General features: G+C 60.9%; 45 protein-coding genes and 6 pseudogenes. 27 read left to right on the top strand and 24 right to left on the bottom strand.

Annotation, left to right across the window (positions count from 1 at the left end; translation table 11 throughout):
• From AC3WWH_RS30220 to AC3WWH_RS30210, 3 genes and pseudogenes are all read right to left on the bottom strand, one after another.
• Positions 1-245: helix-turn-helix domain-containing protein (locus AC3WWH_RS30220; RefSeq protein WP_492377422.1), on the bottom strand; the 245-nt coding region annotated here is incomplete at its 3' end.
• 249 nt (positions 246-494) lie between these two features.
• Positions 495-599: pseudogene (locus AC3WWH_RS30215) on the bottom strand (SOS response-associated peptidase); the annotation flags it as partial.
• 176 nt (positions 600-775) lie between these two features.
• Positions 776-1,279 carry a hypothetical protein gene (locus tag AC3WWH_RS30210; RefSeq protein ID WP_197417412.1) on the bottom strand — a complete coding sequence of 168 codons (504 nt, stop codon included), beginning with the start codon at positions 1,277-1,279 and terminating at the stop codon, positions 776-778.
• A gap of 317 nt (positions 1,280-1,596) precedes the next feature.
• Here AC3WWH_RS30210 and AC3WWH_RS30205 point away from each other — a divergent pair, with 317 nt between their 5' ends.
• The 3 genes from AC3WWH_RS30205 to AC3WWH_RS30195 all read left to right on the top strand — a co-directional run bounded on the left by AC3WWH_RS30205 (position 1,597) and on the right by AC3WWH_RS30195 (position 4,227).
• Positions 1,597-1,875, top strand: a complete 279-nt coding sequence (locus AC3WWH_RS30205; protein WP_492377421.1) for a hypothetical protein — start codon at positions 1,597-1,599, stop codon at positions 1,873-1,875.
• Between the two features lie 130 nt (positions 1,876-2,005).
• A complete protein-coding gene (gene ligD / locus AC3WWH_RS30200; protein WP_492377420.1) occupies positions 2,006-2,944 on the top strand; it encodes a non-homologous end-joining DNA ligase in 939 nt (312 codons plus the stop codon).
• A 1,007-nt stretch (positions 2,945-3,951) separates the two neighbouring features.
• On the top strand, positions 3,952-4,227 hold the full coding sequence (locus AC3WWH_RS30195) for a hypothetical protein (RefSeq protein WP_058323744.1): 276 nt from the start codon (positions 3,952-3,954) through the stop codon (positions 4,225-4,227).
• 183 nt (positions 4,228-4,410) lie between these two features.
• Here the strand turns inward: AC3WWH_RS30195 and AC3WWH_RS30190 are convergent, their stop codons facing one another.
• The 3 genes and pseudogenes from AC3WWH_RS30190 to AC3WWH_RS30180 form a co-directional block, all read right to left on the bottom strand.
• A complete protein-coding gene (locus AC3WWH_RS30190) occupies positions 4,411-5,757 on the bottom strand; it encodes an SLC13 family permease (RefSeq protein ID WP_058323743.1) in 1,347 nt (448 codons plus the stop codon).
• 105 nt (positions 5,758-5,862) lie between these two features.
• Positions 5,863-7,371: a malonate--CoA ligase gene (locus AC3WWH_RS30185; protein WP_058323742.1), complete on the bottom strand. Its 1,509-nt coding sequence runs from the start codon at positions 7,369-7,371 to the stop codon at positions 5,863-5,865.
• A pseudogene (locus AC3WWH_RS30180) lies at positions 7,325-8,781 on the bottom strand (malonyl-CoA decarboxylase). The gene AC3WWH_RS30185 and the pseudogene AC3WWH_RS30180 overlap by 47 nt, the downstream one beginning before the upstream one ends.
• Before the next feature lie 161 nt (positions 8,782-8,942).
• Here AC3WWH_RS30180 and AC3WWH_RS30175 point away from each other — a divergent pair.
• The 5 genes and pseudogenes from AC3WWH_RS30175 to AC3WWH_RS30155 all read left to right on the top strand — a co-directional run.
• The gene (locus AC3WWH_RS30175; protein WP_058323749.1) at positions 8,943-9,593 is read left to right on the top strand and encodes a GntR family transcriptional regulator; all 651 of its coding nucleotides are present in this window, start codon (positions 8,943-8,945) and stop codon (positions 9,591-9,593) included.
• Between the two features lie 123 nt (positions 9,594-9,716).
• Positions 9,717-9,884 (top strand): annotated as a pseudogene (locus AC3WWH_RS30170) (LysR family transcriptional regulator); the annotation flags it as partial.
• Between the two features lie 43 nt (positions 9,885-9,927).
• On the top strand, positions 9,928-10,215 hold the full coding sequence (locus AC3WWH_RS30165; protein WP_245299224.1) for a hypothetical protein: 288 nt from the start codon (positions 9,928-9,930) through the stop codon (positions 10,213-10,215).
• A gap of 159 nt (positions 10,216-10,374) precedes the next feature.
• The gene (gene ltrA / locus AC3WWH_RS30160; RefSeq protein WP_492377419.1) at positions 10,375-11,697 is read left to right on the top strand and encodes a group II intron reverse transcriptase/maturase; all 1,323 of its coding nucleotides are present in this window, start codon (positions 10,375-10,377) and stop codon (positions 11,695-11,697) included.
• 136 nt (positions 11,698-11,833) lie between these two features.
• A pseudogene (locus tag AC3WWH_RS30155) lies at positions 11,834-12,117 on the top strand (IS110 family transposase); the annotation flags it as partial.
• A 431-nt stretch (positions 12,118-12,548) separates the two neighbouring features.
• Here the strand turns inward: AC3WWH_RS30155 and AC3WWH_RS30150 are convergent.
• Positions 12,549-16,697 (bottom strand): PAS domain-containing protein, encoded by a 4,149-nt coding sequence (locus tag AC3WWH_RS30150; RefSeq protein ID WP_082641015.1) that lies wholly within the window; start codon positions 16,695-16,697, stop codon positions 12,549-12,551.
• A 606-nt stretch (positions 16,698-17,303) separates the two neighbouring features.
• Between AC3WWH_RS30150 and AC3WWH_RS30145 the strand changes: the two genes are divergently transcribed.
• From AC3WWH_RS30145 to AC3WWH_RS30130, 4 genes and pseudogenes are all read left to right on the top strand, one after another.
• Entirely contained in the window at positions 17,304-20,309 is a 3,006-nt protein-coding gene (locus AC3WWH_RS30145) for a PAS domain-containing protein (protein ID WP_082641018.1), read from the top strand.
• Positions 20,306-20,938: pseudogene (locus tag AC3WWH_RS30140) on the top strand (response regulator transcription factor); the annotation flags it as partial. The gene AC3WWH_RS30145 and the pseudogene AC3WWH_RS30140, both read left to right, overlap by 4 nt.
• A gap of 9 nt (positions 20,939-20,947) precedes the next feature.
• Positions 20,948-21,340, top strand: a complete 393-nt coding sequence (locus AC3WWH_RS30135; RefSeq protein ID WP_176707579.1) for a response regulator — start codon at positions 20,948-20,950, stop codon at positions 21,338-21,340.
• Between the two features lie 105 nt (positions 21,341-21,445).
• Positions 21,446-22,084: a response regulator transcription factor gene (locus AC3WWH_RS30130; protein ID WP_058323739.1), complete on the top strand. Its 639-nt coding sequence runs from the start codon at positions 21,446-21,448 to the stop codon at positions 22,082-22,084.
• A 340-nt stretch (positions 22,085-22,424) separates the two neighbouring features.
• On the opposite strand, the gene AC3WWH_RS30125 is transcribed toward AC3WWH_RS30130, so the two are convergent.
• From AC3WWH_RS30125 to AC3WWH_RS30100, 6 genes are all read right to left on the bottom strand, one after another.
• Positions 22,425-23,060: a response regulator transcription factor gene (locus AC3WWH_RS30125; RefSeq protein ID WP_058323738.1), complete on the bottom strand. Its 636-nt coding sequence runs from the start codon at positions 23,058-23,060 to the stop codon at positions 22,425-22,427.
• A 127-nt stretch (positions 23,061-23,187) separates the two neighbouring features.
• Positions 23,188-23,649, bottom strand: a complete 462-nt coding sequence (locus AC3WWH_RS30120) for a RidA family protein (protein WP_245299223.1) — start codon at positions 23,647-23,649, stop codon at positions 23,188-23,190.
• A 114-nt stretch (positions 23,650-23,763) separates the two neighbouring features.
• Positions 23,764-24,615: an alpha/beta fold hydrolase gene (locus AC3WWH_RS30115; protein WP_058323736.1), complete on the bottom strand. Its 852-nt coding sequence runs from the start codon at positions 24,613-24,615 to the stop codon at positions 23,764-23,766.
• A gap of 279 nt (positions 24,616-24,894) precedes the next feature.
• Positions 24,895-25,374 (bottom strand): adenylate/guanylate cyclase domain-containing protein, encoded by a 480-nt coding sequence (locus tag AC3WWH_RS30110; RefSeq protein ID WP_058323735.1) that lies wholly within the window; start codon positions 25,372-25,374, stop codon positions 24,895-24,897.
• Between the two features lie 221 nt (positions 25,375-25,595).
• The gene (locus AC3WWH_RS30105; protein ID WP_058323734.1) at positions 25,596-26,525 is read right to left on the bottom strand and encodes an MBL fold metallo-hydrolase; all 930 of its coding nucleotides are present in this window, start codon (positions 26,523-26,525) and stop codon (positions 25,596-25,598) included.
• A gap of 635 nt (positions 26,526-27,160) precedes the next feature.
• Positions 27,161-28,756 (bottom strand): winged helix-turn-helix domain-containing tetratricopeptide repeat protein, encoded by a 1,596-nt coding sequence (locus AC3WWH_RS30100; RefSeq protein ID WP_058323733.1) that lies wholly within the window; start codon positions 28,754-28,756, stop codon positions 27,161-27,163.
• Between the two features lie 229 nt (positions 28,757-28,985).
• On the opposite strand from AC3WWH_RS30100, the gene AC3WWH_RS30095 reads away from it, so the two are divergent.
• From AC3WWH_RS30095 to AC3WWH_RS30060, 8 genes are all read left to right on the top strand, one after another.
• Positions 28,986-29,738: an SDR family oxidoreductase gene (locus AC3WWH_RS30095; protein WP_058323732.1), complete on the top strand. Its 753-nt coding sequence runs from the start codon at positions 28,986-28,988 to the stop codon at positions 29,736-29,738.
• Between the two features lie 102 nt (positions 29,739-29,840).
• Positions 29,841-30,935 carry an HlyD family secretion protein gene (locus tag AC3WWH_RS30090; protein WP_057248356.1) on the top strand — a complete coding sequence of 365 codons (1,095 nt, stop codon included), beginning with the start codon at positions 29,841-29,843 and terminating at the stop codon, positions 30,933-30,935.
• Entirely contained in the window at positions 30,932-32,527 is a 1,596-nt protein-coding gene (locus tag AC3WWH_RS30085) for an MFS transporter (RefSeq protein WP_058323731.1), read from the top strand. Before AC3WWH_RS30090 ends, AC3WWH_RS30085 begins: the two co-directional genes overlap by 4 nt.
• Positions 32,528-32,641: 114 nt before the next feature.
• A complete protein-coding gene (locus AC3WWH_RS30080) occupies positions 32,642-33,589 on the top strand; it encodes an MBL fold metallo-hydrolase (protein WP_058323730.1) in 948 nt (315 codons plus the stop codon).
• A 146-nt stretch (positions 33,590-33,735) separates the two neighbouring features.
• Positions 33,736-35,223 (top strand): mechanosensitive ion channel family protein, encoded by a 1,488-nt coding sequence (locus tag AC3WWH_RS30075; protein ID WP_113398553.1) that lies wholly within the window; start codon positions 33,736-33,738, stop codon positions 35,221-35,223.
• 145 nt (positions 35,224-35,368) lie between these two features.
• Positions 35,369-35,779, top strand: coding sequence for a cupin domain-containing protein (locus tag AC3WWH_RS30070; protein ID WP_058323728.1), 411 nt, complete (start codon positions 35,369-35,371; stop codon positions 35,777-35,779).
• Between the two features lie 58 nt (positions 35,780-35,837).
• The gene (locus AC3WWH_RS30065; protein ID WP_058323727.1) at positions 35,838-36,596 is read left to right on the top strand and encodes an SDR family oxidoreductase; all 759 of its coding nucleotides are present in this window, start codon (positions 35,838-35,840) and stop codon (positions 36,594-36,596) included.
• Between the two features lie 301 nt (positions 36,597-36,897).
• Complete coding sequence (locus AC3WWH_RS30060; RefSeq protein WP_058323726.1) at positions 36,898-38,091, top strand: MFS transporter; 1,194 nt, start codon at positions 36,898-36,900, stop codon at positions 38,089-38,091.
• 9 nt (positions 38,092-38,100) lie between these two features.
• Here AC3WWH_RS30060 and AC3WWH_RS30055 read toward each other — a convergent pair whose 3' ends face one another.
• The gene (locus AC3WWH_RS30055) at positions 38,101-39,621 is read right to left on the bottom strand and encodes a PAS domain-containing sensor histidine kinase (RefSeq protein WP_058323725.1); all 1,521 of its coding nucleotides are present in this window, start codon (positions 39,619-39,621) and stop codon (positions 38,101-38,103) included.
• Positions 39,622-39,873: 252 nt separating this feature from the next.
• Here AC3WWH_RS30055 and AC3WWH_RS30050 point away from each other — a divergent pair, with 252 nt between their 5' ends.
• Positions 39,874-40,350, top strand: a complete 477-nt coding sequence (locus tag AC3WWH_RS30050; RefSeq protein ID WP_058323724.1) for a carboxymuconolactone decarboxylase family protein — start codon at positions 39,874-39,876, stop codon at positions 40,348-40,350.
• Positions 40,351-41,652: an alpha/beta hydrolase gene (locus AC3WWH_RS30045; protein WP_058323723.1), complete on the top strand. Its 1,302-nt coding sequence runs from the start codon at positions 40,351-40,353 to the stop codon at positions 41,650-41,652.
• A 203-nt stretch (positions 41,653-41,855) separates the two neighbouring features.
• Here the strand turns inward: AC3WWH_RS30045 and AC3WWH_RS30040 are convergent, their stop codons facing one another.
• The 3 genes from AC3WWH_RS30040 to AC3WWH_RS30030 are packed head-to-tail and all read right to left on the bottom strand — an operon-like array spanning position 41,856 to position 44,625.
• Entirely contained in the window at positions 41,856-43,106 is a 1,251-nt protein-coding gene (locus tag AC3WWH_RS30040; RefSeq protein WP_058323722.1) for a Zn-dependent hydrolase, read from the bottom strand.
• A gap of 26 nt (positions 43,107-43,132) precedes the next feature.
• On the bottom strand, positions 43,133-43,780 hold the full coding sequence (locus AC3WWH_RS30035; protein ID WP_058323721.1) for a TenA family protein: 648 nt from the start codon (positions 43,778-43,780) through the stop codon (positions 43,133-43,135).
• A 2-nt stretch (positions 43,781-43,782) separates the two neighbouring features.
• Positions 43,783-44,625, bottom strand: a complete 843-nt coding sequence (locus tag AC3WWH_RS30030) for a BtpA/SgcQ family protein (RefSeq protein WP_058323720.1) — start codon at positions 44,623-44,625, stop codon at positions 43,783-43,785.
• A gap of 25 nt (positions 44,626-44,650) precedes the next feature.
• Between AC3WWH_RS30030 and AC3WWH_RS30025 the strand changes: the two genes are divergently transcribed.
• Entirely contained in the window at positions 44,651-45,550 is a 900-nt protein-coding gene (locus AC3WWH_RS30025) for a ribokinase (RefSeq protein ID WP_058323747.1), read from the top strand.
• Between the two features lie 28 nt (positions 45,551-45,578).
• Here the strand turns inward: AC3WWH_RS30025 and AC3WWH_RS30020 are convergent, their stop codons facing one another.
• The 6 genes from AC3WWH_RS30020 to AC3WWH_RS29995 are packed head-to-tail and all read right to left on the bottom strand — an operon-like array spanning position 45,579 to position 51,274.
• Positions 45,579-46,346: a glutamine amidotransferase gene (locus AC3WWH_RS30020; RefSeq protein ID WP_058323719.1), complete on the bottom strand. Its 768-nt coding sequence runs from the start codon at positions 46,344-46,346 to the stop codon at positions 45,579-45,581.
• Positions 46,347-46,386: 40 nt separating this feature from the next.
• Positions 46,387-47,454 (bottom strand): phosphotriesterase family protein, encoded by a 1,068-nt coding sequence (locus AC3WWH_RS30015; protein ID WP_058323718.1) that lies wholly within the window; start codon positions 47,452-47,454, stop codon positions 46,387-46,389.
• Between the two features lie 5 nt (positions 47,455-47,459).
• Positions 47,460-48,461 (bottom strand): ABC transporter permease, encoded by a 1,002-nt coding sequence (locus AC3WWH_RS30010; protein WP_057248344.1) that lies wholly within the window; start codon positions 48,459-48,461, stop codon positions 47,460-47,462.
• Entirely contained in the window at positions 48,458-49,261 is an 804-nt protein-coding gene (locus tag AC3WWH_RS30005; protein ID WP_057248464.1) for an ATP-binding cassette domain-containing protein, read from the bottom strand. The genes AC3WWH_RS30010 and AC3WWH_RS30005 overlap by 4 nt, the downstream gene beginning before the upstream one ends.
• The gene (locus tag AC3WWH_RS30000) at positions 49,261-50,217 is read right to left on the bottom strand and encodes a substrate-binding domain-containing protein (protein ID WP_058323717.1); all 957 of its coding nucleotides are present in this window, start codon (positions 50,215-50,217) and stop codon (positions 49,261-49,263) included. Before AC3WWH_RS30000 ends, AC3WWH_RS30005 begins: the two co-directional genes overlap by 1 nt.
• 34 nt (positions 50,218-50,251) lie before the next feature.
• Positions 50,252-51,274, bottom strand: coding sequence for a LacI family DNA-binding transcriptional regulator (locus AC3WWH_RS29995; RefSeq protein WP_058323716.1), 1,023 nt, complete (start codon positions 51,272-51,274; stop codon positions 50,252-50,254).
• A gap of 309 nt (positions 51,275-51,583) precedes the next feature.
• Here AC3WWH_RS29995 and AC3WWH_RS29990 point away from each other — a divergent pair, with 309 nt between their 5' ends.
• Complete coding sequence (locus AC3WWH_RS29990; protein ID WP_306341305.1) at positions 51,584-52,261, top strand: dioxygenase family protein; 678 nt, start codon at positions 51,584-51,586, stop codon at positions 52,259-52,261.
• Between the two features lie 248 nt (positions 52,262-52,509).
• Here the strand turns inward: AC3WWH_RS29990 and AC3WWH_RS29985 are convergent, their stop codons facing one another.
• Positions 52,510-52,881, bottom strand: coding sequence for a nuclear transport factor 2 family protein (locus AC3WWH_RS29985; protein ID WP_063891518.1), 372 nt, complete (start codon positions 52,879-52,881; stop codon positions 52,510-52,512).
• A gap of 279 nt (positions 52,882-53,160) precedes the next feature.
• Here AC3WWH_RS29985 and AC3WWH_RS29980 point away from each other — a divergent pair, with 279 nt between their 5' ends.
• The 3 genes and pseudogenes from AC3WWH_RS29980 to AC3WWH_RS29970 form a co-directional block, all read left to right on the top strand.
• Positions 53,161-53,670, top strand: coding sequence for a PTS sugar transporter subunit IIA (locus AC3WWH_RS29980; protein WP_058323714.1), 510 nt, complete (start codon positions 53,161-53,163; stop codon positions 53,668-53,670).
• A 349-nt stretch (positions 53,671-54,019) separates the two neighbouring features.
• Complete coding sequence (locus AC3WWH_RS29975; protein WP_058323713.1) at positions 54,020-55,798, top strand: cation:proton antiporter domain-containing protein; 1,779 nt, start codon at positions 54,020-54,022, stop codon at positions 55,796-55,798.
• Positions 55,799-55,889: 91 nt separating this feature from the next.
• Positions 55,890-56,078 (top strand): annotated as a pseudogene (locus AC3WWH_RS29970) (LysR family transcriptional regulator); the annotation flags it as partial.
• Between the last annotated feature and the right edge of the window lie 69 nt (positions 56,079-56,147).

Genomic DNA, 56,147 nt, shown 5'->3' with positions numbered 1-56,147 from the left:
GTGCCGTCCCGGTGTTCCTCAAGCCACGACATGATCGCGTCGGCGTTGGCTTCGGTTTTGTACGAATGACGGTCTCCACCCAGCGGACCCGGTCGAACATGGCCCTGACGGACTTGCAGGTTTCGCCACCGGCTCACGCTGGCCGCACTGACGCCAAAGCGCTCGGCAGCCTCCCGGTGCGACGCTCCGGCTGAGACGGCGGCAAGAACACGTGCGCGAAGATCAACGGAAAGGGCTTTCGACATTATCTGCCCATCGGCAGAAAGTTTGAATCAGAACCCATCTGATTTGCAAAGCCCAAATGATTCAATCAGTCAGGGAAACGCTCTAATCAATACACATAGTAAAGCCGTATTCGACTTTGCCGTTGCTATGAGGTTGTTTTGTCAGCCAATTGAAAGCCGCGCGCGTGTCGGCCAGCCACTAGTCCCAGCTGGTCATACTCACGACCTCATGGGCAGGTCCCGGTTCAGCGGGCGTTCCCCCGTATCGCGACGCGAAGTCAGGCGCAAGAACGGCAAAGCCTTTGGGTGAATGGGCTTCACGACGCCGTTCGGCTCCGTTGTTAGGAAGGCAAACAGGTCGATTGTGATCATGCCCACGCGCGGCCGGGACTTTCCGCTCGCCATGCTGGCGTCGCGACTTCGCTGTCCTCGCTGCGGTTCGCGCCTTGTCTCGGTGGTCTTCATCCCGCCGACTGACGGAGATCTGAGGAGAGGTGCCGCTTGAAAATGACCCCGTCATTTTCGACGGCGCTTTAGCGCGCGTGCTAGCCCTATGCGTCCGGTCGATGATGAGTAGAATCGGAATTCCGCTCCAGCCACATGGCGCTATCAACAAGCGCATCCTCGTCGCTCAAACCCTTGCGATACTGATCGATAATGTGCCGGGCTAATCGATCGGCGCGTTTTCCATAGCGCGGGATACTGCACCAGGTGCACACTCGATCGAACGTCCGCTGAAGCATATCGACCTCGTCCGGGCTAATCTGGTCGGCCAGTCCTCCCGCGACCTCTTGCATCGAAACCTCGGGGTTGCCGTAATAAAGAACATCAGCATTCGCATCCGCCACGGACCTTCTGTCAAAGCCGATCTCGTATTTCAGGGCGCTGCTCTCGCGGATGCCTTTTTGATAACAAGCGATCAGTCGTCTCGCGATCACTTCTGCTGTCTCGCAATCGCGCGACAGGCCACGCTCGCGCAGGATATCTTGGAAGATCTGATCGATCTCGTTCATTTCGTGAGGGAGAAGCGCCATCGATCTGCGCAGGGAATGCATGCGCGACCTCCTTTCTCAGGGGGGGGCGGCGCGAGGTTCCCTCCGCCGGAGCCCCGTAGTTCGAAAATCGAGTGTGAAGAAAAAATAATATCGGCTCATCAATCCGACAAGATAGCCAGAATGGGTGATTGATGGCGCGGACGCTGAACCAGGGCTATTGCAATACGGCGCGTGAGGCCGCTGAGATGGTGGAGTAGATTGGTGCCTCGCGCGGATGAAGAATGGAATCTAACGAGATTCTATTTTAGGTATTCCTTTGACAATCTTTCGACTTTGACGTTCAATCCCTATGCAACCGCGATGGCATAGGGGGAGACATGCGCCATCAGCACCGCAGAGTTCCGCAACGTCGGCAAAGATCGCTGCTGAGCGAAGCGCCGGCCCTGATGGTCCTCATCGGGGTCACGGGCATCGCTGGGGTGACTTCGATCGAGGAGTGGGTCTCAGAACCCTCAAGGCTCCTCTCCGCTGTCGATCCAAGCTGCAACATCAAGGGGAACGTCAGCATCGAAACCGGGGAGCGGATCTGCCACATCGACGTATTACTCGGAGACAGTGATCAACTCGCGCTACGGCGAGCGCTGGTTCTGCAGTGAGGCAGAGGCGCGGGTCGCTGGGTGGCGACGGGCACGGCGATAGAGCAGACCTTTTCACGGCTTTGTGCGTTAATGCGGCATGGCTAAAACAGCGAAGAAAGCCCAACCTCCTGCGCCGCCGGCAGATCCAATGCCGCGTCGAGTCGAGCCGTGCGTCGCAACGCTCGTCGACAAGCCGCCGAAAGGACCGGAGTGGGCCTTTGAGGTGAAGTGGGACGGGTACCGACTGGCCGTCCATGTCGAGCCAGGCGAGGTGAGGGCAATCACGCGCGGCGGGTACGACTGGACGAAGAAGTTCGGGGGAATCGTCGGCGAGGCGCGCGAGCTCGGCCATGCCTCCATGATCATCGATGGGGAGGCGGTCGTTCTCGACGACCAAGGGCGTTCAGATTTCGGCCTGCTACAGCGCGCGGTCGGAAAGAAGCCAAGCCTGCATGAGCCGAGCGAGATCATTTTCTACGCCTTCGACCTTCTCTACCTCGACGGCTACGACTTGCGGTCATTGCCTCTGGCGGAGCGCCGACGCCGGCTAGAGCCGATCGTCGCTGGCAGGACTGGCGCGATTCGTTTCTCTGAGGAGGTGGACGCCGACGGCGCCAAGTTCTTCCGTGCCGCGTGCGAGCTAGGCCTAGAAGGCATCATCGCGAAGTGTCGAGACAAACCCTATCACGCCGGACGCCGGCCGGAATGGCTCAAAATCAAATGCGCCCGTCGCAACTGGTTCGTGATCGTTGGCTATGAGCCCTCGACCATTCCAGGCGCAATTGGCCGGCTGATCCTGGCCGCGAGGAAGGGTGATGATCTCGTCTACGTCGGAGGGTGCGGCACTGGGTGGAGCAATCAGGAATCCGTCGCGCTGCGCGAATTGCTCAACGCAATCCCGGCTGAGAGGCCGCCGGTAGGATTGAAGCGCAAGGGGGCGGTTTTCGCCCGTCCGCTCTTGATAGCCGAAGTCGAGTATCGCGCGTGGACGCAAGATGGAAAGCTTCGGCATCCTTCCTTCAAAGGCGTGCAAGAGATGGAGGGACCATCCGATGTGTACGAAATCAGCAACCACGAAAGAGATTAGCACTTTGTTGCGACTGTGCCCCAGGTCGTAGCGCAAGTTGAAACGCGTTTCGATTTTCAGCGCGTTCACGGTCAGGCGATCAATTGAGGAGGGCAGGGCATCCGACTGTATCGACAAATCGATAGCTGTTTCGCCGTCCGGCAGCTGGACGGACTGGATAATAGTGAAGCCGAGGTCGGCAGATTTTGCGGAAAGCTCGAGCACTCCTGACTTAGAACCAACGAACCGAAGGTCGACTGAGCGGACTGCAGAAGCGCAGTCCCCATTGTTGTGCAAGCTAGAGAGGACGTCAACGTCCGCTGCTCTCTCAGCCTGCAGCCGAGTTCCATCCACCCCCACGGGTTCGGGGATCGTTGCCGTAGCTACGCCGAGCAGAATACCTTGAACTATTGCTACCGATCTTAACCAATCCCGAAAAAGGCTAGGATTGCGACCACGATAACGACAAGGCCGACGAGATAGATAATCTGGTTCACGTCAACCTCCTTTCATCCAAACCAACCGTTGCCAAGCCGATAGGTTCCTCACGCAGTCAAGGTCGAGAGGTGTCTGCTAACCTGAGAGCGAGGACTCGTTCCAAGGCGGAAGCCAACTTAAGCGCCGGCCAGCAACGAAAACTGGCGCTTGGCGCGGCTGCAGGCTCAGAGCGCGATTCGCCTCATTCGCGACCGATTATCGCACACGAAGGTCACTTGCGGCGGAAAGCCCCAGGTATAGCCCGAGGCAGAATCCGAGAAGGCCGGCGGTACTCACGATTGCCGTTGCCGTGCCGGGATTGTTTCGCGCGGCCTCTATAGCGCCTTGTCCCTGTTCACGGACCGTTTGGACTGCATTCCTGGCACGTTCGGATGCGTCATCGGCCGCTGAACTGACCCGCGCACGGAAAGCTTCCCTCAATTCCTCGATCTGGGAACGCAATTCGGCGATTTGATCTTCTATCGATTGCTGAGTGGTAGTAGCCATCGTCCACCTATTGGTTGGGAACGCAAAACGGCTGGAGGGCAGGATTGTTCCTGCTGATCGGCGCCTGGATTACGACTCATGCCGGCTGGGAATGGAACTTCTTCATCAACCTGCCTATTGGCCTCCTCGGCGTCGTGCTGGTGGCCTCCTTCGTGCCGCATGCGGCAGATGAAGGCTTGCGGCCTTTCGATCTCGAGGGTTTTCTGCTGACCGGCAGTGCGCTCTCGCTGACGCTCGCAGGGCTTGGGGCATCGCGATACCCTCGCTGGTTTTGCCTGCGGCGGCAAGGGACTTGCATCGCATCCTGTGCGATTTCGTGAGGCACCACAAGGTTCCCTGGGAGCCAAATACCAGGGAAAGCCGCGTCGCGCGATCGTCCAGCGGCATCGCCGTCGGCCGCCATCTAGACCGCGACCTGAGTGACCAGTTCGCAGAGCGGTCTTAGACAGCCGGCTAATTTCACCCCCGGATGGCTTGTGCTTCCGGGGACGGCGGTCGTGCCCTCAGACGAGGCCCGGCACGACGAACACCGACCAGGCAACGATCGGCCCGATGATCGCGATCAGTGCACTGTAGACCAGCAGTTGCCGCAGCACGCGCTCGCGCTCATCGTCCGGCGCGTTGGCGACGACGAGCGCGCCATTGGTGGAGAACGGGCTGGTGTCGACGATCGTCGTCGATATGGCGATTGCCGCCACGACGCCGATGGCGCTGATATGCCCTTGCAACAGGAACGGAACGGCGAGCGGGATGATGGCGCCGAGCAGCGCCGTCGATGAGGCAAAGGCCGAAACGATGGCGCCGGTGAAGCAAAGCAGCAGCGCCACCAGCAGCGGCATGCCAAGGCTCGATATGCCGTTGGCCACATAATTGACCGTGCCGGCCTTCTCCATGACGCCGACATAGGTGATGATGCCGGCGATCAGAAGTACGGTCGACCAGCTGACCTTGTCGATCGCCGCTTTCTGCGTCTTCGGCGAGATGAGGGCGAGGGCGACGGCTACGGTGATCGCGACCAGACCGACATTGAACTTGAAGACGAGCGCGCCAATGCCGAGCGCCGTCAAACCGATCAAAGTGAAGACCTTTTCCGGGCTCAGGCGCAATGTCTGTAGAGTGTCCGCCGCCGTACCGTAGGCGTGCTCCCTGATCGGCTTGGCAGGCGTGCCGCCATGGCCCCGGATCGACGCCGATACACCCTCGGGATGCAATTCGGGCAGAGGACCGGAGACACCTTGTTTCTGCTTCATGACGCGCGCGCCGCCGAAGACGAAGAACACCAGCACGGCGATCGCCAGGTTGAAGAAGAAGCTGGAGAGGAACAGCGATGTCGGCGCGAAGGGAAGGCCGGCCTTGACGACAATCTGGTTGGTGATGCCGCCATAGACGCTGATCGGCGAGAAGCCGCCGGCCTGTGCGCCGTGGATGACCATCAGTCCCATCATCACCGGATGGATGCGGTATTGCACGGCAAAGCTGAGCGCCACAGGGGCGAGAATCGCCACGGCCGCCGGGCCGAGTGCGCCAAACCCGGTGATGATGGCGGCCACAACGAACATCACCCAGGGGATCCAGGCGACATGTCCGAGCACCAGCCGCACGGCGCATTCAACGAGCCAGTCGATGGTGCCGTTAATCTGCGCGATGGCGAAGAGGTAGGTGACGGCGACAAGCGTCAGGAACAGGTCGCTTGGGAAGCCGGCAAAAATGTCATTGGCCTTCATGCCGATGATCAGCGAGCCGAGCAGGAAGGTGCAGCCGAATGCCAGCGCACCCATGTTGATCGGTTGGACCGTCGCGATGACGAACATGGCGATAAGCAGCAGTATGGATAGGATTTCGATACCCATGATTCACCTCCCTCCGACGCTTCCAGCGCCGGCAGCTAGTGTTCTTCAAGATTTGGATTGTAACCTGCGCCTTCCTCCCAGAGGGCGCAGGGACGGGTCACGTCGTTATGTGTAAAGGTCGGCGTATTTCTGCCGCAGGACGTTCTTCTGGACCTTGCCCATGGCGTTGCGCGGCAGATCCTCGGTGAAGATGATGCGCTTGGGTTGCTTGTAGCGGGCGAGCCGGTCCTGGAGCGCGCCCAAGATCTCCTTTTCATCGAGCGTCGCGTCGGGCTTGCAAACAACGATGGCGGTGACGCCCTCGCCGAAATCGGGATGCGGAACGCCGATGACCGCGCTCTCGGCGACCCCCTCGAGCTGGTCAATCTCGCCTTCGACCTCCTTGGGATAGATGTTGTATCCGCCCGAAATCACCAGGTCCTTGCTGCGGCCGACAATGTGGACATAGCCTTGCCCGTCGATCTTACCGAGGTCGCCGCTGATGAAGAAACCGTCGGTGGTGAATTCCGCGGCCGTCTTCTCCGGCATGCGCCAATAGCCCTTGAAGACGTTCGGTCCCTTGATTTCGATCATGCCGGTTTCTCCCGGCGCAACCTCTCTGCCGGTCGCCGGATCGGTGACGCGCACCGTCACGCCGGGCAGCGGAAAGCCGACCGTTCCGGCAATCCGATCTCCATCATAGGGGTTCGACGTGTTCATGTTAGTTTCGGTCATGCCGTAGCGTTCCAGGATCGCAAGACCGGTGCGCTTCCTGAATTCCACATGCGTTTCGGCGAGCAGCGGCGCCGAACCGGAGATGAAAAGGCGCATGTTCGCGACGGCCTGCCGGTCGAGGCGCGGGCTCTGCAGCAGGCGCACGTAAAAGGTCGGGACGCCCATCAGAAGAGTCGCCTGCACCATCAACGACACGACCTCGTCCGGGTCAAATTTCGGTAGCAGGAACATCGAGGCGCCGGCAAGCAATGTGACGTTGGTGGCGACGAACAGGCCATGGGTGTGGAAGATCGGCAAGGCATGGATCAACCGATCGTCAGCCGTGACGCGCCAGTAGTCGCGCAAGGTCAGGGCGTTCGAGAGCAGGTTGCCGTGGGTGAGCATCGCCCCCTTGGAACGTCCGGTCGTTCCCGACGTATAGAGGATCGCTGCCAGATCGTCGGCCGTGCGCGAGGCATCGACGAAGTCGGCTTGTTCGTCTCTCGCGAGATCGAGAAGCGAGCCGGTACCATCGGCGTCAAGGGTTTCGACAATCGCACCGTGAGGCTCGGCGATCGTTGAGACGCCTTCTCGGGCACTCGAGGACACGACAACCAGCCGCGGTTCGGCGTCGCTGATGAAATAGTCGAGCTCGGCGAGCGTATAGGCGGTATTGAGCGGCAGATAAACCGCGCCTGAGCGAAGGCACGCGAGATAGAGGATCAAGGCCTCGGAACTCTTGTCGATCTGCACGGCAACCCGGTCGCCTGGGCGGATGCCGAGCGTATCCATCGCGCTTGCGATGCGGCCTGACAGATCGAGCGCATCCTTATACGTCCAGGTACGGCCGCCGTTCACCCGAATGAATGGCGCGTCACCCGATGCAGCGGCCCTTATGGCGTCGAAAAGATGGTTGCTCACGTTCGCCTCCTCCGATCCTTGAATTCACCATTTGCGCGAACGGCTGACAGCCTTGCTGGCGACAGTGCCGCGGCGGCCTTCGCCGTTCTGATTGAGCAAGCCCTTGACCGCCGGTGAGGCAACCACTTCGCCGCGCTGCGCCAGGGCCTCGTGGTTGGCGACGATGTCCTCGAGCTGATAGAGATAGTTGACCATAAGGCCATGCGCCTGCTGCATCGCCTTGGCCGAGCGGTCGCCGAGAAAGTTCAGCCTCTCCAGTCGGGCGCCGTTGCCGAGATGAAACCGCGCCACCGGGTCGATCGGGCGACCCTCCGGTGTCCGTTCCATAAGGAAATAGCGCGCCGCAAGCGGCAGCAGCACGCGCTCCACCTCGACCGCCATGTTCTCGTCATCAGTCCATTTCGGGTCATCGAGCAGCGTCAGAGCCCTGCAATCCGAAGCCGACAGCTCACTTGCGGCGTCGCGGGACTTGAGCCATCGGGCAAAGCCTGGAACGGGCGAGAGCGTGACGAAATTCTTCAGCGATGGCAGGTCCTTGCGCAGGTCTTCCACCACTTGCTTGATCAGGAAATTGCCGAAGGAAATCCCGCGCAAACCGTCCTGGCAATTGGAGATCGAATAGAAGACGGCGGTGGTCGCCTCGTCGGCGTTGATTTGCTCGCGGCCCTCGTCGAGAACGTCGCCAATAGCACTCGGCATCCATCGCGTGAGCGCCACTTCGACGAAGACAAGCGGTTCGTCCGTGAGCCTTGGATGGAAGAAGGCGAAGCAGCGGCGATCGGCGGGGGCCAACCGGCGGCGCAATTCTTCCCAGCCGGAAATCTCGTGCACGGCTTCGTATTTGATGATCTTTTCCAGGATGTGAGCCGGCGTCGACCAATCGATCGGCCGAAGCGTCAGGAAGCCGCGGTTGAACCAAGAGCCGAAGAGGTGGGCGAAATCGGCGTCCAGCGCCTGGAAGCCGGTGGCTTGCTCTTTGGAGGCAAGCAGCTGCTCACGCATCCGGACAAGCTTGGCCGTACCGCTCGGCGCGTGGTTCAACCGGCGCAGCAGTTCCTGCCGCCGCGGTTCGGCCGCCTGGTGGAGTGCAATAATCGCGGTTGAACTCTTGTCGGTGCGGTAATTTTCAATCGCCTGGTCGAGTTTTGCCGTGTCGGGTCCGAACTTGTCGGAAAGCATGTGAAAGAACCGCTGTACCCCGTCGGCGTCGAGTGCGTCCCAGCGGGCGAGTATTTCGGCGGCAAGAGCCATGCCGGAAGCTTCGCCCCGGCTCGATAGCAGCATCTCGCAGAGAGTTTCGAGATCGGCCTTTGCTGCGACCTCGGAGGCGCGTGATCCCGAAAACAGCAGCTTGCGTCCGCGATCGGTGATGCTCTGCAGCATGTCCGTGAAAAAAGAGGTCTCAGGCACGCCCATTCTCCCCTTCTTAAATCGCCGACTTGGTTGCGCCGCCAGTGCGGCTGCTTCCCATCGCGCGGTTTCGTCTGTAGTATGTAATCTGTCGCATTACGTACACGAAGTCAAGTATCGTGTATACAAGATCGATGTTCATGTATGAGGAAGCGGAACAGATGTCCGAAAATGTCGGCCGGTGGCTTCGGGACGAGATTGAAAACGCAATTCTTTCCAATGAGTTCTCCCCTGGCGAGCGCTTGGACGAAATGGTGCTTGCCAATCGGTTCGGAGTCTCGCGGACGCCGGTGCGCGAAGCGCTTATGCAGCTCGACGCCATCGGCCTGATCGAAATTCGACCTCGCAGAGGGGCCGTCGTCATCGATCCGGGGCCGCACCGCGTCTATGAGATGTTCGAGGTGATGGCGGAACTGGAGGGGCTCGCCGGATCGCTTGCCGCGCGTAGGCTAGACGATAAGACCCGCGAAGTGATCGCGGCAGCGCACAGGCGTTGCGAGCTTTCGGCCGAGGCCGGTGACAGCGATGCCTATTATTACGACAACGAGGCATTCCATAAGGCGATCTACGCCGCCAGCCGGAGCGACTTCCTCGAGGAGCAGTGCACGCAATTGCACCGCCGCCTGCGCCCCTATCGACGGCTTCAACTGCGGGTGCGCAATCGTCTGGCGACCTCCTTCACGGAACATTGTGCCATTGTCGACGCCATCTTTGCCGGGGACGGAGAGGAGGCGCGGCGCCTGCTTAGGGCGCATGTCGGGATACAGGGCGAGAGGTTCAGCGATCTGGTTGCAAGCATGGCGACCAGATGACCTCGAACCTCGGACAACGGCAGGGGCTGCTATCTTGACGCGGTTCTTCGGCACTCCTCCCCATTCAGCGGCTCGGGACGGGCGCTTCGCCGCGGTAGTCGTAAAAGGCCCTGCCGAACTTCCGCCTCGATCGCGCATTAGCGCTATCTGCTGGCGGTCGAAAAGACGAGCCCGCTGGCGCTCCGAAGCGAGATCGACATCGAGGATCTACGCCCCGAGAAGATCATCGCCTTTTCCCGCTATTTCTCGGAGATGTTCGAGACCCATGGTCTGACCGGCAACATCGCCTATAGATCCCATGAGGGTGCGCCGGGAGACCGGCAAGGAGTAGATGGTGAAAGTCCATTACGATGAAGGTGTAGCGAACCACGTCGGCCCCGAGCCGTGCGCAGGCATCCGCGAGGATGTCGGCGAAGCGTCGGTAGGGGAGCATGCAGGCCAGCCATTGAGCCGCGAAAAGGATCTTATCTCGGATGCCGACGCTGTCCTCATAGCGGAAGGCAATATGGGAGGTGCGCTATGCGAGTGCCTCACCAATCCGGCGCGGGAACCGGGAGATCTCCGGGTCGGCCATGGCCTCTTTGGAGGACATGGTCCGCAGCGGGAAGGCGAGGAGCCGTAGCCGCTGATGCACGACACGGAGAAGTCTGACTCTGGCATAGTAGCTGTGAAGCTGACGAACAAAGCCGGGCAACCGGTGGCGGAGTTGGTGGAGCCAAGGCCGGGGACCAAGGGGAACGCGGAACAACAACGCATGCACCGGACACAGGGCCGGGCTCGCATGACCCAGTCGCTGGATCGCGTACGGAAAGCCGCAAGGCTGAGGAAGAAGGATCGGTTCACCGCGCTCTTCCACCACCTCACTGTCGATGCACTTCGCACGGCGTTCTTCGCGCTCAGGCGCAAGGCCGCCCCCGGGGTGGATGGCATGATGTGGCAGGACTACGAGGCAGACCTCGAGCCTCGGCTCGTAGATTTGCACAAACGAGTTCATCGGGGAGCGTACCGCCCGCAACCGTCGCGCCGGACATACATACCGAAGGCGGACGGGAAGCGGCGGCCGCTAGCGATCGCGGCTCTGGAAGACAAGATTGTCCAAGGGGCGACCGTCATCGTGCTCAACGCCATCTACGAAGGTGACTTCTGCGGCTTCTCCTACGGGTTTCGGCCAGGGAGAGGCCCGCACGATGCGTTGGATGCGCTGTGTACAGCGATCGACAAGCGGCAGGTAAACTGGATCATCGACGCCGACATCCAAAACTTCTTTGGGGCTGTCAGCCAGACATGGCTGGTCCGCTTCCTGGAACATCGGATCGGCGACAAGCGCATCATCCGCCTCATCCAGAAGTGGTTGAAGGCGGGTATCCTCGAAGACGGGATCGTGACCGTTGATGACAGGGGAACGGGTCAAGGGTCGGTGATTTCGCCGCTCCTTGGCAATATCTACCTGCACTACGTTCTCGACCTGTGGGCCAAGCGCTGGCGACAGCGCGAGAACACCGGCGACATGATCATCGTGCGCTATGCGGACGATGTGGTGGTCGGCTTCGAGCGAGAGGAGGACGCCCGTCGTTTCCTCGATGCGATGCGTGCGAGGCTTGAGGAGTTCATGCTGACGCTCCATCCGGACAAGACCCGCCTGATTGAGTTTGGTCGCTTTGCGGCGGTCAATCGCAAGCGGCGCGGGCTCGGAAAACCGGAGACCTTTACCTTCCTGGGGTTCACACTCATCTGCGGACGATCCCGTCGCGGCCTCTTCCAGCTTCAACGGAAGACCCGCGGGGATCGGATGCGGGCGAAGCTCCAGGAGATCAAGGAGGAGCTACGACGTCGATGGCACCAGTCGATCCCTGAACAAGGGAGATGGCTGAGGCAGGTAGTGACCGGGCATTTTGCCTACTTTGCAGTCCCCACCAACAGTCGCGCAATCTCGGCATTCCACCACCATGTGGTGAACCTCTGGCGGCGGGCGCTCCAGCGCCGCAGCCAGAAAGACCGAACCACATGGACAAGGATCGCTCTGATCTCGGGCGACTGGCTTCCCAAACCGCGTACTCTTCATCCCTGGCCAAGCGTCCGCTTCGCCGTCACTCACCCGAGGTAGGAGCCGAGTGCGGGAATCCCGCTCGCTCGGATCTGTCCGGGGGGCGCTCGGCAACGGGCGTCCCTACCGGGAAAGTGAACAGCGGCCTGCACCGTGGCAGAGTGGGTTCGCTAGAAAATCTCTCTGGAGGCTCATCATGCTTACGACAGCCGATAAAGCCGAAGTACCTGCCGCTATCCGGGTCGATCTTGGCGCAATCTTCGTTTCATTGGTCTGAGCAAATCGACATGGCTGGTGACATCGCTTTCGCCGGGAAGCCCGAAGATGTCTCGTCACGCCGTCGCTGGCGGCGATCTTGGTGGCCTGTTCGCCTTGTTTTCCGAACTGCGTCAAAAAGCATTGTCACGCGCGCGAGCGGTTTATCCGTTGGTGGTGATCCAGGAGGTGGGCTTGGACGGGTTCTGGATCGGTCGGGCGCTGAACAAAGTCATTGAGAACCCGACTACTCGTCTTTGCTGGAAAGCAATTCGTCGAGCTGTTAACTCGCCTCGGGGGAACGTATGCTCTTGGGAAGTGACTCCACCAGCCTTTCCGGCCGGAGCGAAGGCCTGTCATCGGCGGGGGTCGAAAGGAGACGGACTGCCTTTGGAGTGCACGCGATGAAAGTTGACCTGCGTTCACACTAGAACAGATGGCCGGTAGTCTTGCGAACCACATCATTGGCAACGAGAGCGGGGGACGCTCCTCGCACGCAGCGCTGTCTCAGATCAGGACACGACGATCGCCTTGGCTGCTACCCGCCCTGTGTTGGACACTCCTTACCGCTGGCTGAACGGCATCCGACGCTAACGGCAGTCGGAGATGAAGACTAACAGCGTGATTTTTTTGCACGCAGCCCTGTGAGGCAATCGTCATGTCGTTGGGTTGGTTTCGATCGGCAATGTGAAAACAAACGTCGATCCATGGGGTTCGTTTTTTTCTGCCCACAGACGTCCGCCGTGAGACTCGACGATCGAACGGCAGATCGCCAACCCCATGCCCATGCCGTCGTTCTTCGTGGTGAAGAACGGTTCGAAAATCCTGTCGGGGTTTTGGACCCCAGCGCCCCAATCGCTGACAGCGATGCGGATCATGTCATCGATACGCGTCGCATGCAGGCTGACCATCCGCAGATCCGCAGTGGATGCCATCGCCTCTATGCCGTTTCGGATTAGGTTGACCAGTATCTGTTGAAGCTGGACGCGATCCATGGCGACCGGAGACAGGTCACCTTCGACATCGACCTGTATGCGGACGCGGCGCCGCATGGCTTCCTCGGCCATAAGGCTGCGCACTTCAGCAATGACTCTGTCCACCGTTGTGCTCATCCCAGGTTCAACCGACCTTGTGAACAATGCACGGATGCGGCTCACGACGTCTGCGGCGGCGTTTGCATCGCGAGTAATGCGTTCCACCGTCCTTTGCGCTCGCTCAAGGTTTGGCGGATCAGCAGATAGCCAGCGTTGGCACGCATGCGAATTTGTCACGATCGCTGCCAACGGCTGGTTCACCTCATGGGCGATCGAGGCGGAAAGTTCGGCAAGGCTAGCGGCTTGAGACGCACGCGCGAGACCGTCGCGCGCAGCCCGCAAATCTTCCTGGGCCCGAACTTCGCTGTCAATGTCGATGCAAATGACGTTCCACTGGACGATCAGCCCCTCTGCGTCCCTCATGGGCGCTGCTCGGGTTTCCACCCAGCGATACTCTCCGTCCGACCGACGAAGTCGATGCTTCTGCGCATAGGGCGTGCCGGTCGACAAGGCATGGCCGCAGCTCTCATGGACCTGAGGTATATCGTCGGGATGGACGGCAGCACCAAGCGCGCCCGACGGCCTTGCTTCTCCCGAGGCGTCCGGCGCTTCCAACTTGTACCCCAGATACTCGCGAAGCTGTTCGCTGCGGTAGACAGGATCACCGTTCGGGTCGGTGCATTCGACCATCGCAGGCAAGGTTTCAATGAGCTGTCGAAGCGAGCGCTCACGCTCGCGCAAGACCAGTTCTACACGGAGCTGATCGTCGATGTCGTGACAAATGCCGAACCATTGCAGGATCTGACCGGTGGCGTCCCGCAAGGGGGCGCCGCGGCCCGACATCCAGCGATAGACGCCATCGGCGCGGCGTAGCCGGTAGTTTAAGGAGAAGCTCTCGCCAGTGACGAAAGCCTCTCTAAGCGTGGCATCCATCTTCGCTGCGTCATCCGGGTGAAGCGCGGCCGTTATGGCAGCGGCGAGAACGCTGCCGGTCCCCTGATAGTCCTTCACGTCGTGGCCCAGGAATTCAATCAGGCTCTTGCTGAAGAAGACCGGTTCCCCATCCGTGTTTAACCGCCAGAGTGGGCTGGGCACCATATCGACCAGCTGCGAGAGTTCGCGTTCCCGATCGAATAGCCGTTGTTGGACGCGCACTTCGTCGTCGACATCGATGGCAACGGCATACCACTGCACGATCGTCCCGCTTTGATCGCGCAATGGCTCGCAGCGTCCATCCACCCAGCGGTATGCGCCGTCGGCGCGCAGCATGCGATATCTGTTGGAGAATGGTTCACCGGTGGAGAAGCCGTGCGTGGCGTTCTCACGCACGGAGGCAATATCGTCTGGATGGACGACAGAACGCATCATCGCGCCCGCGCGGGGCATGCCCGGCTTGTTCACGTCGATGGCATCGAATCCGAGGAAGTCCACCAACCGCTTGTTCAGAAAGCTCAGTTCACCGCTGGCGGTCTGGCGGGCGATGAAGGCCGGCACCATGTCGACGAGCAGGGACAGCTCGCGCTCGCGATCGTGCAATGCGTTTTGAGCCCGCATCTGATCGTCGATATCAAGCGAAACGCCATACCACTCCTCGATCTCTCCTTCCTGATTGCGACGAGGTTCGACCCGGCATTCCACCCAGCGATATCCGCTTTCAATTTCAAGCCAACGAAAGCGCAACGTCGCGCTACTGCCGGTCTCGAAACATCTTTGCAGCGTGTCCCCGACGGCCGAAGCGTCGTCCGGATGGATCAGCTTCTGAAGCAGACTTTCGATACTCTGCTCCCCGTGCGCTTCGAAGCTTGCGACAACCGAGCGGAAACGGTCTCGGAACTGTTTGTTGAAGTAGACTGAGCCGGTCGATGGCGTCGCGCTCCAGATGCGGACCGGCACTGCGTCGATCATCAGTTGAAGCTGCCTCTGACTACGGCGCAATGCGTCCTCGGCGTGGGTCAGATCATCGATGTCATGGCAAATGCCGTACCACTGAACGATCCGCCCTGATTGATCCCGCATTGGCTCTGCCCGGCTCGACATCCAGCGAAAGACGCCATCGGCCCGGCGCAGGCGATACCGCATAGCAAAGTCTTCACCGGTTTCGAGGCAATGTCGAAGCAGGTCGACGAATGCACCTGCCTCGGCGGGATGCACGGAGGCTTCGACCATGGCTGCCAGTCGGGTTTTTCCCGGTTTGTCCGTGTCACAAATGTCCAAGCCGAGAAAGTCCACCATGCGTTTGTTGAAGAAGGTCGGCTCGCCATCGGGGGTCAAGCGCCAAACGTGACTTGGCACCATGTTCACAAGGTGCAGCAGCTCCTGCTCCCGTTCGCGCAGTGCTGCCTGCGCGATTACTGCGTCTTCGATGTCGACGGAAACGCCATACCATTGCAAGATCGTTCCGGCCTCGTCACGCAAGGGCGCAGCCCGGCTCTCGACCCATCGATGGGGACCATTTGCGCGCCGCTGACGATATCTGCCCGCAAAGGTCGTGCCCGCCTCGAAGGCGCGTTTCAGCGCCTCATCGGTGGCAGTGCGGTCATCCGGGTGAATGTCCGTCAAGGATCGTCTTCCGTTGGCCGCAACCAGATCCGTCAGCGCCAGCCCGGTCGTGTCGGTGGCCCACTTGTTGAGGTAGCTCGGCGTTCCGTCAGGCGTGGCGCTCCAAATGAGAGCCGGAACGGCGTCGATCAAGCGTTGCAGCCGGAGTTCGCTTTGACGAGCGGTGGCGAGTGCCAGTTGGTGCTGCCTGGAAATGGCTGCGACGACAAGCGCCGAGAATGCGGAAATGACGAGGAAGAGCTGCAGCATGACCTGCTGTTGCCTTTGCGATCCGGCATCACCGATAAACTGGCTGTCTCCGGATATCGTGAGCGCCATCGTAATCAGCGTGAGGAGCGTCAAGGCGACAGCGGCACCTCGGAATTCGAAACGTGCGGAGGCCCAAAGCAGAAACGGCAAAATGATATATGGAGTGGGGAAGAAGCGAGCACTCAAGGAAAGGGCGGCAACGCCCAGGAAGATGAGGCAGAGAACGGCAGCCTCCGTCCAGCGTTCGACAGATAGATTTGACTCTCCGCGCCACGAGCGGACGAGGACCAGCACCAATGGTGCTACCAGCAAGATGCCTGTCGCATCTCCAATCCAGAACAGTGGCCACACGGACGCGAATGTCTGGGATTTCACGCCGAACCAGGCAAGGGTTGCGCTCCCGACGGTCGCGCTTGCGAGTGGTGCTACTCCCGCCCCCAATATGACGAAAGCCAGGACCTGCTGGAGGGTTTCCAGTCGGACGGGGCGACCTGTGGCGCTGCTTACGAGCATCGCACCCACGGAAGCGCAGAGCGCGTTGCCGACGAAGATCAAAAATCCTGCGGGAAGTGGGCTGTGAAACCAGACAAGCTGGGCAAACATCTCGGCAAGGCAACCGCTGACGATCCACCATGGCCAACTGTAGGGAGAGGTGAGGATGAGTGTCGCCATAAATACGCCGCCGGGAGGCCAGATCGAGACGGTGATGCCCGGGACGATAGCGAGCACATTCGCGAATCCGCAGCCCAGCACGTAGGCTGCGAAGAACGCGACCAGATGCAACAGCTGCGGGCGGCTTGATCGAAACTGCCGCCACTGTGAAGCAGGCCCGAGGGACGGTCGGTCGGTCGGTGCGCGCGGTAACGCGCTCGCCGCGGGCCCTGGCGACGTTCGCTCGCGCCCCTGAATAGGCTGGCTGACTGTCTCTGAATGGCTGTCGCCAACTCTAGAAGCTGATTCCATCGGCTGCTCCGATCGGACAGAGAAAGCCTGGGCGCAGTAGGCCCTACCAAGGCAGTATAAACGCATTCGGATGGGACGAACCATTCACCCGTTTCCCTTGATCCTATCGCAATCACAGCCATGCCGCAGCCTATGGAAGTCCATGATGCCTGCGGGGATTGTCAGCGCTCTGCCCTGCGGTTTCACGCAGAACCTCGACCGAGCGCTTCGAGACGTCGCGGCGATCGGCAGGTGCGCCGGGCGATCGTTCGGAACCATGCCTTGCGGGTGGTGACAAGGCTATCTTGACGAAGGCTGGCTCATCTGCCGGTCTCGCGACGAGACGATAGTCCCGTTTGTGCCGAAGCAACCATCCATCGGCCTGGCTGCAGTGCATTAGGGAACCGTCGTGCCGCCCAGGTCGCGCTGCCAGACGAGGCCGAGAGTTACTCTTCGCCTATGCGGAGGTACAGCTTAGAATACACTGCCAGTTGTCATAGATTTCCATAGGATGCAGGAGAGACGCGGCGAGAATAGGATGGGCGGCTAGTTCGCGCAGTCCGGATATCGAGAACGACTGCTATGCAGAGCGCCGATAGTGGCTTCCTCGTCCTGCAGGAGAAGGCAATGACGAAGGCGTTCGACACACCTGACGAAATCGGGCTGGAAGCAATGCAGGCGGTGCGGATCATCGAAAGTGTGGTCGGCAACGCTTGGGCTGCGAACCCGGCCGGTGAGATCGTTTGCGTCAGCCCTGCGGTGCTGTCGCGGCTGGCCCTGACGCTTGAGGAGTTCAGCTCACAGTCGGATGGTGGTCCTCTCGGCTGGAGGAGAATGATCCATCCGGACGATTACGGACGGTCAATGGCGCTCTGGCACTGGTGTCTTGAATCGGGCGAGCACTTCAATATCGAGCATCGAACTCTGCGCAAAAGCGGCGCTTACGGTTGGAGCCGCACGTCTGCCCAGCCCTTGCGCGATGGTGATGATCGTATCCTTGGCTGGTACGGCGCCATAATCGACATCGAAACGTCTGACGCGGCCGCTCGTTTTGCCGATACGGCGGAGGCGGCCGTACAGGAATTGCCAAGCTCATTGAGCGCAATTCACCCCGACGATCGAACTGCAGCGGCTCATGCGGCCGCGCGTGCGTTCTGGACGGGTGTTCCCCAGGTCACGAGGCACAGACAGCGACAGCCCGACGGCAAGTATAGGTGGACGGAAACCCGTGCCGAGCCCGGGTACAGCGTCAGCGTCGACATCGACGAGTTGGTGACGGATCGCGAGCCTCGTATGGTTACGGCATCCGATACCGCTGGTGAGCCAGAACCATTGCGGTCTGCGAGAGCTGTAGAGAGCATATTCGGCAACGGCTGGGCGTTCGATGCGCGCGGACGCTGGATTTACCTGCATCCATTTGCGCAGAACTCGCTCGGCGTCACTGCGGAACAACTGAACGTTTCCGTTGACGAAGGTCACACGGCCTGGAAGCAATTGCTGCATCCGGACGATTACGAGCGGACCGCAGCGGCATGGAATCGTTGCCTCGAAACGGGGGATGACTTCAACGTCGAGTTTCGATTCCGCCGCGTATCTGGAAGTTATGTCTGGGCCAGGACTGCCGCCCGGGCCGCCCGCGATGCCCGAGGCCGCATCGTGGGCTGGTTCGGCATCGCGCTCGACATCGATGTTTACAAGAAGACCGTTGAGGCGTTGCGTGGCCGAGAGCTCGAACTCTCGCAGCTTGTCGACATGGTCCCGGTTCACATCCGCCGACTGGGGCCCAACGGCGAACCGACCTTTTTCAACAAGCGCCTGCTTGATTTCTATGGGTGGAAAGATCTCGCACAGTTGGAAACACCGGCTGGCAGCCGGCTGGCGACGGCGATGGAAATGCTCGTGCATCCGGACGACTCCGCGCGCCTCCTGGAAGCGGTCCGCCATTCCGTTGCGACAGGCGGATCTTACGGAATGAAGTACCGCTTGCGCCGCTCGGACGGAGTCTACCGTTGGGTCGACGGGCGTGCGGCGCCGCTGATCGACCCGGAGGGGGGGATCGCAAATTGGTATGCGATCTCGATCGACATCGATGATGAGATGCGTGCACAGAACGCGTTGCGCGACCGCGAAAGAGAACTCCTACAGCTCGTCGATATCGTTCCCAGCCTGCTTTGGCGCCTGAACCGTCAGGGCGAGCCAACATTTTTCAATAAGCGGCTGATGTGCTTTCTGGGTCTGGATGCAGCGAGTTCCGATCAGCCGGACCCGCGCCGGCTGGCGGCCATCTTCAGAGGAGCCGTCCACCCGGACGATGCATCCGGTCTTGAGGACGCACTGAACCGATCTATCGCCACCGGCGAAAACTTCTCGAAAAGGTTTCGGCTGCGCCGCTCGGATGACGTCTATCGCTGGGTTGAAAGCAATGCAGAACCCCTGCGCGACGACATTGGACAGATCGTGCAATGGTACGGGCTGTCACATGATATCGACGATCAATTGCGCGTCGAGGAAGCGCTGCGCGAACGCGAGCGATCGCTTTGGCAACTGGTCGAGACATTGCCGGCGATGATCGACTGCGCCGCGCCAAACGGCGAGCCGGTCTATCGCAGCCAGCAGTTGCGGGAATTTCTCGGGTATAATCTTGAAGATCTGGACGGAACTGGGAAGTCTCGGCTGGACGCAACGCTTGATGCAGGGGTGCATCCCGACGATGTTGCAGGGGTCAAGGAGAAGTATGCGCATTCCCTGGCCACTGGTGAACCTTATGCGCGCAAACACCGTCTGCGGCGGTTTGACGGCGAGTATCGGTGGGTCGAGACCAGAGCGGCTGCCATGCGCAATCTGGAGGGCGCCATCATCCAGTGGAACGTGATTTGCCTTGATATCGATGGCGAGGTTCAGGCGCAGGACGAATTGCGTCTTGCGCAAGAGAGGCTTTCCAGAGCCAGCCAGTCGGCGAGCCTGGCTGAGCTTTCCGCATCAATCGCCCATGAGGTGAACCAACCATTGGCAGCGATCGTGGCCAACTCCAACGCCTGTCACCGTTGGCTGCTGGCCGAACCACCCAATCTCGATCGGGCAAAGATCACAGCCGAACGCATCATCCGTGACGCCAACTCTGCGGCGGAGGTCGTCAGCCGCATCCGCGCCCTGTTCAGACAGCGCGTCGAGCCGCAGAGCAATACCGATCTTGTGAACGTGATTGCCGAAGCAGTTCATCTCATCACAGAGGAGGCCATGCGCCGTCGCGTCCGGGTCGAGCTCGATATCGAGCGAGCCCTCCCGAATGTTGTCGTCGACCAGGTGCAGATCCAGCAGGTTCTGGTGAACCTCATTCGTAACGGTATGGACGCGATGGACGCCGCTGTTCGCGACCGCGTTGTTAGCGTCAGGGTCCATCGCGTTGGTGATTTTGTTGCGACCGAGGTCAGTGACCGTGGCACGGGTGTCGCGTTTCCTGAACGAATTTTCGAAGCCTTCTTTACGACGAAAGTGAATGGAATGGGGATGGGCCTGGCAATTTGTCGTTCGATCATTGAGTCGCACGGGGGGCGACTGTGGGTGCAAAACAATGAACCGAGTGGCGCAATCTTCACGTTTACGTTGCCGATTGAAGTGGAAGCGGCGGCATGACGAACGACGAATACACAGTTTTCATCGTCGATGACGACAATCGGATCCGCGAGGCTCTGTGCGAGCTTTTGGCCTCACACGGTATCCAGTCGATCGCCTTCGGTTCGGCCGGAGACTATGTCAATTCAGAGAAACCAGACACGCCAGCCTGCCTGCTGTTGGATATCGAGTTGCCGGACATCAACGGTCTGGATCTTCAAAGTGAAATAGCGACAGGGGAACATCCACCGATCGTATTCATAACCGGTCACGGAGATATCCGTTCGTCGGTGCGCGCCATAAAGGATGGCGCGGTGGACTTTTTGACCAAACCGTTTACCGACGCGGACTTGATGGCCGCCATTCACACGGCCATTGCCCAAGACGAGAAAAGACGAGCCGAGCGCGCAGAGTTCGCAAAGCTGAGGCGGCGCTATCTCGACCTGACACCGCGCGAACGCGAGGTGCTGCCGCTGGTCATAAGCGGGCTACTCAACAAGCAGGCGGCCGCGGAACTCGGCATCAGCGAGGTGACCCTGCAGATCCACCGGCGAAATGTGATGCAGAAGATGAAGGCGGGTTCTTTTGCCGACTTGGTCCGGATCGCGGAACGTTTGAAGATCCCCATCACGCATGCCCGAAAGACCGGCGTGAAATCGATGGCTTTGCCGCATCGGCAGGTCGTCGCGATTGTTGACGACGATCCGAGATTGCTGGAGTCGCTGGAGGACCTCTTGGAGTCGGCCGGCTACTCGGCTCGCAGCTTTTCGTCGGGCCGATCGCTTCTTTCCGCTGGGCTACCGGGTTTGGATGCGCTCATCACGGATATCGGCATGCCGGGAATGGACGGGTTCGAACTTAGAGACTTGGTAAAGAGGAAAGAGCCGAGTCTGCCTGTTTTCCTGATGACTGGACGGCACGAGATCGCCGATCAGCTGAGTGTGCACGACCGGACTTGCTGCTTCAGAAAACCCTTCGATGCGCAGGTTCTGCTTGCCACGCTTGCCGCTGCATTGTCCGACCGAGACATGGAGGGGAGCGATGAAGCCTGAACTACTGCTCAAACCGACGGTCGTTTCGCACGCGCACCGTCAAAGCGAACGCCCGCTCGTCGTGATCGTCGATGATGCGCGCGGGATGAAACAGAGGCCAATCTGATGCAACACGTTCAAACCAAGGCGGAAAAGCTTGCGGAACCTATCGTCTACGTCGTTGACGACGACGAGGCGATGCGGGAAGCGTTGCTCGATTTGTTCACGGTGACCCAAAAGCGGGCGACTGCCTTCTCGAACGGTCCAGAGTTCTTGGAGACTGCCGACATTCAGGCGCCCGGTTGCCTTGTCCTGGATCTGCGTATGCCGGGCGGCACCGGCCTGGACCTACAGGAACATCTCCTGCTTGCCGGGAGCCGGCTGCCTGTCATCTTTCTGACGGGTCACGCAGACATTCCAACAAGCGTAAAGGCGATGAAGGCTGGCGCCATGGATTTCCTCACAAAGCCTTTCTCCGACCAGGATCTCCTCGAGGCCGTAGATCGTGCCATAAAGCTCGACGCCGAGCGCCGCAAAGTCGAGGCGGAACGCGACCGGATCCAGGCGCTGGTCGATACCCTTTCTCCTCGCGAGCAGGAAGTGATGTTTGCGGTGGTGAGTGGCCTTATGAACAAGCAGGTGGCCTACCAACTCGGAATTAGCGAAATGACCGTAAAGCTCCATCGGATGAGCCTTATGCGCAAGATGCAGAGCCGTTCGCTGGCAGATCTCGTTCGGAAAACCGAACAGCTACGACGCAATTGAGCGACGCGCGGACCCGCAGGATTCGACCCTAGTCAAGAAAAGGAGGCCGCCTGACCTTGGTCAAACGGCCCCTAGGTGTGCCGGCCTTGGGCGGCCGTGCCGCGGGGAGGGGACTGCGGCACTCAGATAATCACCTCCTGACGAAGGTGCCGGCCAAGGATGGTGCTGGAAGCCTACCGTCTTTCACGCACCTGCATCACTATACGTTCGTTTAGCGAAGCCGATCGCGACGCGAAGCCGGTTGTTTGTTGGACACATCACGCTGCGGACCGCAATGGGGCCAGGACGGCCGGAAAAGAGGCGCGACCGACTCTTGCGGTCGCAAGCTCAGGCAGCGACCTCACTGAAGCAGTTCCGACTTCCTTACGAGGTCGCTGAATGTACGGGCCTGCATCTTCTTCATCGCGCTTGCGCGATGAAGCTTGACCATGATTTCGCTGATCCCCAGTTCGAATGCGGCCTGCTTGTTCATGAGACCTTGGGTCACAAGCTTCATTACCTGCCGTTCGCGGGGGGTGAGGCTGGCCGCGCACTGGCGGGCATGTTTTCTCCTTGCAGCCACTTCCCGCTGCTTTTTTCCTTCCTCCATAGCTGCGGCCACCGCACAAAGCAGGTCATCCACCTCGAAGGGTTTCAACAGGAAATCGACGGCTCCCGCCTTCATGGCAGTGACGCTCGTCGGGACGTCTCCATCGCCGGTCATGAAAACGATCGGAAGGTCGAAGCCCGCATCCGACAGTTTCCTTTGATACTCGATACCGCTCATGCCGGGCAGTTTCACATCGAGCAACAGGCACCCTGCGGCCTCCGGGTCGCCCCTTTCGTCGAAATCCGTGGTGTCGACGAAGGCTTCGGCCTGTATTCCTGAAGAACAGAAGAGTTCCAGCAGCGCCGAGCGAATCCTTTCATCGTCGTCGATGATGTGGACTATGTTCACGTCGGTGGCTGCTTCGATGGGGTTTGAACGTTCGGGCATTGTTTAGCTCCCTTGATCGTCAGGTACCAACATCCACCCATTTTATCCGACGTGGTTCTGCTGGCTATAAAACGAAGGTTTGCTCTACCTCGACTGTCCGCCCGGTTGACCAGCCGCTGGCTTGCTGTCAGGCGCCGCAAAGCGAAACGCACGGTGCGATCGCCCGAAAGGTGACCTCGATCAGTTGTTCGGGAAATGCCAGGCGGGAAACCCCAATGAGGTTGCTCGCACATTCAGGCACCTCGGCTCCATACATCTCCTTGCGGACCTTGCCAGCAGCCGCAAATGCGGCATCGACATCGAGCACATAGAGTGTCTCTTCGACCACATCGTCGAGTGAAGCGCCGAATTCGGCAAGCACGGCGACGGCATTGGCGTAGGTCTGCCGCATCTGCTCTTCCATGGTTGAAAAATCGACCGGTCTTCCGGATGGATCCAGTTTTGCCGGTGCGACGAGGTTGCCGGCCCAGTCGTGGCTTAGCTGGCCGGAGACATAGATGATGCCTTTAACCTGCACGGCCTGAGAATAGCCGTAGGCTTTTTCCCACGGCACACCGAAGTTTGCGGTCCGTTTTTTCGGGGAACACATGAAATCCTCCATTCCTTCCGGGTAGGCGGCGGCCGCAATTCGCAACCGCTCGAAGCTCAGTTCGGTTTCAGGTCGCGTGTGGCGACGAAGGGCGCCGAGGCGCCCTTCCACTCTCTACTTGGTGATAAAGCTGAGAATGTCCTGGTTGATGACGACCGCGTGCGTGGTCGCCATGCCGTGAGGGAAGCCCTCGTAGATCTTGAGGGTGGAGTTCTTCAGAAGTTGAGCTGAACGGGGGGCGGAAATTGCCAGCGGAACGACCTGGTCGTCATCGCCATGCAGTACCAGGGTCGGCACGTCGATCATCTTGAGGTCTTCGGTAAAGTCGGTTTCCGAGAAGGCCTTGACGCCAAGATAGTGGGCATTGGCGGCTCCCATCATCCCCTGTCGCCACCAATTGTGGCTTACGGCTGCAGATGGTGTGGCGCCAGGACGGTTGAAGCCGTAGAAGGGTCCGTTTGCGATGTCGTGATAGAGCTGCGCCCTGTTGGTTGCGAGCGCCTCGCGGTAGCCGTCAAGCGCTTCGATCGGGAGCCCCTCGGGGTTGGTCGGCGTCCTGAGCATAAGCGGTGGTACCGCGCCGATCAGGACGAGCTTGGCCACGCGGCCCTCGCCGTGACGGGCGACGTACCGGGTCGCTTCGCCACCACCCGTCGAATGCCCGATATGGATCGCGTTGCGCAAATCCAATTGCCGCACGAGGGAGGCTACGTCGGAAGCGTAATGGTCCATGTCATGGCCACCGCTCACCTGCTCGGATCGCCCGTGGCCACGGCGGTCATGGGCAATGACGCGATAGCCTTTTGCGAGGAAGAAAAGCATCTGGTTGTCCCAGTCATCTCCGCTCAACGGCCACCCGTGATGGAACACGATCGGCTGCGCGTCGCGTGGCCCCCAATCCTTGAAGAAAATCCTGGTCCAATCTTCTGTCGTTACGTATCCGTGACCGGGTTGCTCGGCTGTCATGGCCAATCCTTTCTGTGCTGGTTTTGCCGCATCAAATGATGCGTTCAAGCCGCGATGCTCAGCTCACGAAACACGGCCCTGACGTAGGCCCCTTAGCTAACACAAGACCGTTTTGACCCCCTGGCAGGAACCGTATTTCGGCGGGAGTAGCGGCTGGCAGGCGGCGTGAAGACGCTAGCACCTGGCGCATGGCGGGAAAGGTATACCTTGGTTTCGACGATCTCTCGCAGGCTGCCTGGACCCTGATGGCGTGGTCACGAAAAGTGGCGTTGCGGCAGCCTAACCAAACGTCGCGCCGCTGCCCGGACTTTCAAGGCGCAAGGCATACACCTCGATCGAGGTTGCGATGCCGTCCACCATATGAGACCCGAGGCGCTCGGTTTGCGCATGGCACCCTGCTGTGTCCACGAACTCTTGCGAGAGAAGTGCGGGACGGCGCAGGCGTTTGGTGAGTGCCTCGAGCTTGAAGGCCCTGTTGACGGCAGAACCGATCACAGTGAAGTCGATACGGTGTCTTGAACCGATGTTGCCGTAATTGACCGCGCCGAGGTGGATGCCCAAGCCGAAGCGCACGTGGTCGTCTTGCAGCCAAAGGCGAGATGCAGCCTGATACCCCTCCCGGACCGCCGCGATCAGGTCCATGCAGGCTTCCTTACGATCCATCGGAAAAATGGCAAGCAGACCGTCTCCGATAAATTTCAGGATTTCTCCGCCATGCTTTTCAATCGGTTCTCCGACGGCGTCGAAGAACCTGTTCACCGATAATATGCGGCTGCGATCGCGTCCGCTTCGATAGGGAGTTCGAAGCGGCGGCTCTCAGGGTTGTCTAGAACACGGTGCAGCAAGTTTAGCCTCCTCGCTGCTAACCAGGGTCAACGGCCGATCGATGCCTCGCGGCGAAAAAGCGCCGTACGGGGCAACAATCGACCGTTGCTCAGGCCAAGGCAGTCGCCTGGTTCATTCCTGACAGAAGCTCTCGGTCAATAGTCCCACCAGGCCGGAACCCAGCGGTAAAGGTCGCCGGCGGTTGCGACACGGCCGACCGATGGGAACGGCATGTGTGTTGAAACCAGCCAGGAGCCAGTCTCCGCAAGCTCACGCATAAGCCGCAGCCGGACCCGGGTCGCCTCTTCAGGGTCGTGTTCGAAGCCGTTGTGCCACTCGGGGTGGTCGAAGGAGACGGGGAACAGGGCATCGCCGCCGAACATCAGCCGCTCGCCACCGGACGAAATGCGGACCACGCTGTGCCCGGGGGTGTGACCGCCGGTACGAGTGACCACCACGCCCGGTGCCACTTGGGCCTCTTCGTCAAAAGTCCGCAGATTGCTGCGATACGCTTTCAGGAAATCGAGGGACGCCTTGCGCGCCAGATCTGCGAGCGCCGGTGGCATGGCGGTAAGCGAGAAATCGGGCGCCTGCCAGAACTTGGTCTCGGCGGCGCACACGTGGACGCGAAGATCCGGGCGCATGCGCTCCTTCACGCCTTCTACGAGGAGCCCGCCGACATGGTCGAAGTGCATGTGCGTCAGCACCACGTCGGTCACGGCGGCAAGATCGACGCCGGCGGCTTCCAATCGATGGACGAACTGTCCGGCCCGCGGGAAATCGGGATACTCTTCGCCGAGACCGCTGTCGATGAGGATCGTCTGGTCGCCGCTGCGCACGACAACGGCGTTCAGCGCCCAATCGAAGGCAACCTTTGACAAAAACCTGTCATCGAGCCACGCGCCCCGCACCTCGGGGTCGGCGTTGGTCGCCATCGACTCGGCCGGTGGGGTCAAGATGCCATCGCTGATGACCAGTACGTCGATGTCACCGACCCGTACCGCGTAGCGTGAAGGAACCAGTTCATCCGGCGCGGGTCTTTCTTGCGTGACGATCTTTCGGGGAATTGTTTGTGCATTCGACATGATGCGCTCCTGTTTTCGCGGTTGAGATGTGCCGGTCAGGGTTACATCGCGGAGTCTAGGTTCGGGTCTTTTGGCGGTCGAGCTACACCTGAGTATGGGGCTGCTCGTGCTCGGCCCCCGTGAAGCGAGTTCGTGCGCTTCGATCGGCGCGCCACGCGCACGCTTTGCTTCCATGCTTGTCAACGGTGGATCGAGCGAATGTCACCAAACATGCGTATAGTTTCGGCGGTCAATTCAATCGCCTAGCCTGGGTGCAGTATGCGCAGGCGGCCGTTGCTCGGTCCGTGACATCACGAACGTGATGATTGGCGCAACCGCAGGCGGACTGAACTCCATGACACCCACAGAGGTTAAATTGATCGCCCTGTCCGGTGCGCAGCCGCTGCTGGACGTATCGGAGTACTGCCGGCGCGCGGGGATCTGCGAAGCCGAGGAGCGGAGACTGCTGTTGCTTCTTGGGCGACAGGCGTCCTGCCACGAACTCCAGATGAACATCGTACAGCGCCGAATGCGTGCACGTTAGCGAACAGTCAAGGTCGCCTTACCGAACGCACGCTCGCAAACCTGTCGTGGTCGAGGTGCCGGACAATTGCACAGCGCGCGCTCTGTTCATTACGCGCCGCAAGCGGCCATGGTCACTCCGGCAATCCTGCGAGCCGCAATCCGTCGGCAAACCGCTTGAAATCGTCCGGTCGATGGATCGGCAACCAATCGTGCAGATTGGAAACGCGCAACGCCGGATCAAGCCGTCTCAGGCGCTGCATATACCGACTTGCCTCGTCGGGACGGTTGGCAAGCGCATGGCTTGCCGAGGCAAGCGCGACTGCCACGAGCAAGCTCGGCAGGTTGGCGAGTGCCTTCTCGGCCCAGACCAGCGCATCGTCATAGTTACCGGAAAAGAAATGCGCGATTGCCGTTCCTGTCTGCATGCGGAACATCTCCGGGTCGAGCGGGCTCAGGCGAACGGCATGGGCGAGATCCTTGATGGCGCTCTCCGTTTCACCCCGAAAGACGCGCAGTACGCCACCCAGAAACCAAGCGAGTGCGAAGTTCGGATTGAGCAGTCGGGCCCTGTCGACCAACGCAATGCCGGCATCGAGGTCGTCGGCGAGATGACCGAGCGCGTGACCGCCTCTCGTCAGCGCCACGGCATCGTCCCGGCCAAGCTCAACCGCAAGCCGCGCCAGTCGCGCGCCTTCGGCGATCTCTGCCGTGCGATCGAGCATCCAGCCGTTGAGCTTTCGCCAGAAGAAGCACCAGGCGGCGCCGGCATAGGCGGAGGCAAATTCATTGTCGAGCTCGATCGCCTTGTAGAACAGCGGCAGCGCAGCCTCGAGCGCCTCGCGGGTGCCGCTGTGCAGTTTTGCCATGCCACGGAGATAGTAGTCGTAGGCGTCGAGACTTTCGGTCGGCTTGCGTTTGGCGCGCTCCATCTCGATCCGTTCGAGTTGCGGCGAAATCGCGCCGACGACGCTTTCGGCTATCTCATCCTGCAGCTCGAAAATGTTGTCGAACGTGCCCTCGAAGCGCTCGGCCCAGAGATGCGCACCGGTCGTGGCATCGACGAGCTGGCCGGTGATGCGGACCTTCTTTCCCGATTTGCGCACGCTCCCTTCCAGAACATAGCGCACGCCGAGCTCACGCCCCGCTTCGGTCGCTTCCACGGCGCGGTCCTTGTAGGTGAAGCTCGAATTGCGCGCGATGACAAAGAGCCAGCGGAACCGTGACAGTGCGGTGATGATGTCCTCCACCACCCCGTCCGTAAAATACTCCTGCTCCGGATCGCCGCTCAGGTTCTGGAAGGGCAAGACGGTTATGGAGGGCTTGTCGGGCAGAGGGAGTTCCGGCGCCACCACGGGTGCATCTCCAGAGCTGCCCTCGACGCGGCCCGAACCTTGCGAAAGGATATCGTTTCCAACATCGACAAGACGGACCTCGCCGACGAAGCGGAAGCCCTTGCGGGGGATGGTGCGCACCAGTTGCTGTTCTTCGCCGCTGTCACCGATGGCCTTGCGAACGGCGTTTATGTGGCTGGTGATCGTCGATTCCGAGACGATCCTGCCGCCCCAGATGGCGAGCAGTAGATCATCCTTTCCAACGACTCTGTCGCGATTCTCGATGAGATGCACCAACAGGTCGAAAACCTGCGGACCGACGGCGACAACCTGCCCGCTGAGCGTCAGTTCCCGGCGTTCCGGATCGAGCAGATAGCCTGCGAACTTGAATTGCACCTCAGCCCTCCTGGTCGACTTTCCCTGGCTGGCGATTGCCATCCGCGGACAACTGCCACGCCATCGCGTCGTTAGAGCATCCCCCCACGATCACACAACCGCTTGGACGGACAATCAAGCTATCCACAAGGGAAATTCAAGACAGGCCCAAGGACTTCCCGGGTGCATAGGAGCAGTCTCAGCGCAGATCGGCGGCAATGGTGCAGTCGAGAAGAAGCAGAGTGAACCCATGAAGATCGTCGTCATCGGAGGCACCGGCCTTATCGGATCGAAACTTGTGAAGAGCCTGCGCGAGCGCGGACACGATGTGCTTGCAGCCGCGCCAAATACCGGCGTCAACACGATCACGCGTGAAGGCTTGGCCGCAGCGATGGATCGGACCGATGTGGTCGTCGACGTCGCCAACGCGCCGGTTTGGGACGACAAGGCCGTCCTCGAATTCTTCGAGACGTCGGGGCGCAACCTGTTGGCCGCCGAAGCTGCCGCCGGCGTGCGTCATCACATCGCGCTGTCGATCGTCGGCAGCGAGCGGTTGCCTGATAACGGCTACTTCCGGGCAAAGGTCGCGCAGGAAAACCTCATCAAGGCAGCCGGTATCCCCTACACCATCCTGCGCGCCACGCAGTTTTTTGAGTTCGTCGGCGGCATCGCGCAATCGGCAACAGTCGACGGAGAGGTTCGCCTTTCACCCGCGTTGTTCCAGCCCATCGCCTCCGACGATGTCGTGGCGGCGCTTGCCGATATTGCACTCGCGCCGCCCGTCAACGGAACGATCGAAGTCGCCGGACCGGAGGCCATACCGCTCGACGAGGTGGTCCGGCATTTCCTGCGGGCGACCAAGGATGATCGGAAGGTCGTCCCGGACGTTCACGCACGCTATTTCGGCGCACTCCTGGACGACCAGTCGCTGACCCCCGGCAAAAACCCGCGGCTCGGTGCAACTCGGTTCGACGATTGGGTCGGCCAACAGGTCGGACACTGAAATCGCAAGTATCGGGAATGGGGCCATGCTCGTGCTTCGACATGGGGGTCCGACATCCCATTTGCCGTGACGACGCCACGAAATCCAACAGGGACTGGGACAATGGATACGCTCGAAGACAAGATTGCCGCCGCCACCGGCACCGCCTCAGTCGGCGTCGCTCCGAAGCGATCCAGCAAGAAGAAGAAACTCGGCGTGTTGCTTTGCCTCGGCGCCGTGGTGGCCGTCGCAGGCGGCTGGGCCTGGGCCCGTCCGGGCAGTGAGGCGTCGACGGATAACGCCTATGTTCGTGGCGATGTCACCTCGCTTGCACCAAAGGTTGCCGGCTATGTCGTGGCCGTCGAGGTCCAGGACAACCAGAGCGTTCGGGCGGGCGAAGTGCTTTTCCGGATCGATGACAGGGACTATCGCGCTCGCCTTGCGCAAGCGGCGGCCAATGTCGAAGCTGCCAAGGCTCGGCTTGTCAACGTCGATGCGGAGACTGAGCTCCAGCACGCCCTTATTCGTCAGGCTGAAGCCCAGAAGCTATCGGCCATTGCAGAGATGAATCTTGCCGCCAAGGCATATGAACGCCGGCGCGAACTGATCCGCAGCAACACCATCAGTCAGGCGCATGTCGACGAAAGCGAAGCGGCGCGATCGAAAACGGAGGCAGGCGTATCTGCGGCCTCTGCGACGATCGAGGCGCAGAAGCAACGCATCACCGTGCTCGCGGCGCAGCGTGAAGCCGCCGTCGCGGCCGTGGCACAGGCAGAAGCGGCGCGCGACCTTTCTCAGATCGATCTGGAGAGCACGACCGTCCGCGCCCCGGTCGGTGGGGTTATCGGCAACCGCCAGGTTCGCGTCGGCCGGTTCGTCGCGCCTGGCACCACCCTGCTCGATATCGTTCCGGTCGACGATGTGTGGGTTGTTGCCAATTTCAAGGAAACGCAGCTTGAACACATCCAGCCGGGGCAGAGCGTTCGCATCACTATAGACAGCTATCCGGGTCAGACGCTTGACGGCACAGTCGACAGCTTCGCGCCGGGCAGCGGCTCAGCCTTCAGCCTGCTGCCGTCAGACAATGCAACCGGCAACTTCGTGCGCGTCGTCCAGCGGGTCCCGGTCAAGATCCGGTTTGCCAACAACCCTTTGACTGGGCGGCTGGTGCCAGGTCTGTCCGCAAGGGTGGACGTTGATCTCAGGAGCGGGTCATGACCAGGCACGTAGCCATCACCAGGAACCGCGACACGTCTGCGTCCGGAGTGTTGCTCGTCATAGGTATCGTGCTGGCGGCACTGACAGAGGCGATTGCGAGCACCGTTCTTTCGCTCGGACGCGGCGATATCATCGGTGATATCTACGCCACTCCGGACGAGTTCGCCTGGCTCGACGTCGGTTATACCGCCTTCAAGCTCATCGGCTTCATGGTCGCCGCTTCGATGCTGACCCGCATCCGTCCGCTCAGTCTCGTGATCGGATCGACGCTCATCATGGGGCTTGCGTCCGGGATGGCGTCCGCGACGACGTCGCTGGATCTTTTGATTGCCCTCCGGATCGTTCAGGGGCTTGCCGGCGGGGTCCTGCTCGTTGCAGGGCAGGCCACCATCTTCTTTGCTTTTCGGAGCGCCCATCAACCAATCCTTCAGGCGCTGTTTGCAATGGGCGCGGTGGTCGCGCCCGCAACGCTCGCTCCGACACTTCAGGGGTGGCTGCTCGACAGCCAGTCCTGGACCTGGATCTTCTACTGCAACGTCGTCCTGTCTCTCGGCGCTACCGGGCTCCTCTTGATGGTTGACGATCCGACACCCTTCATGACGAGGCAACGTCCATTTGATTGGGTCGGGATTACGCTCGTCTCGCTGGCACTTTTCTGCTTCACCTATGTCTTCAGCCAGGGAAGCCGCTGGGACTGGTTTGAACAGCCGCGCATCCTTTGGCTCTCGGTGGTCGGCGTGGCCTCGCTATTCTTGTTTCTCGGGCAGCAGGTGCTGCGCAAGGGCACCGGCCTCCTCGATTTTACCGTGTTCAGATCGGACGATTTCGCCTTCGCCTTCATCGTCAGTTTTGTCGCCGGCGCGGCGCTGTTTGGCAGCGCGTTCCTGATCCCGTCTTTTGCCGTCTCCGTTCTTGCTTTCACGCCGACCGATGCGGGCCTGCTGCTCCTGCCGAGCGGTACCCTCTTCGTCGGGGCCTTGCTTTTTGCCGCCTTTCTCATGCAGGTCCGTCGGCTTCCTCCGTTCGCGACCGTGCCCTTCGGTATCTTGATGATCACGGTGGCCATGTGGATGCTGTCCGGCTCGACCAGTGAAAGCGGTGCCGCCGACATGATGGCTGCGATCCTTTTGCGCGGCCTCGGCCTTGGTTTCCTGTTCCTGTCGATCACGCTGATTGCCTTTACCAATCTCGACAGGCGAAACCTCGCCTCCGGCATCGGACTGTTCAACACCGGGCGTCAGTTCGGCGGTCTTGTCGGCGTTGCCGGGCTTCAGACCCTTATCGACCATAACGTCGCCGCAAACGTCACGGTTTTTGGATCAGGCGTCAATGCGGGAGGTCAGGCTGTCATCGAACGTCTGGCCGGCACGACAGCCATGCTCGCGGCGCGGGGCATGGATGCTGTTCCCGCCAGCCGAGCCGCGATGGCGCTTCTCAGCCGCGCAGTCACCGGACAGTCAATCGTGATCGCCTTCGACACGGCGTTCACTGCCGTGGCGCTGCTGTTCGTCGTCGCAGCGCCCGTGCTCGTGGCCATCAAGGTCGCATTCGCCAGGCGAGCCAAAGCACGCCACACGCACCCCGACCGTTGACCGAACGGGCCGCCCTAAACCCAGGTATAGCTCGACCGTCAACATCGCTCGAACCTAGAGTCCAAGCCGTGAACTGTGAACAGTACTCTTCGATCAGGCAAACAGGAGGGCGTCATGTCGCCGCTAGAAGCAAGATCCCATACGAACACGACTTTGGAGCCCGCGCCGCCCGGTCGGTCGGCTCCAGAAGAGCTGGTTCCATCGCGCTACGCGGTGCGGGTCGGTGACATAGAGGTGCTGGTGGTCAGCGATGGGGTGCTGCCATTGCCAACCACGATGTTGGGACACAATGCCGACCCGGCCGATCGGGCAGCCTGGCTTGGAGACATGTTCTTGCCGCAGGATGCTTTCGACTGGTCGCTGAACGTGGTCGTGGTGCGAAGCGGTGCCCAAACCATTCTCATCGACGCCGGGCTCGGCATGGATCCGGACCTGAACCTGCCTCGGGCGGGTCAGTTGATCAGGCGCCTGGAGGCTGCGGGTATCGATCTCGCATCAGTGACCGACGTGGTTCTTACCCACATGCACATGGACCACATTGGCGGACTGCTCGTCGATGGCGTGAAGGAGCAGCTGCGCCCGGATTTGCGGATCCACGTGGCGGCCGCCGAGATCAAATTCTGGGAATCGCCGGATTTCTCGCACGCGGTCATGCCGCAGGGTTTCCCGGACGCGCTCCGGGCAACTGCCAAGCGCTTCGCGAACGAGTACCGCAACCATCTTCGACCGTTCGAGGACGAGTGCGAGGTCGCGCCGGGCGTGGTTGCGCAGCGCACGGGCGGCCATACGCCCGGGCACTGCGTGGTCCGCGTGGCCTCGGGAGGCGACCGGCTGATGTTTGCCGGCGATGCCCTGTTCGCCGTCGCCTTCGACCATCCCGACTGGTACAACGGCTTTGAGCACGACCCCGAGGAGGCTGCTCGCGTTCGGGTGCGTCTCATGAAGGAACTGGCCGAGACAGGATCGTCGCTGGTGGCCACGCACCTGCCTTTCCCGTCCGTCGGACATGTGGCGATCGATGGCGATCGCTTCCGGTGGGTTCCGGTATTCTGGGACTACTGACGTCTCCAATTGAGCGAGTGGCGCGCAAGAACCATCGGTTCGCGTGCATGGCGACAAGGGCGGGTTCGCCCTTGTCCTTTTCAGAGCAAGGTGCCGCTAGCCGGCTGTAGCGGAGGGAGAAACGCTGCCTCGCCACGGGAGTGGAAATGGACCAGCAAACGCAATTGTTTCCCGTCCTCGTCTGTGTTCTGGGCATCGCCGGAATTGTCGTCTGGCATCTGCAGGGCAGGGCGCGCCCAACGGCGCGGCTGGTCGTGCAGATCGCCTTCTTCGCATCGATGACGGCAGCGCTCGCCTGCGGCGGCCTCAATCCGTTTCGCTACGACCGGACCGATCTCGATGGCGCGCAGACACTGCTCGTGACGGCAAAGACGCTCTGGTGGGTTCATCTCTCCTGGGCGGTGATCGGGTTCGTCCGGCTTTACCTTGTCCTCGACGGACGGCCGCGGGAAGCGCGACTGATCCAGGATCTGGTGGTCGCCGTCGTCTATCTCGGCGTGCTGCTCTCTATCCTGGCATTCGTCTTCGGTGTGCCAATAGGGGGCCTGCTGGCGACGTCGGGCGTCATTGCGATCATTCTCGGCCTCGCGTTGCAGAGCACTTTGGGTGACGTCTTCTCGGGCATAGCGCTGACCCTCGGTCGCCCTTATGTCCTTGGTGATTGGATCTGTCTTAGTGACGGAACGGAAGGCCGGGTGGTCTCAAGCAACTGGCGGTCGACGCATCTGCTGACCGCGGCCCACAATCTCGTGGTCCTGCCCAACAGTGTCCTGGCAAAGGTGGGGCTGACCAACATCAGCCAGCCCGACGAGAACCACCAGATCGTCGTGTCGGTTCGCGTGGCTCCAACCCGCATGCCGCACATGATCGTCGACGTGATGCATGCTGTCCTCGACAGTTGCAACGCGATCGTGAAGCAGCCGGCTCCAACCGTCGGGCTTGTGGGGATCGATGCCAGCGCGATCACGGTGGAGCTCCAGTTTCGGGTCACCAGCCCGGCGCAGCGCGGCCCAGCGCGCAACGAAATCATCGACCTGGTCTATCGGCATTGCAGGGCGCATGGTGTGCAACTGGCCCTGCCTGCCGAGAGCCCGCTGATGCAGGACCTTCGCATGTCCGACCCGCAGCACGCCGTCGCGCCGGCACAGGACCTGATCGACGCGATCCCGATCTTCTCCAATCTCAGCCAGGAAGAACGCGATATGCTTGCGGCCGCGGCGACGCCGCGCAGCTTTGCCGCCGGGGCCGAAATTGTCAGAGAAGGCCGGTCGCTCGAAAGCCTGATGATGATCAAGAACGGCGTGGTGGCGATGAAGAGCGGCGATGTGGAAATCGCGCGCCTGGCCCCCGGTGATTTCTTCGGCGAGGACGGCCTGTTGGCCGGAGTGAAGGAGAAACACGACCTCCATGCCGTCACCCGCCTTACGGTCTATGAAGTAGATCAGGCAGCATTCGCGCCGCTTTTGTCGAAGCGCCCGGAAATTGCGGAGGATCTGGCAATCCACCTGGCGCAACGGGAGGCGATCGGAGCAAGTTCGGAATTGCCAGCGAACCAGCGCGAGCGACGCAAGCTGGACCTGCTTCATGCGATCCGATCCATCTTTCGAAGCCAGCGTGAAAGCGCGAACGGTTGAAGCGGAGACGCGGCAGTTCGCACGCGGGCACAACTTCTGCCGAGACAAAATCGCCGCTGCGGCAAACCTACGTATATCTGTTTCTCTCCGGAGGCCGGCCATACGATCCCACGCATTGCCAACAACGTGAATGGAGGAGAAATCCATGCGAAAACTAGCGATTGGCTTGCTGTTTGCGACGCTGATCACCGGACCGGTAGCGGCCTCCGACGAGCCCTATAATGCCAAGGTCACAGTGGTGTTCGACCACGCCCTTCCGAATGTGCCGGGCAAGAGCATGCGCGGCGTTCTGGTCGAGTACGGCCCGGGGGGCCACAACCCGTCACATACCCACCCCAAGAGCGCTTTTATCTATGCGACGGTGATCGAGGGCAGCATCAAGAGCCAGATCAACGACGGTGCGGTGAAAGTCTACAAGACCGGCGAGAACTGGATCGAAGTCCCAGGCGATCATCACCGCGTAAGCGCGAACGCCAGCGATAGCGAGCCGGCGAAGATCCTGGCTGTTTTCGTTCTCGATACGACCGAAACGAAGATGGTGCTGCCCGCAAAGTAAAGCCCTTCTTCCCATTCAAACACGGTGATCCATAGACGAGCTTGCAAGGAGCAGAACCATGAAAATCGTCATTATCGGCGGGACCGGCCGCATCGGGTCAAAAGTCGCAGAGCGCCTCAGAAGCAAGGGCCACGACGTCGTGCAATCGGCGCCGTCCACGGGCGTCGATACACTGACTGGTGAAGGGTTGGCCGAGGTGCTCGCCGGCGCTCAGGTGGTGCTCGACGTCAGCAACTCGCCATCCTTCGAACAGAGCGCCGTGCTTTCGTTCTTCGAACGGTCGACCTCGAACCTGCTTGCGGCGGAGCGGGCGGCCGGTGTCGGACACCACGTCGCGCTCTCCATCGTCGGTATCGAACGGTCGCCCGACAATGGCTATTTCCGCGCCAAGGTCGCACAGGAGACCCTGATCAAGAAGGGCGGCGTTCCGTACACCATCGTAAGGTCGACGCAGTTCCTGGAGTTCCTCGGCGGCATTGCCGATGAGGCAACGGTCGACAGGACCGCCAGGGTCTCGTCCGGCGCGTTCCAGCCGATCGCCGCAGACGACGTCGCGACCTTCGTCGCAGAAGCGACGATCGGCAAGCCTGAAAACCAGACGATCGAAATCGCCGGGCCCGAAAAGAAGCCCATGAGCGAATTCATTTCCGAGTATCTGGCAGCTGTCGGCGATGGCCGAAAGGTTGTTGCCGACCCGGACGCCAAGTACTTCGGCACGCGCGTCGACGATCAGTCACTGGTTCCTCTCGGATCCGCCAAGCTGGGTCAACTCGACTTCAGGACATGGAAGGCCCAACAACCTCAGGCGGCAGCCTGAGATCTTTCCGTCGGGGTCGATGCGGCGACGAGACGCGCACCGGCCCCGACGCCTTTGTCTCCGGTGCGGCCACGCGCTCGAAGCAAAGAGAGAATCCAAGGTTTACGATCCACGTCTTCATCGGTCATGATGGAAATGGCAGCCGGCGACCGTCTCGAAGCTCGCAGAGGCTGGTTCGCGCAGACTTGATGTTCGACAGAAACCCGGCCCGTACCGGACCCGTGCCGGCAAATCGCCGGCGCACATGATATGAAATGCCAAGGTTATTTCGACGAACAGGAAACGGTCGGGAGACCGGGCCATGGCCAATCTTTCAATCGAACCCGCCGCGTCTCGCGACCCGCTTTCACTTGTGGTCGGTGCAACAGCCTGCCAGGTGATCGGTGGCCTCGTTCCGCAAATGTCGCCTTTTGTGGTCGCGGGACTGATTGACGGTCTTGCGCTGTCCGAGCGCGACGCCGGTATTATCGCGTCGGTCGAACTCCTGGCGCTGGCCGTCACCGCTATCCTCGTCGCGCCAGTGCTGCCGCGACTATCCTGCCGGCGCGCCGGGATGTCTGCGCTTGTCGTGACCCTGGCGGCCCAGGCCGCCTCTGTCGTATCGGACGGATGGACTTCGCTGGTCTTGTTGCGCGGCATTGCGGGCATCGGTGAGGGAGCGCTCTATGCCATGTCGCTCAGCCTTGTCGCGTCGCATTGCCGCAATCCCGAAAGGATCTTCGGTCTGTTCCAGCTCGTCTGGGCAATCGGCAGCGTGGCGCTGTTTGGCATCGGCGGCGAGGTGACAGCAGCCTATGGCCACCGAGGGATTTTTGCGCTGTTGGCGGGTTTGACGCTGGCCTTTTCTCCGCTTCTTCTTCTCATGCCGGATCTCAAGACCCTGAAGCATCCGGTCACCCGGACGCCACCGTCTGTGCCGCTTTTCGGAAGCCTGCTGTTTGCTGCGATTGTTCTTTACGTCGCGGTCTCCGCCGGTCTCTTTGCCTTCAGCGGACCGATGGGCGAGCGCATCGGTCTGGACACGGCCGCGGTCGGATACATCCTCACCGTGTCGACCATAGTTGGCCTTGCCGGGGCGGGCGCGGCGACGGCACTGAACGTTCGCTGGGGACGAACGATCCCGATCTCCGCATTCTGCCTTGGCTACGTGGTGGTGACGCTCGTCCTTTGTGTCTGGGAGAACGCGGTTGCTTACAGTGTTGCGGTCATCGTCTCCGCCGTCCTTTACTACTTTTCACTGCCGTATCTTTTCGGCCTGGCCGCAGCGCTGGACCGAAGCGGGCGCTGGGCGGCCGCAGCCGGGTCGGCGTATCTGCTCGGATTTGCCGCCGGGCCAGTCTTTACAGGGGCCGTGATTGCAGCGTCGGGGTATGCAAGCCTCGCGGCGGTCTGCGTCAGCATGACGATTGCTGCCTGGGCTCTTGCCGTGTCCGTCGTCGCCCGCGCCTTCAACGGACGTCGCCTGGTCGGCCGCCTCCCCAATTCGCCGGCTTAGGTTGATATCCTAGGTCGCCGAGGCGACGGGCAGAGCGAAGGTGACCGTCGCGCCCAATGTCTCGTTGTTGGCCACCCATAGCTTCCCGCCATGGGCTTCCACGATCGATCGGCAAATCGGCAGACCCATGCCCATGCCGTTGCCCTTCGTCGTAAAGAACGGTTCGAACACGCGCTCCGGATCCTTGAATCCGCTTCCGGTGTCCTCGACCGAGATCCTGATGGTGTCGGGGTGATCGTGGCTGGACACGATCTTCAGTGAACGCAGGGGGTTCGTCGTGTCCATGGCCTGGATGCCGTTGCGGATGAGGTTTACCAGGACCTGCTGAACCTGAACCCGATCGAGCGCCACTTTGGGAAGATGCTGGTCCAAAACCAGGTCGATGCGGGTCGTCGTTGCAGCGATCTCATCTGACATCAGATCAAGCACCTCGTAAACGAGGCGGTTCACGTCTTCGACCGCCCGTGACTGCGGCTGGTGTTTGAAAAGCGCTCGGATGCGGCTGACAACCTCGACGGCCGCCGCAACGCCCAGGGTGATGCGCTCTGCTGCGCGCTTGCCGCGCTCGATGTTCGCAGGCTCGGCCGAAAGCCAGCGCAGGCATGCGTCAGCGTCGGCGGCGATCGCCGCCAGCGGCTGGTTGACCTCGTGTGCGATTGAAGCGGAAAGCTGCGACAGATTGGCCGCCTGGGTCGCCCGCGCAAGCTTCTCGGCCGAACGGCGCAAGGCAGCCGTTGTTTGCACCTGATCCTCGATATCGTGGCAAAGGCCGAACCACTGGACGATGTTGCCGTCCTGATCCCGCATGGGCTCCGCACGGCCGGACATCCAGCGATAGACGCCGTCTGCCCGAAGCAACCGGTACCGCATCGAAAATCGCTCTCCGGTCGCAAGGCAGCGGGTGAGCTCGGCATAAACAGCGTCCGCGTCGTCCGGATGGAAAATCGTATCCATGACGGATGCAACGTCACTCACGTTTGAGAGATCAAGACCCAGATAGTCCGCCATGCGCCGGTTGACGAGCGTAGTGGTGCCGTCGGGTGTCAGGCGCCAAAGATTGCTCGGAACCATGTCGACCAGCAAGGATAGCTCGACCGAGCGAGCACGCAGGCTCTCCTCGGCCTTCTTCTGGTGCTCGATGTCGATGGTCTGCCCATGCCAGACCGTAACGCGACCGTGTGCGTCCTTTGACGGTCTGCCCGACGCGCGAAACCAGCGAAACGCGCCGTCCGCGCCACGCAGACGGTGCGCGCTGTCAAACGGCTCGCCGGCGTCCATGCTCCGCCGCCAGGTCGTCGCCACAAATCGCTGATCGTCCTTGTGGATGCGTTCAAGCCACGCACCGTGGTCTTGCAGGCCATTGCCGAAATATGCGTCCATGCTTCGGTTGCGATAGATGAACCGGCCGGCCGGATCCATCGACCACATGTGGCCGGGGACGTTGTCGAGAAGGTCAAGCGCGAACTCGGCGCTGTTGCGAGTATGTTCGCGAAAGGCGGCGTCTTTCCTTAGTCCGTCGTCGTTGGACATCTGTCGCTCCGCAGAAGACGACGGTCAACAAAAGGACTTCACGCCGAAGCTCGGCGGCGGACCGGCAGCCTTGGTGAATGGATGGCCGCATTATATCCCGAAGGCCCTCGTTTTCAATCTGACCTGCTGGAGGCGGGCGGCCCCCGATCGTGCGGCGCATAAACGGATGTATAGCTGCCGCACGCGGCGCGCTTCCGGCACGATAGCAAGCGACCATAACGGTCGGTTATGTCAGGCGGAGGACGAAGCAACATGACCCAGCGGTTCAATTATTCCAAGCTTTCGCCCGGCATGGTCAAAGCCATGATGGCGCTCGGCAACGAGATCAGGAATGGCTCGATCGAAGAGACGATACTCATCCTCGTCGACATGCGGGCGTCCCAGATGAACGGATGTGCGTTCTGCATCGATATGCATGCCAAAGAAGCGATCATCCATGGCGAGCGGCCGCTGCGCCTGTTCCATATCTCGGCCTGGCGTGAGTCCTTCTTGTTCTCGCCGCGAGAGCGGGCCGCGCTTGCCTGGACGGAGGCGCTGACGAAGCTCGCCGACGGTGGCGTTCCCGATGAAGTTTACGACAGAGTGAGGGGTGAACTGTCCGAGCAGGAGATTTCCGATCTCACGTTCCGGATCATGGCGATCAATGCCTGGAACCGCATCAGTGTCGCGGCCCGCGCCGTTCCTGGTTCCGCCGACAAGGTTTACGGGTTGGACAAGGCCGGTCTCTAGATGGATATCTGTCGGGCAATGGCGGGCCTCTTTATGCTTGCCTGCTTTGTCGGCTGTGCCGCGCAGCGGGCCGAGGTCACAGCGCAGCCCGTTGCCACATCACCGGCGTTGCAAGGCGGCCAGCCTGTTCGAACGCAACAAGGGTCCGGGGCACAAGACCTCCTGTACATCACCGACAGAGAGCCGACCGCCGGTTCCGGCAACCGGCTGTCCTACGGTGCAAAGCGGGCGATCTACTTGAGCTTCGGATCGATATCGATCGCCCCAAGACGCAACGCTTCTGCCGGCAGGAGAGAATTCCGGGTCGACGCCGTTTCCGAGGCTGGCCGGTTTCCGGCAACGCCCTACGGCGTCGTCGCGACGGCGAACGGACTACGCCGCACTCCGCAGGCGGTCGCGGCGCATGAACAGGCCGTCGCGTCGCTGCAGGCCGAAATTGGCCGGCGTCTCGCAACGGCCGAACGCAAGGAAGTCGTCGTCTTCGTTCACGGATACAACAACAGCTTCGAAGATGCGGCACTCGCCACCGACGAGATTTGCCGATCGCTGCAAAACCAGTTTGTCTGCATTGTCCTGACATGGCCCGCCGGAGGCGCCGGCGGTTCGTTCTTTGGCTACAACATTGACCGCGAGTCGAGCGAGTTTGCGGTTGCGGACTTCAAGAAGGCCGTTCGCGTCATCGCCGGAACGAAGGGTGTCGAGAGGCTTCACCTCCTGGCCCATAGCCGTGGAACCGACGTGCTGGCGAGTGTCGTCCAGCAGCTTGCCATCGAAGCGTATGTCAGCCGATCCTCGCTTTGGCAGCGGTACAAGATCGCGAATGCTGTGTTTTTCGCTCCCGATCTCGATCTCGATGTCGCGTCTTCCAAGTTGTTTGCCTGGGTCTCTGACCCGGACCTTGCCTTCGGAAGCAAATCGACCCCGAGCGCATTACCCTCGCAAGGCTCCATGCACCTTACGGTCTATTCGTCTCCAAGGGATGAGGCGTTGAAAGCCTCGACGCTGATCTCCGGCAGCGCGTTGCGGCTTGGTCAGCTCGCCGTCGGCAACCTTCCCAGTGACAGGAGCGAGGCGGCGTCCAAATGGGCAGGATCGCACATGGGAGGGCTGGTCGATTTCGTCGAGTATTCCGGCGGCAGCGGCTTTATCGGCCACAGCTACTTCTTGTCCGACGCTACGATCAAGACAGACCTGGTTGCGCTGATCCGCGACAGAGCCAAGGCCGGTGACCCCCGACGCCAGCTCGTGGAAATCAAGCGCCCATTCTGGCGAACGTCGGATGCTCAACAGGCGGCGCGATGATGGTTGCAACGCGTCGGGAGTTACTGTTTACCGCAAGACTAGGCTGCCTCGTTCGTCCCGGCTGAAATGTTGGGACCCGAGCGTTCTGGCGGTGCGAGGCCGCTGTTCGCGCGCTTTTGGTCCGTCAGAAAGGGCTGCGTGGTGAATGGAGGCGCGGCTCGGCTGCCTCACCATCACTCGGGTCACTGATCTCGCCCCGACCGTCATGCGCTTAGGACAATCGCTTCCATGGTGGCTGCAAGCAGCATGCGCGCACCTGTTACGGAGTGCTCTGGCTCGACATATTCGGCCTCGTTGTGGCTAAGCCCATCGCGGCAAGGCACGAAGATCATGGCCGCCGGCGCAACACGACTGACGAACAAGGCATCGTGGAAGGCGCCGGAGAGCATGCGTTTGGTCTTCAATCCGAGCGACGCGGCGGCGCGATCGAGGCCGGCCAGCAGGTCTTCCGAAAAGGCAGCCGGCGGCATGTCGAAGATCTGCCTCAATTCGCTCCGGCAGCCGGCGGCTGCGGCAGCTTTGTCGCAGGCGCGCCGGATCTGGTTTTCCAACGCGTCGATGACTGTCGTTTCCGGATGCCTGAGGTCGACGGTGAATGTCACCGAGCCCGGAATGGCATTCACCGAACCTGGCTCGACCGCAAACCGGCCGACCGTGAACCGGGCCCGCGGATCGTTCGGCATCGTGCCCTTGTAGAGCGGCTCGAGTGCGGCGACCGCCGCCGCCATCGGATCGCGACGGAACTCGAGCGCCGTCGTGCCGGCATGCGCCGCCTGGCCCGTGATCGTCACCTCCAACCACCGGGTCCCCTGGATGCCGTGGACGATGCCGATCGGGATATTCTCCCGTTCCAGCGACGGACCCTGCTCGATATGGAGCTCGATATAGCCGGAGATCGGGACGCCGAGCGGGCGCATTTCGGCCTCCGGCAAGGCGTGCAGCGTTGCCTTCAACTCCTCGACGAACCGGGCGCCGTCGCGACCGCGAAGATCGGACCAGGCGTCAGGGATCGTGGCCGCGGCGAAGGCCATGGAACCCATGGTCCCCGGTTGGAACCGGCTTCCTTCTTCGTTGGTCCAGGCAACGACCTCGATCGGCAGATCCGTTTCGATCCCGGCATCCTCAAGGCTTTCCATCGCCTCGAAGGCCGAAAGGGTTCCCAGAGCGCCATCGAAGCGTCCGCCGGTCGGCTGGCTGTCGAGGTGGCTGCCGATGACGAAGGGGGGCTTTTCGGGAAAGCGGCCTTCGCGCCGGATGAACAGGTTCGCCATCGGATCCTGAAACACGCGAAAACCGCGCGCGAGCGCGCGCTCGGCCAGAAGGCGCCTTGAGGCGCGATCTTCGGCCGACAGGGCCTGTCGGTTGACGCCGCCGGCAGGCGTCGCCCCGATCCTTGCGAAGTCATCGAGGCGCTGCAGCAGTCGCTTGCCGTCAATTTCGATGCGAGAGGTCATGGTCGGCTCCTGACAGGTCGTCCCGATCAGCCGTAGGCTGCGTCATGAAAGGCGATTTCCAGTTGCTGTGCGCGCCCGAAGATAGCGCTCAGACGTTTGCGCTCGGAAACGTCGAGCGTGTCGCCGGCGGCGTCGAGCTCTTGCTTCAGCCACTTCGCCTGCGCCGCGAAATCATCATCCGCATGCATTTCGACCCATTCTTTCAGGTGCGGATCGGCAATGTTTGCTTGCGCAGCCCTTTTCGACCAGGTCCAGTACATCCATTCCGCGGCGAACATGGCGGCGACGGTATCGAGGAAGCCTCCGTTGCGGGCGATATCCAGCATGCCCGTTCGGAAAGCCTCGACCTCGGCAACATCGAGATCGTAGGCGCCGGGATCGATGCTGCGCTCGGCAAAAATCCGTTCGAAATAGGCAATCTGCTGGTTGGCGAGCGCATCCAGAACGGCGATCAGCCAGCGCTTCTGTACGATCGTCTCGGCCTTCGCCGTCGCAAAGGCGAAGATCGAGATCGCGGTCTCGACGAAGGCACCCTCATAGACGAGATAGCGTTCGAAAACTCGCGGGGACAGGCGCTCCAGCACGATGTCGTCGACGAAGCGATGGTTCACCATGGCTTCGAAGACGGCAGCGTTTTCCCGCAGGATCTGTTCCGAAAGCGTTTCAGCCGCCATCGTCATGCCTCCAGCGCGGGTTCTGCGGCGGCGCGGAAAGCTTTGACCCGCTCGAGGTCGACCGGGTTCCACCAGACCCCGCCCTGCTTCAGCGACGAGGCAACGATCACGCCGTTGGTGCGCTTGAGTATTTCGACGATGTTGTCCTTGGTCACGCCCGAGCCGACCAGAAGCGGCAGATGCGTGGCCGAGCCGATCTCTTCGATTTCCTCTATGGTTGCTGTGTTGCCAGTGCGCTGACCGGTGGCGATCACGCCGTCGGCATCGAAGAAGGCGAGGTCACGCGTCAGTTCCTGGATCGACCGGTCGGCGACGATCGCGTGAGCGCCATGCTTCACGTGGCTGTCGGCAAAGACCTTGATGTGCTCGGCGCGCAGCAGCGAACGATATCGCATTGCTTCTGCCGCACGGCCCTCCATGAAGCCTTCATTGGCGACATAGGCATTGGCCCACTGGTTGACGCGGATGAGCCTGGCGCCGCCGGCCATGGCGATCGCAAAGGCCGGGATCGGCGCATTGGCAAGGACGTTGATGCCGAGCGGCACACCGGTGGCCCGCGCGATCCGGTCGGTGACGACGGACATGAAGGCCGCCGTTTCGTGGCCGATATCTTCCGGTTTGGAGAAGGGCACGTCGCCATGATTTTCGATCATCAGGCCATGCAGGCCACCCTCGACCAGCGCCTCGGCATCACGCATGCAGGCATCGTAGATGGTCGACATATCGGCGCCCCGATAGCGCGGCGCACCGGGGAAGGCCGGGCAATGGATCATGCCGATCAGAACCTTGTCAGTCCCGAATATTTCCCTTATGGCGCTTGAGGACTTGTCAGATATTTCCTGCATTTCTCTCCCTTTCGAAGGTATGTTCATGCACGCTTACGTAATCGGTAATGTGACGGTGGACGAGACCATCGCCGTGTCGGAAATGCCGGCCGCGGGCGCATCGATCCATGGCAGTCAGCGATCCCGGGATCTTGGTGGCAAGGGCGCGAACCAGGCGGTCGTGATGGCCCGGACGGGCCTGCCGACGAGCCTTGTTGCCGCTTTCGGCGACGGCTTTCGCGCCGACATGATCCGCCAGCACCTGGCGAGCGAACCGGTCGTCAGTCGCCTTGTGCCCATCCCCGGGAAGTCCACCGACTTCTCGATCGTGCTGACCACACCGGATGGCGAAAACGTCAACATCACCACGACCGACTGCGCGCAAAACCTCACGCTTGCCGATGCCATCGCGCCCTTTGCCAATGCCGCTCCCGGAGAACTCGCGGTGCTCCAGGGCAATCTGTCCGACGAGACGACCCGAGGCGTGCTTGAGGCCGCTCGCACCCGCCGAATGACTACTGCCTTCAATCCGTCTCCCTTGCGTCCCTATTTCAGCAACCTGTGGCCTTTGACCGACATCGCCTTTCTCAATGAGGGCGAGGCGCAGGCAATGACCGGCACACGTGGCGAAGAGGCTGCCCGCAAGTTGCTTGCGGCTGGCGTTCGCGAAGTCGTCCTGACCTTCGGCGGCAACGGCGCCATGCTTGTCACAGCCGAGGGCAGCGTCCGTGTTGCTGCCGTCGAATGCGACGTCGTCGACACGACAGGTGCCGGCGACACGTTCATGGCGGTGGCGCTGGCATCCGCGGCACTGCGTGGCAGCGGCCTCGACAAGACCGCCATCGAACATGCGACGCGGGCTGCCGCCATCACCGTCAGCCGCCCGGGCACCCGCTCGGCGTTCCCCTCGGTCGAGCAACTGACGGCGATCCTCGCCGCGCGCTGAGTTTTCAACCCAGCGCGCTTTGCCGTGCCTAGCGCGCCGTCTGCGTCATCCATCCGAGGATGTTCTTCCAGAGGCGGCCGTAGCCCTCCCACTCGCAGAATGCCGGCGACAGCCAGTGCGGGCCGATATCGGACGTCCAGGCGGCGGTGCGGCCCTTGCCGAAGCTGCCAAGGACGAGCAGCGGGTGGCCGCCCTGGTCTGCCGGAAGACGGGCGATGACCTCCGCGCCCGGGCGCACCTCCACTTCGTTGACGCCGAGAAGCAGCGGCCAGTCGCCCGAAAGCCCCGCCATGGTCGGATGATCCGGCTTGACGACGTCGGCGACCGCGCCTTCCGGGATTTCGACGCGGTCGTCATAGGGAAGGCAGGTGACGGGAAGCGTGTCTTCGACCGCCGTACGGCGCCAGCGCGCCTTGCCGTCGATGCCCTGGAAGGAGAAGTAGCCGCCGACCATCAGCAATGCGCCGCCTTTTTCCACCCAGGCCTTGATCAGCTTCAGCCGGTTCGGAACGGTGCGGGAGTGCAGCCACACGGCCGGCGGCAGCAACAGCGAGTTGGCGCCGATGTCCGACAGGATGATGGCGTCGTAGGCGTCGAGGCCGGCCATCTCATAGGGGAACTGTTCGACCGCGTCGTGCGCGGTCATGTAGGTCAGCTCGAATTCGCTGCCCTTCAGCACCTTGACGAGCGGTTCCGCCCCGAGATGAAAGGTGACGCTGCCGAACTGGTCGAAACCCTTGTAGTGGGTGGCGGAGCTAACCCAGCTCTCGCCGACGAGAAGTACTTTCTTGGTCATGGTCTATCCGTAGGTCTTGAATTGCGTTTGGAGCCGACTGTCAGGCTCCGGTTTGGAATACCGAGCGGGGGTTGCCCCGCATCATCCGGTCGAGCGCATCGTCGTTCAGTCCGTGTCGTTTGAGGCGCGGCAGGAAGTGGCGCAGGACGTAGGCATAGCCGTTGCCTCCGTAGTGGCTGAGCATCATCTTCAGGAACACGTCGTGCGAAAGCAGGATGCGGTCGATGTGGCCGGCCTCCACCAGCCTTGCGATCGCCCGTGCGGCCTCCTCGTCGCTCGGGCATTGCACCTGCTGATCGGCATAGAAAAAGTCCATGCCGATCATGTCGTATTCGATGAACGCGCCGCGGGCGGCAAGTTCGCTCTGGTATGCGAAATCATCGTGCGACGGGTTCATGTGGCAAAGCACGGTGTGGCGGAGATCAGCACCTTCTTCAGTGATGACATCGAGCACGCGATGGCCGAGCCGGAACCAGCCCGGGAGATGCACCATCAGCGGCAGACCGGTTCGAATCTGCGCCCGGGCCGCGCCGCGCAACGACTTTTCCTCCGCCGGGGTGAAATCCGCGGAGACGCCGATCTCACCGATCAGCCCGATTTTCACATCCGTGCCATCGACGCCTTCGATCGCCTCGCGAACGATGCCGTCGGCGATCTGGTCGACGCTCATGCCGGCTACCTCGGCCGGATGGGAGGAGGCGAGGTAATATCCCGCACCCATCACGATGTTGAGGCCGGTCGCCCTGGAAATCCGCCTGAGCGCCAGCGGGTTTCTGCCGATGCCTTTGCAGGTGGGTTCGACGACCGTGCGGCCCCCTTCGGCGGCGAAGGCTTTCAGTTCGGCGATTGCCAGGGGTTCGTCGTCAAGCGTGATGTTGTGCTTGTTGACGAAGGGATCCTGGCGCAGTTCGCCGAGGATCTCCATGCAGACGAAACCTTCGGCGAGATACTGACGCTCCTTCGTCTGCGGCGCGTTCCACCAGCAGCGGCAATCGTTGAGGATATGCTCGTGCATCAGCGTGATGCCAAGCTCTTCCGCATTGATCGCCCCCGTCACGGTCATCACCTTGCCGGATCGCACATGTGCTTCAGACAGTTCTTGTGTCATGACGGCTATCTCTTCTTGCCGCCGAGGCGAAAGTTGGCGGTGAAGATCCGGGTGTTGAGCCAGATCGCGACGAGAATAATCGCGCCTGTCACGATCTGCGTGAAGAACGGCGAGATATGCATCAGAATCAGGCCGTTACCGATGACCGCAATCGTCATGGTGCCAAGCACTGTGCCGAGGATCGTGCCGCGACCGCCCATCAGCGACGTTCCGCCCAGCACCACCGCGGCGATGACCTGCAGCTCGAAGCCGACGGCCGCATTCGACGAGCCGGAGCCGAGCCGTGCTGCGATCAACAGGCCGGCAAGGGCGCAGGCAACCCCGGCGATCATATAGACCGAAGCGATCACCCATTTCGCCGGCATGCCGACGCGACGGGCGGCCTCCATGTTGGAGCCGACTGCAACGACCTGGCGGCCGTATTTGGTCGAGGATATGACGACATAGCCTGCGACTGCGACCGCGACTGCGATCAGCGCCGGAACGGGGATGCCCAACAGTTCGCCGCGGCCAAGCATGAAGAAGCCCGGTGCGTCCTTGATCGGGATCGAGTAGCCCTGCGTCAGATAGAGCGCGAGCCCGCGCAGGATCGACAGGCCCGCAAGCGTGACGATGAACGCCGGAATGCCCTGATAGGCGGTGAACCATCCCTGGACGAAGCCGAGAAATGCGCCGAAGAAAAGCATGGCGACGACGACCAGAGGCCATGGATAGCCCATCGCCATCACGATGGCGGCAACCGCATTGACCAGCGCGACCTGCGAGCCGACCGAGAGGTCGATACCGCCGGTGATGATGACAAGCGTCATGGCGACCGCGACGATGAGGATCGGCGCCGCCTGGCGGATGACGTTCAGAATGTTGCCGAGCGTCATGAACGTGTCGGTCGTGGCAGCGAAGAAGACCACGCAGGCTAGGAAAAAGAAGGCGATCGACAGGACCTGGGCGTTTTCAGACAGGAAATCCGCCGCCGGCGAGCCTTTTGCGCGTTCGGTATAGGCCGTCATTGCTTGGCTCCTTCCCCGACGATCAGCTTGACGAGGTCTTCCAGGTTGGTCTTGCCGATTTCGCGCTCGGCCACCTTGGTGCCTTCGTACATGACGGCAATGCGGTCGCAGACACGGAACAGGTCCTGGAGGCGATGGGTGATCAGGATGACGGACACGCCTTTCGCTTTAACGCGGTTGATGAGCGCGAGCACGGCTTCGACCTCCGCCACGGCAAGTGCCGAAGTGGGCTCGTCCATGATCAGGACCTTCGGATTGAACGAAGCGGCACGCGCAATCGCGATCGCCTGGCGCTGTCCGCCCGAGAGTTGAGCGACCTTGCCGGTCAGCCGCGGAATGCGGATTTCCAGAGCGTCGAGCATCTTGCGGGCTTCGGCGAGCATGGTCTTCGTATCGAGAAATGGCCCTTTGCTGATTTCTCGACCGAGAAAGAGATTGCCGACCACATCGATGTGGTCACAAAGGCTCAGATCCTGGAAAACCATTTCGATATTGCGGTTGCGGGCATCAGCAGGCCCCGAAAACCGAACCTCTTCGCCTTCCAGAGTAATGGTCCCACCATCGGGTATGTAGGTTCCCGAGATGACCTTGGTCAGCGTCGATTTGCCGGCGGCATTGTCGCCGACGAGGCCAAGGCACTCGCCGGGATAGATGTCGAGGTCAACACCACGCAGCGCCTGGTGCGATCCGAACGTCTTGATAATCCCCTTGAGGGACACGCGGGGACTGGCACCGGTGCGGGAGGGCAGAGCCCCCCCGACACCAGCGACAGCGGGAGGATGCTGTCTTTCAGTCGTCATCATTTGAAGATCGCCCGATATGGCTCGACGTTGTCCTTGGTGACGATCGTTACCGGCACGGCGATGGTCTTCTCGACGCTGCCGCCGTCGGATACCTTCTTCAAGGCGTCAACGGCAGCCGCACCCATGGCGGCCGGATCCTGCTGGATTACGGCGGTGACGTAGCCGGCATCGATGCCCGCGATCGCCTGGGCCGTCAGGTCCCAACCGAAGACCTTCACGCTATCCTGCTTGCTCTGGCTCTCGACCGCGGCGATGGCACCCATCAGGGCCGGCTCGCCGGTCGCGTAGATCGCCGTCAGGTCAGGGTTGCCGGTGATCAGGTTCTCGGCGGCCGAGAGCGCGTTGTCCTGCACATTCTGTCCGTCGACGACGCCGGCCGAGCTGATGCCGTCGACACCCTTGATGGTCTTTTCAAATCCCTCCTGGCGAACGTTCTGGATGAAGGAGTTGAGCGCGCCGACGACACCGATCTTGGCCTTGCCGTCGGCATTGGCCTTGACGTAGTCGAGGAAGAACTTGCCCATATCGGCACCCGCCGTGGCGTTGTCGACGCCGATCTGCGCCTTTTGCGGGCCCTCCGGCAGGATCGCGTCGATGGCAACGACGGGGATCCCGGCTTCGGCCGCCTGGTTGACGGCCGGCATGATGCCGTTGACGTCGATTGCGACGACGGCGATGCCATCGACCTTCTGCTGGATATAGGTCTCGATCGCGCTGTTCTGCGCGGCCGGATCGTTGTTGGCATTGAAAATGACGAGCTTCGCGCCGGCGGCGTCGGCCGCCTTCTGCGCGCCTTCGTTCATCTGATTGAAGAACAGCGCCTGCTGGTTGATCTGCACGAGTGCAAAGGTCTTTTCGGCGGCAAGAGCCGGTGAGAGAGCCGCGCCGAGGGTCGTCAATGCCGTGAAGCCAAGCGTGGCGACTAAGGTCCTGCGTTTCAAAGTCCAATTCATGTTCTCATCCTCTGTTGGTTCTCCATTGCGTGATTTATCGTTTCGCAGGCGGAGCAACGGATTTCCGCACGACGATTTCGACTGGCAGGAGCTCCTCGATGGGAGCCTGCTTGTCCTGCCAGTTTGTTTCGAGAAGAAGGGAGAGGGCACGCTCGCCGATCGCGCGGACCGGCTGGCGAATGGCGGTCATGGGCGGACCGAAAAGGTGGAGCGGGCCGACATCGTCGAAGCCGATGACCGAGACGTCGTCCGGGATCGACACCCCCTGGTCACGGAAGACCTCGATCATGCCAATGGCGATTTCGTCCGAACTGGCGAAAATTGCCGTTGCCGGGCGGCCTTCCTCGATGAAGCGCTTTGCTGCCTGCCGTCCGAAAGCCACCGTGTAGTCGCCGGCGTATTTAGAAAGACGGAAATCCTCGCCAAAAGCGTCGCGCACCGCCCGTTCAAGACCGTTGAAGCGCCGACGTGAACTGATCATCGCTTCCGGGCCGCCGACGAACAGTACATCTTTGTGCCCGAATTCGGCCAGATGCCTGCCGGCAAGCGATCCGCCCAGCTCATTGTCGCAGAACAGCTTTGGCGCCTGAGCACCCGGAACGTCTTCGTCGGCGATCACGACTTTGCCGGTTCGGTTTATCAGGGTGGCGAGTTGACCGTCATCCGGGTGGTTGGTGACGAAGATCAGGCCATCGACGTGATTGCGCTCAATGAGCTGGAGATAGGCGACCTCGCGACCGGCGCGGTTGAGTGTCGCGTAAAGAGAGACGGCAAGCCCGCGAGTATCCGCTTCTTCTTCGACCGCGGCCACGAGCGTGGCGAAGAACGGATTGGCGATATCCGGAACGACAAGACCGATCGTATCGGAACGACCGCGGCTGAGCCGGCGGGCATGCGGGTTGGGCTGGTAATTGAGGTCGTGGATCGCGTCGGAGATCCGCTTCTTCGTCTCGTGAGGAAGGTCGAGCGATCCGTTCAGCAGCCGCGAGACCGTCGTCACGGAAACGCCGGCAGCGCGGGCTACATCCTTGAGGCTTGTGACGCGTCGTGTGGTCACCTTGGCTCCATCCCCCGTTGTAAACCGTTTTACTAAAGCGCTTTACAATAAGATTTCGACTTTCGTGTTCTGTCAAGATAATTTCTCTGCTCCGGCGAGATACGTCCTTGCACGGTGTCGTTGTGAGGATGGCCAAACGATTAGATTGGTCGAGAATGTCGATTCCCATCAAGGCGTGAGATTTGGGTAGCTTTCGACCTAAAGCAGACGACGTCAATGGAACGGCATTGTTACTGCTCCAAGTCAGACACCAGATGCCGGCGTGCAAACCGTGTAGACCGGCGACGCTTCAGCAGCAGCCCTCGCCTGATGAAGTGGCCGGTCGCGAATTCTGTTAATGTCCGCCCCACTTCTGCCCAATGGACCCGCAACGATCTTGGCTTCCATGTTTGGAGATACAACGCCATGCCGACCCGGCGACATTTCCTTATCAGCTGCGTCGCCACGCCGATTGTGCTGCCGAGACTCGGCCATGCAGCCGGCGCTCCCGTGCAGCTGCCGCTTACGGCTAGTTGCGGTGATAACCGCGATCTGACGCCGGCACAGACCGAAGGCCCGTATTTTACGCCGCAGAGCCCTGAAAAACAGGACTTCGCGAGCGATGCACCGGGCGGTGAAAGAATGACACTTGTTGGCTACGTGCTAACCAAGGACTGCCAACCGGTAGCAAAAGCGTTGATCGAGCTATGGCACGCCGATGAGACCGGCACCTACGACAATAGCGGATACAAACTCCGCGGACATCAATTCACGGATGCAGAAGGCAAATGGTGGTTCGAGACGATCGTGCCTGGACTCTATCCTGGTCGCACCCGGCATTACCACGTGAAAGTCCAAAGGCCCGGCGGGAACGTGCTGACGACGCAGCTGTATTTTGCCGATGAGCCGGACAATGAGCGTGACCGCATATTCAACGCAGACTTGTTGCTCGACATCAGAACGACGAGCGACGGAAAATTCGGCCGTTACGATTTCATAGTGGCGTAGCTGGCGCGTTGCATCCAGCCCTTACCGGCTCTACTCGTTGGCCGCTGCCACGGCAGCGGTGTGGCTCCGCGATTGCACGTCGGTCGCCATCGCCTTGCGTAGAGCCGAGACGCTGATGTCCGGTTTGAGGAGAGGACGGACGTCGTTCCAGAGCCCGAGCGCGAACGGTCGGATCAGGCGTTGGTTCCCCAGCCAAAGTCAGGGGTTGAGTAGCAACGGAACAAAAACCCTACATAAGCTCCGGTTCGTCAGGTGATGATGGTTCCTTGGTGGAAGACGATCTGCCATGCACCATCTGTCTTTCGCCAAAGCGTCGTCCTGCGAGTTCGCCTGTCAGGCTGCTGAAGGACATAGTTGAGCTGGTATAGGTTCTCAGCAAGCTGCCGGATTGAGAAATCAGTGCACGACCAGTCGTCAGGTTCCGGCGTTTTGTAGCGTTCCAGGAGGTTTTCGATGACGAAATCGCGGCCATAGATTTTGCCACTTGCGCCGATCTCCCAGAAATCATCGGCCGTCATTTTCAGAAGATCTTCCCGGCTGGTGCCAAACTCCCGCTGATGGAAGATTGGTTCGCGGGCGGCGAGCTCACTAAGAATGGCATCAAGATTGGATTTCTGCATTCGCGCTCCTTATCGGCCTGCTTTGAGGCCGCCGCGATCGCCGCAACAGACCCCGGTTTAATGTGACCCGCTTCCACGTGTCTGGCCGCGATTGAGCGTCGGTCGTTTGGCGACCAACAAATACTTCTTGAGGACGGTCGTCCCCGCTCCGAAAGACTATTGGGCGTTTGCTGCGACGTCGCTTGAAATCGGAGGCACAAGGCACCAGTTCAAAATTGGGCAATATGGAGTGAAACCAGCGCGATCTTTGCCGGCCAGAGAGAAGCGGGGGAGGAGAAAATGAATGATGAAAAACTCGGCTTCGAAGATGATTTGATGCTCGGCGTGCCGGCGGGGGGCGGGCGGGCGGTTCTCCAGGCCATTTCGTCTCACCTAGCGCAGCGCACTCGCGTCCCAGCCAGTGTCATTCTAGACGGCCTGCTCGACCGGGAGGCTCTTGGTTCGACGGGTTTCGGGGAAGGCTTTGCCCTACCGCACGCGTTTATTCCGGGTTTGATAACTGCGGCTAAAGTGCTTGTTACCCTGCGCGAACCGATCGAGTTCAACGCACCCGACGACGAGCCAGTCGATATCTTTCTCGCGGTGATATGGCCTTACGGGCAACATGAAGGTTTCTTGCAATACCTCTCCAAGCTTTGTCGTGTCTTTCGCTCAAAGAAGTTGTTGGCGGCCCTGCGAGGGGTACGATCTGAAACAGAGGCCTTAATCGTGCTTTCGGCGGCCGTTTGCACAACTGCTCCAAGTGCGCAAAGCTCTGTCACAGCCTCATATGGTCCGCCTCTGCGGTAGTTCGATGCCCTAAATCGCGTGATTGGCGCGTTCGGTCGTCGCTTCGTGCCGAGTCTTGGCTGGCTCGGCATACGACACAAAGCCTGTTCTCCCGTTTCCAGCGCCGTTAGCCATCTAGGCATTGGTTCCCGGCGCGGTTCGGGAAGGCGTACGAACCTGCTAACAGTGCGAAGCCGTCCGTGCGTGAAAATACGGAACTGTCGTCGCCACCAGCCACAAATGCGAGGGTACCACTCCCGGGACATTCCTCTGAAAATGAGAGTAGGATCCTTCAGGGGGAGAAAAGAGATGCCAGTCGACTTGGTACACTATGCGCCCGTCACTCTGAGCCAAGGGTTGTGAGCTATCGATGACGCCAGGACCAGAAAATTACAAGGAGCTTCTGCTTTTTCTGACGACGGCAGGCGTTATCGTGCCACTGTTTGGGCGATTGAAACTGAGCCCGGTTTTTGGCTTTCTCGCAGCCGGCATCTTGCTTGGTCCCTTCGGTCTTGGAGCGCTCGTAGGAGATTGGCCGTGGCTCTCCGCAATCTCAATCACCGACGTTGGACAGATCGCGTATCTTGCGGAATTCGGCGTGGCATTCCTGCTTTTTATGATCGCGCTCGAGCTGTCGTGGAGCCGTCTTCTGTTAATGCGCAAGCTCGTCTTCGGATTGGGCGGCCTTCAGGTTATCACCTCGACAGCCGTCCTCGCGGCCATCGCGGGCTTGCTGGGCCAAACTCCGGCTTCAGCGGTGGTGCTTGGCAGTGCGCTCGCCATGTCGTCGACGGCGATCATTCTACCGTCGCTTGTTGAGCGCAAACTGCTGAACACAACCGTTGGGCGGGCCAGTTTCGCCGTATTGCTCTTCCAGGATCTCGCCGTGGCGCCTCTCCTGTTCATGGTGACGATTTTGGGTTCGCGCGGAGGGACGGGGCTCGGCGCCGGCCTGTTGTATGCTCTGGCGCCTGCCGCAGTGGCGCTTTTCGCGATGGCCGGCATCGGTCGCCTCATTCTGCGACCTTTGTTCAAACTGGTCGCGACAACAAAGAGTAACGAATTGTTCGTCGCTGCATGCCTCTTGGTCGTAATCGGTTCTGGCCTAATCACAGCCCTCAGTGGTCAGTCGATGGCGCTCGGCGCTTTCGTTGCAGGTCTCTTGCTCGCTGAAACCGAGTATCGTCGTCAGATCGAGGTTACCATCCAGCCCTTCCAGGGGCTTTTGCTTGGGCTCTTCTTCGTATCCGTTGGAGCTCGTCTGGATCTTTCCGAGATCATTGCCAACCCGGTCGTCACAGTCGGCGTCGCGATCGGGCTGTTTGCCATAAAAGCTCTGACCCTCTTTCCGATCGCGCGCCTGTCAGGACTGACGACCCGCCATGCCGGCGAAGTCGCACTTGTGCTAGGACCTGGCGGCGAGTTCGCATTAATCCTTATCGGCGCTGCTGTGGCAGGCAATGTTGTCCCTGGTGCCGTTGCCGCCACTGCCACAGTCGCGGCAACCTTGACGATGATCGGCGTTCCCTTGCTGGTGCGCCTGCTGGGCCGCGATAGGGCATATGCCGGGACGGCTGATCCTTCGTTTGCAGGACTAACGCCCCAGCATGATGACGGCTTAGAGCGTGTGATCGTCGTCGGCTATGGACGTGTCGGGCAACTGGTCGCGGAGATGCTCACGCGACATGGGTTGAGGTTCCTGGCAATCGACGCCGATCCCGCGCTTGTCGGCAAGGAGCGAGGGCGCGGTTCTACGATCTATTATGGCGATGCCACACGAATCGAGTTGCTTCGACGCTGCGGAATCCAGAGTGCTCGCGCACTTGTTGTAACCTTGGATAACGCAGAGGCTGTGGCCTCTATCGTCTCCTCTGCAAGATCCGAGCGGGCGGATCTCACTATTGTCGCCCGCGCACGAGATGCGGTGCACGCAACTGAGTTATACGAACTCAAAGTGACGGATGCGGTGCCAGAGACCATCGAAGCCAGCCTCCAACTGTCGCAGGCGGTGCTCATTGGCATCGGCATTCCGATGGGCCCGGTGATAGCATCCATTCATGAGCGACGGGATGAGTTTCGCAAGATGCTACAGCCAGCGGACGGTTCGAACAGAGAACGGCATGCGATCCGGCCGCGAAAGTCGAAGTGAGGCAAAATCACTACGATAAGCATGAGAAACGTGCGGAGGCATGCCGCTGCCGGGCCACAGTTTTACGGCGAGGGCATCTGATGCACCCATGACTTTGTCGCACGAGCGGTATCTGCTGGCGGTCGAAAAGACGAGCCCGCTGGCGCTTCGAAGCGAGATCGACATCGAGGACCTTCGCTCCGAAAGGATCATCGCCTTTTCCCGTCAGAACCTCTCCTACTCGGAGCGTTATTTCTCCGAGATGTTCGAAACCCATGGCCTGACCGGCAACATCGCCTATAGATCCCATGAGGAGTGAACAGCGGCCGGCGCTCTGGCAGAGTGAGGCTGCATCAAAGCGCTCGCTCAG

It is taken from the genome of Ensifer sp. EB106-03-01-XG145 (assembly GCF_058792075.1).
The sequence above is the reverse complement of the archived record's forward strand: the minus strand, read 5'-3'. Positions and strand labels throughout refer to the sequence as shown.

Excerpts from the sequence above, each read along its gene's own strand:
- AC3WWH_RS30210 (WP_197417412.1), bottom strand. The coding sequence starts at position 1,279 with ATGCATTCCCTGCGCAGATCGATGGCGCTTCTCCCTCACGAAATGAAC.
- AC3WWH_RS30205 (WP_492377421.1), top strand. The coding sequence starts at position 1,597 with ATGCGCCATCAGCACCGCAGAGTTCCGCAACGTCGGCAAAGATCGCTG.
- ligD (WP_492377420.1), top strand. The coding sequence starts at position 2,006 with ATGCCGCGTCGAGTCGAGCCGTGCGTCGCAACGCTCGTCGACAAGCCG.
- AC3WWH_RS30190 (WP_058323743.1), bottom strand. The coding sequence starts at position 5,757 with ATGGGTATCGAAATCCTATCCATACTGCTGCTTATCGCCATGTTCGTC.
- AC3WWH_RS30175 (WP_058323749.1), top strand. The coding sequence starts at position 8,943 with ATGTCCGAAAATGTCGGCCGGTGGCTTCGGGACGAGATTGAAAACGCA.
- ltrA (WP_492377419.1), top strand. The coding sequence starts at position 10,375 with ATGACCCAGTCGCTGGATCGCGTACGGAAAGCCGCAAGGCTGAGGAAG.
- AC3WWH_RS30150 (WP_082641015.1), bottom strand. The coding sequence starts at position 16,697 with ATGGAATCAGCTTCTAGAGTTGGCGACAGCCATTCAGAGACAGTCAGC.
- AC3WWH_RS30145 (WP_082641018.1), top strand. The coding sequence starts at position 17,304 with ATGACGAAGGCGTTCGACACACCTGACGAAATCGGGCTGGAAGCAATG.
- AC3WWH_RS30135 (WP_176707579.1), top strand. The coding sequence starts at position 20,948 with ATGGCTTTGCCGCATCGGCAGGTCGTCGCGATTGTTGACGACGATCCG.
- AC3WWH_RS30130 (WP_058323739.1), top strand. The coding sequence starts at position 21,446 with ATGCAACACGTTCAAACCAAGGCGGAAAAGCTTGCGGAACCTATCGTC.
- AC3WWH_RS30125 (WP_058323738.1), bottom strand. The coding sequence starts at position 23,060 with ATGCCCGAACGTTCAAACCCCATCGAAGCAGCCACCGACGTGAACATA.
- AC3WWH_RS30120 (WP_245299223.1), bottom strand. The coding sequence starts at position 23,649 with ATGTGTTCCCCGAAAAAACGGACCGCAAACTTCGGTGTGCCGTGGGAA.
- AC3WWH_RS30115 (WP_058323736.1), bottom strand. The coding sequence starts at position 24,615 with ATGACAGCCGAGCAACCCGGTCACGGATACGTAACGACAGAAGATTGG.
- AC3WWH_RS30105 (WP_058323734.1), bottom strand. The coding sequence starts at position 26,525 with ATGTCGAATGCACAAACAATTCCCCGAAAGATCGTCACGCAAGAAAGA.
- AC3WWH_RS30095 (WP_058323732.1), top strand. The coding sequence starts at position 28,986 with ATGAAGATCGTCGTCATCGGAGGCACCGGCCTTATCGGATCGAAACTT.
- AC3WWH_RS30090 (WP_057248356.1), top strand. The coding sequence starts at position 29,841 with ATGGATACGCTCGAAGACAAGATTGCCGCCGCCACCGGCACCGCCTCA.
- AC3WWH_RS30085 (WP_058323731.1), top strand. The coding sequence starts at position 30,932 with ATGACCAGGCACGTAGCCATCACCAGGAACCGCGACACGTCTGCGTCC.
- AC3WWH_RS30080 (WP_058323730.1), top strand. The coding sequence starts at position 32,642 with ATGTCGCCGCTAGAAGCAAGATCCCATACGAACACGACTTTGGAGCCC.
- AC3WWH_RS30075 (WP_113398553.1), top strand. The coding sequence starts at position 33,736 with ATGGACCAGCAAACGCAATTGTTTCCCGTCCTCGTCTGTGTTCTGGGC.
- AC3WWH_RS30070 (WP_058323728.1), top strand. The coding sequence starts at position 35,369 with ATGCGAAAACTAGCGATTGGCTTGCTGTTTGCGACGCTGATCACCGGA.
- AC3WWH_RS30065 (WP_058323727.1), top strand. The coding sequence starts at position 35,838 with ATGAAAATCGTCATTATCGGCGGGACCGGCCGCATCGGGTCAAAAGTC.
- AC3WWH_RS30060 (WP_058323726.1), top strand. The coding sequence starts at position 36,898 with ATGGCCAATCTTTCAATCGAACCCGCCGCGTCTCGCGACCCGCTTTCA.
- AC3WWH_RS30055 (WP_058323725.1), bottom strand. The coding sequence starts at position 39,621 with ATGTCCAACGACGACGGACTAAGGAAAGACGCCGCCTTTCGCGAACAT.
- AC3WWH_RS30050 (WP_058323724.1), top strand. The coding sequence starts at position 39,874 with ATGACCCAGCGGTTCAATTATTCCAAGCTTTCGCCCGGCATGGTCAAA.
- AC3WWH_RS30045 (WP_058323723.1), top strand. The coding sequence starts at position 40,351 with ATGGATATCTGTCGGGCAATGGCGGGCCTCTTTATGCTTGCCTGCTTT.
- AC3WWH_RS30040 (WP_058323722.1), bottom strand. The coding sequence starts at position 43,106 with ATGACCTCTCGCATCGAAATTGACGGCAAGCGACTGCTGCAGCGCCTC.
- AC3WWH_RS30035 (WP_058323721.1), bottom strand. The coding sequence starts at position 43,780 with ATGGCGGCTGAAACGCTTTCGGAACAGATCCTGCGGGAAAACGCTGCC.
- AC3WWH_RS30030 (WP_058323720.1), bottom strand. The coding sequence starts at position 44,625 with ATGCAGGAAATATCTGACAAGTCCTCAAGCGCCATAAGGGAAATATTC.
- AC3WWH_RS30025 (WP_058323747.1), top strand. The coding sequence starts at position 44,651 with ATGCACGCTTACGTAATCGGTAATGTGACGGTGGACGAGACCATCGCC.
- AC3WWH_RS30020 (WP_058323719.1), bottom strand. The coding sequence starts at position 46,346 with ATGACCAAGAAAGTACTTCTCGTCGGCGAGAGCTGGGTTAGCTCCGCC.
- AC3WWH_RS30015 (WP_058323718.1), bottom strand. The coding sequence starts at position 47,454 with ATGACACAAGAACTGTCTGAAGCACATGTGCGATCCGGCAAGGTGATG.
- AC3WWH_RS30010 (WP_057248344.1), bottom strand. The coding sequence starts at position 48,461 with ATGACGGCCTATACCGAACGCGCAAAAGGCTCGCCGGCGGCGGATTTC.
- AC3WWH_RS30005 (WP_057248464.1), bottom strand. The coding sequence starts at position 49,261 with ATGACGACTGAAAGACAGCATCCTCCCGCTGTCGCTGGTGTCGGGGGG.
- AC3WWH_RS30000 (WP_058323717.1), bottom strand. The coding sequence starts at position 50,217 with ATGAATTGGACTTTGAAACGCAGGACCTTAGTCGCCACGCTTGGCTTC.
- AC3WWH_RS29990 (WP_306341305.1), top strand. The coding sequence starts at position 51,584 with ATGAAGTGGCCGGTCGCGAATTCTGTTAATGTCCGCCCCACTTCTGCC.
- AC3WWH_RS29985 (WP_063891518.1), bottom strand. The coding sequence starts at position 52,881 with ATGCAGAAATCCAATCTTGATGCCATTCTTAGTGAGCTCGCCGCCCGC.
- AC3WWH_RS29980 (WP_058323714.1), top strand. The coding sequence starts at position 53,161 with ATGAATGATGAAAAACTCGGCTTCGAAGATGATTTGATGCTCGGCGTG.
- AC3WWH_RS29975 (WP_058323713.1), top strand. The coding sequence starts at position 54,020 with ATGACGCCAGGACCAGAAAATTACAAGGAGCTTCTGCTTTTTCTGACG.